This is a genomic window from Oscillibacter sp., from assembly GCF_032018205.1.
Classification (GTDB): domain Bacteria; phylum Bacillota; class Clostridia; order Oscillospirales; family Oscillospiraceae; genus Oscillibacter.
Genome location: NZ_DALZOY010000002.1, coordinates 157,867 through 203,581 on the forward strand (window position 1 = coordinate 157,867; position 45,715 = coordinate 203,581).

Below are 45,715 nucleotides of genomic sequence, written 5' to 3' on the forward strand. Positions count from 1 at the left end.
AACACCGTCAGCCCCAGCTCGGAACGAATACGGCTGATGAACTCCGTCAAATCGTTCGTCTCCTGAGGGTTCATGCCCGCCGCCGGTTCATCCAGCAGCAGCAGTTTCGGCTCGGTTGCCAGCGCCCGGGCAATCTCCAGCCGACGCTGCTTACCATAGGGCAGGGAGGTTGCCAGCTCGTCCCGCAGTCCGCCAAGGCCCACAATATCCAGCAGCCGTTCGACGTCTGCCCGCTGGGCCTCCTCTTCCCGCCGATTCATCCGGAAGGTGGCAGAAAGCAAATTGGAGGTGCGCCGCAGGTGCTTCGCAATTAAAATGTTGTCAAACACCGTCTGGGATTTCCACAGCCGGATGTTCTGAAACGTCCGGGCCATGCCCAATTTGGTGATACGGTCCGGGGTTGGCGCCAAAACCTTGTCGGTAAAGGCCGCGGGGTCGCGTTCCCGCTCGGACTCTTTTATGGCATCCCACTCCTCCGGCGTCGCTCCCGTACCAGAGAGGCGGAACGCGGCGGTATACAGCTCCGGATTCTGCCCTTTGTAAAGCTTTTTCATCTTTCCCTGAGGGTGGTTGCGCACGATGGTTTCCCCGCAAAACTCCACCAGCCCATTACTGGGAGCATATACTCCGGTAATGACGTTGAAGGCGGTGGTCTTTCCCGCACCGTTGGGTCCGATGAGGGAAACGATCTCCCCCTTGTTGATTTCCAGATTCAAATTGTCCACAGCCACCACGCCGCCGAACTGCATGGTGGCGTTTTCCACGCGCAGTACATTTTCTCTCATTTACCCGCACCTGCCTTTGCTTTTGCGGAGCGTCTTTTTCTTCTCAGGTCCCACAGCTCCTGATCGCCCATGATACCCTTCCGGAAGAACAGCACCACAATCATGATGACCACGGAGAACACCACCATGCGGAAGCCGGAGCGCAGCAGCGGCAGTTTCAAATTGGAACTAAGCAGGAACCACACGTCCCAGCCCAGCGCCAAAGCCGCCAGGACAAGCCCCAGCACCGGCCCCCAAGCCACTGCGATCCGTTCCCCGGAGCGGGAGATGAGCTTTCTGCCGCTGCGCTTCAGCCGCAGCAGACCCAACACCACAACCACGGCAATCAAAGCCGCCAGCAGGGCGCAAAGCTGCACCTTAGCGCTGAAATTTTTCAAAACCGTTTCGTTATCCAAAAACCGCAGCCACCACTCCGAGCAGCCCACGAACAGAAACGAGCCCAGCACGGACCCGGTGACGGACCCGATTCCCCCGATCACCACAATCAGGAGAATTTCGTAGGTCATGGCCGCCTTGAAAGCCGTGGCCTGCACGCTGGCCTGAAACATGGCCAGCATAGCGCCGGAAATTCCGGCGAAAAAGGAACTGATGACAAAGCTCATCCGCTTGTGGCTGGCCAGATTGATGCCCATTGCCTCGGCGGCCACTTCATCGTCCCGGATCGCCTTAAAGGCCCGACCGTAGGTGGAGTTAATCAGCAGCACCACAACCAGAATGCACGCCCCCGCGAACAGGAAGGGCATCATCGTGGTGAGCTTCAACTCGCCCAAGTGGAAGTCGGAGAAGCCGGTAAACCCATACAGCAGGTTGGAGCCGTTGGTGACGGGGCCAAGACCTTCATACTGCACCACAGAGCGGATAATTTCCGCAAAGCCCAGCGTGGCAATGGCCAGATAGTCGCTCTTCAGTTTCAAAACCGGCAATCCGATAAACCATGCGAACAGAGCCGCCACACACCCCGCCAGAATCAGGCAGAGCACCACGCCCAAAAACACGCCAAACTGGCCCATAGAGCTGCCCAAACTCTCTGTTACGGAGAAGCCAAGGCCCCCGCTGGGATACCGCTGATAAACGCTGGCCTGCCGCGCCACGGGGACGGTGAGAACGGCGTAAGTGTAGGCCCCCAGCAGCATAAAGCCCGCCTGTCCAAGGGAAAAGAGGCCCGTAAAGCCGTTTAAAAGGTTCATGGACACAGCCACCAGCGCATAAATCGCCCCCTTTTGCAGCACCGTCAGCAGCATGGACGGAACCACCTTGGACGGCAGATTGTCAAGGATCACCACCGCCACCAGCACGGCGGCGGCAATGAGCAGCGCAATCCAAGTCTTTCTATGGTCTTTTTTCTTGATCATTCCGTCACACCTTCTCCGTCAAATTCTCTCCGAAGAGGCCGGTGGGCTTCACCGCAAGAATCACAATCAGCAGAGCAAAAGTGAACGCGTCGGAAAACGTGGTCAGGCCCGCGCCTTTGATGAGGCTCTCGCAGATGCCGATGATGAAGCCGCCAATCACCGCGCCGGGAATAGACCCGATGCCGCCGAACACGGCGGCCACGAAAGCCTTCAGCCCCGGCATCGCGCCGATGGTGGGCGTGACAGTGGCGTAATTGGAAAAGTACAGCATGGAGCCCACAGCCGCCAGAAAGGACCCCACCACAAAGGTGAAGCTGATGACATTGTTGATTTTGATGCCCATGAGCTGGGCCGTTTCAAAGTCCCGGGACGCGGCTCGCATGGCCATGCCGATTTTGGTTCGTTTGATGAGCAGCACCAGACCCGCCACCAGCACCACCACCAAAAACGGAGTGACGACGGTGACCCGGCTGGTGGAGCTGCCCGCCACATTTACGCTGTCGCTGATCCAAGGCAGCACCGGATATTGCTTGGGAAGACCACCGGTGAGATACCACATGGCGTTTTGCAGCAGATAGCTCATGCCGATGGCCGAAATCATGACGGACATCCGGGGGGCGGTGCGCAGGGGGCGATAGGCCACCTTTTCCACCAACACCGCCAACGCCACCGTCAAAACGATGGTCAGTGGGATAGATAGAGTTAGAGGCATGGTGGCTGCGGCGTAGACCATTACAAAGCCGGACACCGTAAAAATATCGCCGTGTGCAAAGTTAATCAGACGTAAAATACCGTATACCATTGTGTATCCAATGGCAATCAGGGCATACTGCCCACCCACGGAGACGCCTGCCAGCAGATAGGGCAGGATTTGTTCTAGCATGGGATTCCCTCCGTTTTCATTGTGTCCCGCGCAAGGGCACGGGCTTCCCGTTAAACCGTTTTCTGCGATGCGGGCCTTGCCCGCGGTGTGAGCCTGCTTCTGTTCTGCATCGAACCCTTCGGCTTCCGGCTCGATGCAAGCCAGAATCGCTTCATCCTGAAAAGCGCGGGCGGGGTGGCTCCCCGCCCGCGCCATGGGTCCTACGGTTTTGGGGCAGACCTTCGAATCAGCCCTCCACGGACTGACGCTTCACGAAGGTAAACGCGCCATCGGTGGCCTGCTTGATGTAAGCCTCGGTCTTGTTGGCGTCGCCTGTTTCGGAATTGATGGTGATGTGACCGGTGACGGCATCGATGTCCACATTGAACAAAGCCGCCTGAATGGCTTCGCCCTCGGTGGACTGGGCCAAATTGATGGCCTCGATGGCAGTCATGTACGCATCATAGCCCAACGCGGAGACAGCCGCCACGATGTCGTTTCCGCCGTTATTGGTCAGGTTCTGCGCATCGGCGTTCAAAAACTCCTTAAAGCCCTTGACAAATGCGGCAGCAGGACCTGCATCGTCGTTCTCGTCGAAGAAGGTGGAGCAGTAAACCTTCTGATCGGTCCCCTTCTGGGCGGCGAGAATCGCGGAGTTCTCCCACGTATCTCCGGCGGTGATGGGAATGCTGACACCGGCCTTGGCGGCCTGACCCACGATCAGGGCGGCATAGGTGGTGGAAGAGGGGGCAAAAATCACGTCCGCGCCATAAGTCACGGCGTTCTGGATGTAAGCGGAGAAGTCAGAGGTGCCCTCGGGGAAGCTCTCGGCTTTCACCTCGCCGCCCAGACCCTCAAATGCCTGCTTGAAGTAGGTGCCGAGGCCGGAACCGTAGTCCTCGCCCAGCATGGTCAGGACATAGGCCTTTTTCGCGCCGAACTCCTCGGAGACAAAATTTGCCATGACACTGCCCTGGAAGGGGTCCAAGAAGCAGACCCGGAAGTAGTACGGGTTCAGCTCCGTCACGGCGGGGTTGGTGCAGGACACGCCGATGGCGGGAATCTTCGCCTGCTCAAAGGTGGGCGCGGCGGCAATGGATACGCCGGAGCCATAGGAGCCCAGCACCACGGACACGCCCGCGTTCACCAGCGTCTGAGCGGCGGTGATGGCCTTGTCGGTGGTGGACTGGTTATCCACGATTTCCAGCTTCACGTCGTAAGTCTGGCCGCCGATCTCCACGGTAGGAACCACCTGATTGGCATACTGGATGCCCAGCACCTCCTGCTTGCCGCCCGCGCCGTTGTCGCCGGACGCAGGCTCAAACACGCCCACCTTCAGCACGGGATTGCTGCCGCCGGACGCGCTGCCGCCGTCGCCGGATGCACTGCCGCCGGTATCCCCGCCGCAGGCGGCGAGAGAGAAGGTCATGGCAAGAGCCATGGCAAGCGCAAGAAACTTTTTCATGTTCTTTCCTCCTGTCGTCAATAAAAGAGAACCGTTTTCCAATTCTCTTTGCATAGGAAGTATTTTACGGAATTTCTCCCGGTTTTTCAAGTAGAATTATATACAGTGCAGTGCTTTAAATCCGTTCCCTTTCCCAAAATTTCCCAAAAATCTTTTCATGATTTGTCCCCACCCAAAAGACATATGTAGCTATTGCAGAAAAAATTCCTAAAGACTGTCCTTGATACAAAGACAATCATTTTCGTGATTTCGCCGAAGGAAGCAAAAAATAATTACGTACTCTTACGTCTCAGGGCAGATTTTGTTCCGCTTTTCACTCTTTTGGCAAAATACGCACTCTCCAAAGCACCGGGGGTCCGGTGCGGGCGCGGGAACGGTTCTCAAAAAAGTCCCCGCCGCTGGACGAACGGCGGGGACTTCTATGATGCACTTACGCCCGAGCTGAGGCCTCCACCACGGTTAAAAACTCCTGCCGCGTCATTGTCTCGTTGGCCAGTAGGAAGTTTGCCACCGAGTCGAGCTGGGAGCGTCGCTCCCGCAGAATCATTTCGCAACGATCGTAGGCGGCAGTCACAATGCGGCGCACCTCCTCGTCGATCTGGGCGGCGATCTGCTCGGAATAGCTGCGGCCCTGACCCATGGCCCGGCCCAGAAACACCTCGTCGTGGCCGGATTCAAAGGAGACGGTGCCAAGCTTTTCGCTCATACCGTAGGTGGCCACCATTTTGTGGGCGATGCGGGTGGCCCGTTGAATATCGTTGCCCGCGCCTGTGGAGATATCCCCCAGCACCAGACTTTCGGCGGCGCGGCCCCCGAGAAGGGCCACAATCTGCTCTTCCAAATACCGCTTGGACATATAGGAGCGGTCCTCCTGCGGCAAAGAAATGGTCATGCCGCCCGCCTGCCCCCGAGGCACAATGGAGATCTGGTTCACAGGATCGTGGCTGGGCAGCGCGTGCATCACGATGGCGTGGCCCGCCTCGTGGAAGGCGGTGAGCCGGCGCTCGTGCTCGGGAATCACCCGGCTTTTCTTCTCCGGCCCGGCGATGACCTTGATCTCCGCCTCCTTCAAATCCGCCATGGTGATGAACTTCTGGTTCCGCCGGGCCGCCAGCAACGCCCCCTCGTTGGTGAGGTTTTCAAGATCTGCCCCGGTGAAGCCGGGGGTTCCCTTAGCCACCTCACTCAAATCAACATCCTCAGACAAGGGCTTTCCCCGGGTGTGTACCTTGAGGATTTCTTCCCGCCCGCGAATGTCGGGAAGCCCCACAAACACCTGCCGGTCAAACCGGCCGGGACGCAGCAGGGCCGGGTCCAGCACATCCACCCGGTTGGTGGCGGCCAACACCACCACCCCTTCGTTGGCGGAAAAGCCGTCCATCTCCACCAGAAGCTGATTCAAGGTCTGCTCCCGCTCGTCGTGTCCGCCGCCCACGCCCGTGCCTCTCTGGCGTCCCACCGCATCAATTTCGTCGATAAACACGATGCAGGGCGTGGTCTTTACCGCTTCTTTAAACAGATCCCGCACCCGGGACGCGCCCACGCCCACGTAAAGCTCCACAAAGTCCGATCCTGAGATAGACAAAAAGCCCACCCCGGCCTCTCCCGCCACGGCCTTTGCAAGCAGGGTCTTGCCGGTGCCCGGAGGGCCCACCAGCAGCACGCCCTTGGGAATCCGCGCGCCCAACTCGGTGTACTTCTGCGGGTCCTTTAAAAACTCCACAATCTCCCGCAGCTCTTCCTTCTCTTCGTCAGCCCCCGCCACATCCGCAAAGGTGATGGACTTGTCCCGCTCGGAAAGCGCGTGCGTCCGGGCTTCGCTAAAGCGGTTCATCCGGTCCGGACCGCCCGCTCCGCCGGAACGAAGGGACATGAGATACCACATGCCGCCCAGCAGCAGCGCCGCCACCACATAGGGCAGCAGAATCGCCAGCCAGTTGGTGGAATGGTCCGCGCGGTAGTTGTAGGAGGTGATGATGCCCTTGGCGGCCTGCTCCTGAATCAGGTCGTTCAAATCGCTGTAAAACAGCTCAAAATCATACAGCTCGTGGACTGCGGTGGTGCTGCCGTTGATCTGCGTACGCAGATGCAGCGTCAACGTATTGTTGAAGATGTCAAGACTCTCCACCTTCTCCTGCTTGATAAGGCGCACCACCTCGGAATACTCCAGCGGCTCCGCGGCAGAGCTGCTGCGCCACAGATACATGGCGCACAGCAGCATCACCACCGCCAGGAAGACAAAGGTCATCGCGTTTGTGGCTTTTGAATTTTTCAACGGGTCCTCACTCCTTTGCGGGCCAATCGCCCGTTTAGCGGGAATAAACCTCCGGCTTCAGCACACCGATATAGGGGACATTCCGATACTGCTGGCAATAGTCCAGTCCGTAGCCCACCACAAACTCATCCGGCACCACAAAGCCGACATAATCGGCGTTGACGGCCTTGGTCCTGCGGGAAGGCTTATCCAGCAGCGTTACGATGGTGATGGAGGCGGCACCCCGGGTTTTGAAATACTCGCTGAGAAACGCGAGGGTGTTGCCGGAGTCCAGAATATCCTCCACCACGATGACGTGCCGGTCCGTGATGTCCTGCTGAATGTCGTGGACAATCTTCACCCGGCCGGAGGAACTGGTGGCGTTTTCATAGGAGCTGACGGCGATATACTCCACGTCACTTTTCACCTGACAGGCCCGCACCAGATCCGCCATAAACAGAAAGCATCCCTTTAACACGCCCAGAAACAGCGGATTCTTCCCCTCAAATTCCTTATACAGCTCTTCGCCCAGCTCCGCAATACGGGTTTGAATCTGCTCCTCCGTCACCAGAATTTTGAGGATGTCGTTTTCCATCTCACTTCTCATATTGTCTCTCCCTCTATGTCTTCTGAATAAAATGTCACCCAATCGCCGGACGCTCCGGCGGAAAATTCCAAATCCACGCCAAGATACGGCGCGGCCACAGGCCGCTCTCCCGTCCGCAGCACCGGCAAACGGTCCCGCGTATCTGGGGAAATCCCCGCGTCGGCAAACAGCCGCTTCAACGTCCGCGCGCCCCGGCTTCCCGGCAGATTCATGCGGTCCCCGCTGCGCCAGAGTGTCACCTCCAGCGGCCCCGGTACGCGCAGCCGATAGGAAACGTTCCCCGGCGGGCCCTCGCCCCCCAGCAGCACGCGCCATTTGCCAAATTCCACAATCTGTCCTGGAAAAAGCGCCACGGACCGTGGCATGGGGGTCGCTTTGAAAAGTTCCAACGTTTCCCCGGTGTTGCGGGCCAGCAGCCCGTAGGGCAAAGAACACTCCCTGCCCTTTCCCAATGACAGTACGGCCCCCGCGTGGGCCGCGGACAAATCCCTCCGCCGTCCGCAGACTGTTTCCATCAGCCCCAGCACCATCCTGCCGCGAAGGGCCTCCGGCGCGGAGCGCAGGACTTCCCACGGTAAAACCGCGCGGTCCTCGGACAGCTCGGTCTTTTCCAGCAGCTTTGCCGCAAGCTCATCCAACAGCGCATCCTCCGCCGCCAGAAGTGCGGCAGAGCGAGCCATATTTTGCGCCGCTTTGGGGTTAATTTCCCGCAGAACCGGCAAAACCCTGTGCCGAAGCAAATTCCGGGTCGCGTCGTCCTCGTCGTTCGTCTCGTCCTCCACATGGGGTAGGCCCCGGGCGGCAGCGTAATTCGCAAGCTGATTCCGGGTCAGCTCCAAAAACGGACGGTAGATATTTCCCCGCACGGCGGGAATCCCCAGCCCGGCGGAGCCGGTGCCCCGGCAAAGGTTTAACAGCATGGTCTCCGCGTTGTCGTCGGCATGGTGGGCGGTGAGAATGGCGGCGCCGTGCCGCTTGGCGACGACTTCCTCCAAAAAGGCATACCGCAGCCGCCGGGCGGCTTCCTCCAGAGAAAGGCCCTCTTCCTCCGCCAGCGCCCGGGCGTCGCCCCGGTCGGAGACAAAGGGAATGCCCCTCTGGGCACAATAGTCCCGGACGAAGGCCTCGTCCCGGTCCGCCGAAGCGCCCCGCAGCCCGTGGTGAAAATGAGCCGCGGAGACAGAAATATTCCGTCCCTCCGCCCAGCGGAGGACAAAGTCCAGCAGACACATGGAGTCCAGCCCCCCCGACACGGCGCACAGCAGCTCCGTCCCGGCGAAAAAATGCGCCGTCATAAATTTTTCGGCGGAGGGCAGTTCAGTCCTCATCGTCGTACCGCGTCTCCAGCGTGCCGAACATGGTATACTCCGGCACCCACTTCAACTCCACCTTTCCCGTTTCGCCGTGGCGGTTTTTCGCCACGATGCACTCGGCAATGTTGCGCTTTTCGGAGTCCTCGTTATAGTAGTCGTCCCGGTAGAGAAAAAGCACGATGTCTGCGTCCTGCTCGATGGCGCCGGATTCCCGGAGGTCGGAGAGCATGGGGCGCTTGTCGTCCCGCTTCTCGTTGGCACGGCTTAGCTGGCTCAGGCAAATCACCGGCACATCCAGTTCCTTGGCCATAATTTTCAACGTACGGGAGATGTCGGAAACCACCTGCTGACGGTTCTCTCCGCCCTTGCTTTTCCCCCCGGCGGAGGTCATCAACTGCAAATAGTCGATGACCACCAGACCCAGATTGTCAAGCCTGCGGCATTTTGCATTCATGTCCGCCACGGACAAAAGCGGATTGTCGTCGATACGGATATCCACCCGATTGAGCACCGTGGCGGCGTCCGCAATTCTCTCCCAGTCCGTCTCCCGCAGGGAGCCGGTGCGCAGCTTATTGCTCTCCACCAGCGCCTCGGAGGAGAGGAGACGCAAAACAAGCTGCTCCTTAGACATTTCTAGGGAGAAGACGGCCACGGACCGGTCCGTCCCCTTGGCCACGTTCAGGGCCATGTTCAGGGCCATGGAGGTCTTGCCCATGCCGGGCCGGGCCGCCAGCAGAATCAAATCCGACTTGTTCAGGCCCGTGATTTTTGTATCCAGCATGGAAAGGCCCGTGGAAAGGCCCGGCATGCCCGAGTCGGACTCGCTCATCTCGCTGAGCCGGTCCAGCACATCCGGCAAAACCTGCCGGACGGGGGTCATGCCCTGCGCACCCTGTCCCCGGCGGATGGCGAAAATCCGCTGCTCCGCCGCTTCCAGCGTTTCGGCGGCCTCGCCGCCGCCCTCCTGCACCATGGCGGTAATCTCCGAGGCAGCCTGAGCCACCGCCCGCAGAAGGGCCTTATCCCGGACAATGGAGGCGTATTCCAGCACGTTTGCCGCCGTGGGAGTAATCTCAATCAACTGGGCAAGATAGGCCCGGGTGGTGTTCTCGTCATAGGTGCCGTTTTTCTGCATCTCCTCCGCCACCGTGATCCCGTCGATGGGCTTCGCGTAGGTAAACATGGAGCAGATGGTTTCAAAAATCTCCCGGTTCTGACGCAGGTAAAAATCCTCAGGCCGCAGCTTGTCCACGACCTCCTTCACACAATCCGGGTCGATGAGGACGGAGCCCAGCACCGCCTGCTCCCCCTCTAAAGAGTGGGGCGTCTGGCGCAGAAGCAAATCTTCAATTGCCACGAAAAATCACCTCCGGGCGTGTTATTGGATGCATGGTGACGGTTACTTCTCCTCGTAGACGGACACATACACGGTGCCGCTCACCTCAAAGCCCAGCTTAGCCCGGACCTCGTAGTTGCCAAAGGCCTTGATGGGGTCCTCCAGCGCCAGCTTCTGCTTGGGGATGTCCACGCCGTGCTGCTTTTGCAGTTCCTCGGAAATCTCCTTGGTGGTGATGGCGCCGAACAGCCGCCCGCCGGTCCCGGCCTTGGCGGTGACCTTGACAGGGCTCTCCTTCAGCTTTTCCGCCGTGGCCTCGGCCTCGGCCTTCTGGCGGGCCTCCTCGGCCTTGCGGGCCTTTTCCTTCATGTTCATGGTGTTCACCGCGTCCGCCGTGGCGGCAGTGGCCAGCTTGCGGGGCAGCAAAAAATTCCGGGCGTAACCCTCGGAAACCTCCACCATCTGGCCCTTCTTTCCCTGACCCTTCACATCCTGCATCAAAATCACTTTCATCGGTATCTCTCCTTATTTGTCCGATCCTGCGTGGGATCTTTTATTTTTTCAGATACTCGTCCACGGCCTCCAGCAGCTTTTCCCGGACGGTTTCGGGGTCGCTGTCCTCCACCCGTCCGCCTGCGGTGGTGGAGTTTCCTCCGCCGCCCAGCGTCTCCAGAACCACCTGCACGTTGATATCCCCCAAAGACCGGGCGGACATCAAAACGCTCTCACCGTCCCGGTAGATCACGAAGGATGCCTGCACGCCCTTGAGCGTCAGCAGTTCATCTGCGGCCTGCGCCGCCGCCACCCGTTCCACGCCGTCCTCCGTCACGGTGGCCACGGCGATGTCGTCCCGGTACAGCTCCGCCTGACGGATAATGTCATAGCGGGAAACCATCTCCGTCAAATCGTTCTGGAACAGGCGCTGCACCGCGCTGGTGTCCGCCCCGGCCCGGCGCAGGAAGGCCGCTGCCTCAAAGGTCCGTCCGCCGGTGCGCATGGTGAAATGCTTTGTATCCAGCACAATGCCGGCAAGGAGCGCCTCTGCCTCCTCGGGAAGGAGGTCGCTGGGCTCCACCAGATACTGCAAAAGCTCCGTCACCAGCTCGGAGGCGGAGGAGGCATACGGTTCGTGGAAATTCAGCGCGGCATTTTCAATGTAGCTGGCGGCACGGCGGTGGTGGTCGATGACCGCCACCCGGTTGCAGGACTCCAGCACGGCGGGGCTTTCCACAAAGTCCGGCCGGTTGGTATCCACCACGATGAGCAATGCCCCCGGCTGCATCCGCAAAAGAGCCTCGCTGCCGCTGACAAACACACCGGCATACTCCGCCCGCCCCCGCAGCTTTTCCAGCACGGCCTCCGCCGCGTTGTGGTTCAGGTCGATGACCACCTGAGGGTGCTTTCCCAGCTTCCGCGCCGCGCAGCAAAGGCCCGTTGCCGCACCCACCGCGTCCATATCGGCAAAGGAGTGCCCCATGATATAAACCTGCCGCGCGTCGCTCATCAGCTCGCCCAAGGCGTTTGCCATGACCCGGGACTTCACTTTCGTGCGCTTTTCGGGACTTTTAGTCCGTCCGCCGTAAAACTCAAAATCCAACTTGCCCCGAACCACCGCCTGATCGCCGCCCCGGCTCAGCGCCATCTCCAGCGACAACGACGCATTTTTATAAAGCTCCGCCACCCCATCGGCCTCCCGGCCCACGCCGATAGACAGCGTGGGATGGGACCCCTCGCCGCCAATTTCCCGCATGGAATCCAGCACGGAAAACTTCTCCGCTACCAGGGGGGCATAGTCTTTTTCCTCCGTCAAAAGAAGGTAGCGGTCCCGGTTGGTTTTCACCAAAAGCCCCGTGTCCACCGCCCACGCCGTCAGTTTTTCATCAATCTGGGCCTGAATGGCGCTGCGCTGGGCCTCGCCGCTGACCTTCATCAGTTCCTCGTAATTGTCCACATTCAAAAGCGCCACCACGGGACGGGACAGCTCAAACTTCTCCCGCATGGCGTCGTATTCCGTGGTATCCACCCAGTAGGTGGTGGCCACCAGATTCTGGGTTCCGTCCCGGTCCTTCGCCCGGACAAGACTGCCATACACCCGGAAGCGGCGGTTGTTCATCACCACCCGGTCGGGGCACTCTTGCTTCCCCTCCAGCAGCCACGCAACCGGCATCCCCGGCACCGTGTCTTCCACCTTAATTTCAAACAGATGCTCCCGCACGCCAACAAGCTGCAAAAAATCCTCGTTGCTCCATATGATTTCGCCGGTATCCGGGCGAAACACCATGATGGGCAGGGGCGAGTTAATCAGGGTGGATTTGCTGGCGGCGTCCACGCTGCCGGTCAGGCTGTTGATATACTGCAAAATCCCCTGCTTGCGTTTCTGCGTGCTGGAACGGAAAAAAAGATACATTCCCACCGTGACCGCGCCCTCCGCCGCCGCCAGCAATGGCTGAACCGGAACGGTCACCGCCGCAAACAGCAGCAGGCACAGAAAATAGAGTTTTAGATTGGGCTCCAGCAGCCGGGAAAACTTTTTATTCATAATCGGTTGCCCTCCTCCGGAGCGGTGCCGCCCGCGCGGCGATGCTCCTAAGCCATAGATTTTATTAGTATACCACCCCTTTGTTTTTCGGGCAAGATTTTTTCTGTTTTCGACCCGTCCTCAATTTTTTAAAAAGGTGTATACAAACTCGGGGGCATGTGCTATACTATCCTATACAGTATCATTCGGGAGATTGCGCGCAGGCCGATGAGCCGGGCATTTTTTGCCCCTAGCGGCCGCCGCAGCCCGCTGATGTTTTTGTATTTCACTGGGCAGGACCGCGGTCCCATCCCGGTTTAATAAACGGACAATCTCACAGGGTACAGCGCGGACGCAGTTCATTCTTCCGCCGGCGAGACGGGGCCGGACGAAGTTGGACCGTCCTTAATTTGGTGCGGCTTTTTGCGATGCAAATGGCTTTCGCGCCCTATTTTGGTATACGTTTTCCGCCGTACATCCTGGGATTCCTCCATAACTTTTACTTATTTTTATATAAAGGAGTTCTCTGAATTTATGGCAGAAAAACTGAAAATTATTCCTCTCGGGGGGCTGGACGAAATCGGCAAGAACATGACCGTTTACGAGTACGGCGGCGAAATGATCGTCGTCGACTGCGGCATGGCCTTTCCGGGAGACGATATGTACGGCATCGATCTGGTGATTCCCGACGTGACGTATCTGATTAAAAACCGCGCCCGCGTCCGGGGTCTGTTTATCACCCACGGACACGAGGACCATGTGGGGGCCATCCCTTACGTGCTTAAGCAAATCAACATTCCCATCTACTGCACCCGGCTCACCGCGGGCCTGATCAAACTGAAGCTGGAGGAGCACGGCTTGGTAAAGTCCACCAAGCTTATCACCGTGGAGCCGGGCGAAACCGTCCGGGCGGGCAAGTTCAACGTGGAGTTCATCCACGTGAACCACTCCATCGCGGATTCCGTGGCCTTTGCCATCCACACCCGGATGGGCACCGTGGTCCACACCGGCGACTTTAAAATTGACTCCACCCCCATTGACGGCGAGGTCATGGACCTTGCCCGGCTGGGCGCGCTGGGGAAGGAGGGCGTGCTTGCCCTTTGTGCAGACTCCACCAATGTGGAGCGGCCCGGCTTCACCCCGTCTGAAAAAACCGTGGGCGCCGCCTTCATTCGCCAGTTCACCGGGTGCAACGAGCGCATTCTCGTCACCACCTTCGCATCCAACGTTCACCGCATCCAGCAGGTGCTGGACGCTGCGGCCGCCACGGGACGAAAGGTAGCGGTCACCGGCCGGAGCATGGAAAACATGATGCGGGTCTCCACGGAGCTTGGCTATATGAAGGTCCCCAAGAACACCCTTCTGGACCTGAACCGCATCAAGGGCTTGCCCAAAAATAAGCAGGTCATCGTCACCACCGGCTCTCAGGGCGAAGAAATGAGCGCCCTGTACCGCATGGCGTTTTCCACCCACCGTCAGGTGGAGCTGGGCGCAGGCGACAAGGTGATTATCTCCGCCTCCGCCATCCCCGGCAACGAGGTGACGGTGGGCCGGGTCATTAACGAGCTGTTCCGCAAGGGCGTGAACGTGGTTTACGACCGGGCGGATATGCTTCACGTCTCCGGTCACGCCTGTCAGGAGGAGCTGAAGATTGTTCACGCGCTGACGAAGCCCCGTTTCTTCGTCCCCGTCCACGGCGAGCAGCGGATGCTGCAAATCCACTCCAATCTGGCCCAGTCCATGGGTATGGATCGCAATCACATTGCCATTGCTCAAAACGGCGCTGTCATTGAAATTACCGGCAAGAGCATGAAGGTCAACGGCTCTGTCCCCTCAGGAGAGGTGTATGTGGACGGCTCCGGCGTGGGCGACGTTGGCGCCGTGGTCATGCGGGACCGCAAACGCCTTGCCGAGGACGGCATGGTGGTGGTGATTCTCCCCGTCTCTTCCCACGATGGGCAGATTCTCTCCAAGCCGGAGATTGTCACCCGGGGCTTCATTTACGTGAAGGAGTCTGACGAGATGATGCGGGAGTTGGAGAACATCGCCATGGAGGCGGCAACCAACGCCCCCCGCAGCCGCGGGCGGGACGACGGCGAATTGCGCAGCGCGGTGAAGTCCGCCGTCAGCAATTACCTCTTTAAAAACACCCAGCGCAGCCCCATGATCATTCCCGTGGTCACCAAGCTGTAACTAAAATAAACAGAGCGCCGCCCCGAACATTCGGGGCGGCGCTTTTTGCCGTTGTTTTTCAGTCGGAGTGCCGGACGCGTTCCTTTCCGGGAATGGCACGCGGAACCCCGACGCTGCCGCTCTGGGCAAACAACCGGCAAAGCCTTTATATCAGGCCCCAAGCCCCTCCAGCGCCCGCTCGGGCAACGAGGCTGCCAGTAGGCAGGAAAGCTCAAAGCACTCGCCTTCCGTCAGGTCAAGACCCAGCCTTGGCAGCAGGGACTGCAATTGAAGGGCTTTTTTTTTGAAATCTCTTGCCGCCAGAAAGCCCGTGTCCGTGAGATAGATTTTTCCGTACCGCTTCCGCACCAGAAATCCCTTTTCCATCAGGACGGCGGACATCCGGGTGACAGAGGGCTTGGTCACATGCAGCGCTTTGGCCAGCTCTACGGTGCTGACATCCGGCATGGCGTGAGCCAGGTCGTAAATTGCCGCAAGATAGCGCCGATGCGCCGGGGTCAGTCGTTCCATTACAAACCTCCTGTTTCAAAATTGGTACAGGGAGGCGCGGGCGGAGTTTGCTCTGCCCGCGCCCCAAATGTCAAGTGAATGTTTATTTCTCGTGGCAGCTTCCGCCGCAGGAGCCGCAGTCGCTGCCGCAGGAGCAGCCGCCTTTCCCGTTTTTCCTGTTGTGGACGCCGCGGGCCACGATGGCCACAAAGATGGCCAGAACGACCAGACCTAAGATAATTGTCGGCAGATTCATGTGCAGACCACTCCTTTCAAAGTGTCAAATGTAGATGTGTATATTACCGGACGCCGGCCTTGGCCGCCGCGTCCACAGAGCTGACGGAGAGGACATTGCCGTCGTACTTATTCTTGCGGAACAGGAGATACACCAGACCCGCCAGCGCCACAAGCGCAGCCACGGTGCCCGCGCCAAAGGATACCTCGCCCAGAAGCAGTCCGCCCAACTGATAGATAATCAGGGCCATCACATAGGCGAAACCGCACATATAGCCGATGGCGGCAGCGGTCCATTTGGCGTTGTTCATCTCCCGCCGGATGGCGCCCATAGCGGCAAAGCAGGGGGCGCACAGCAGGTTGAAAACCATGAAGCTATATGCGGAGAGAACCGTGTAGTGTGCCGCGATGGCGGCCCAGAGGCCCGCGTCGTCCTCGGCAACCTCTTCTCCGATGTGGAACAGAACGCCGAAGGTGGAAACCACGTTCTCCTTGGCAATCAGGCCGGTGACGGTGGCCACGGTGGACTGCCAGTCGCCAAAGCCCAGCGGCGCGAAGATAATGCACACCGCGCCGCCGATGGCCGCAAGCAGAGAGCCGTTGTTATCCTCCACCATGCCGAACGCGCCGTCCGTAAAGCCAAAGCCCTGAAGGAACCACAGCACGATGGACGAGGCCACGATGATGGTGCCCGCCCGCTTGATGAAGGACCAGCCCCGCTCCCAGGTCGCCCGCAGCACGTTGTTCATGGCGGGCACGTGATAGGCGGGCAGTTCCATGACGAAGGGCGCCGGGTCCCCGGAAAAGCCTTTTGTCTTCTTCAGGATGATGCCGGAAATCACAATGGAGGCCACACCGATGAAATAGGCGGACACAGCCACAAGGCCGCTGTTTTCAAACAGCGCGCCGGCGAACAGGCCGATGATGGGCATTTTTGCTCCGCAGGGGATGAAGCAGGTGGTCATGACGGTCATGCGCCGGTCCCGCTCATTTTCAATGGTGCGGGAAGCCATCACGCCGGGCACACCGCAGCCGGTGCCGATGAGCATGGGGATGAAGCTCTTGCCGGACAGGCCAAACTTCCGGAAAATCCGGTCCATGATGAAGGCGATACGGGCCATATAGCCCACGTCTTCCAAAATGGCCAGCATGAAGAACAGCACCAGCATCTGGGGCACAAAGCCCAGCACCGCGCCAACACCTGCGATGATACCGTCGGAGATCAGGCCGATCAGCCACTCGGCAACGCCCCAGCCCTCCAGCAGAACGCGGGAGCCTTCCTGAAGCCATGCCGCGCCCAGCACGTCGTTGGTCCAGTCCGTCAGGAAGCTGCCGAAGGGACCCATGGCAACCCAATACACCGCGAACATGATGACCGCAAAAATGGGCAGGGCCAAAATCCGGTTGGTGACAACACGGTCGATTTTATCGGAGGAGGTAAGATCGTGCTTGGCCCGCTGCCTCTTCACAGCCTTATTCACCACGCCGTTTATGTAAGCATACCGCTGGTTGGTGATGATGCTCTCCGCGTCATCGTCCAGCTCTTTTTCACAGTCGGTGATGTGCTCTTCCAGATGAGCCTTCAAATCGGCATCGATGTTCAGCTCGGAGAGAACCTTGTTGTCCCGCTCGAAGATCTTGATGGCATACCAGCGGAGGAAACGGTCGTCCACTTTCCCCTGAATGGATTCTTCGATGTGGGCAATGGCATGCTCCACACTGCCGGTAAACACATGGGGCAGTTCCCCCGCCTTGCGGGACTGGCCCAGAGCCATTGCCTTCTCGGCGGCGGAAATACTGCCCTCGCCCTTCAGCGCGCTCATTTCCACAACCTCGCAGTGCAGCGCCTCCGCAAGCTTCTGCAAATCAATCTGATCTCCGTTTTTCCGCACCAGATCGATCATATTTACCGCCACCAGCACCGGCAGACCCAACTCCACCAGTTGGGTGGTGAGATAGAGGTTGCGCTCGATGTTGGTGCCGTCCACAATGTTCAAAATCGCGTCCGGCTTCTCCCCTACCAGATAGCTCCGGGCCACCATCTCCTCCAGCGTATAGGGGGACAGGGAATAGATACCGGGCAAATCCTGAATCACCACATCCTTGTGGCCCTTCAACTTGCCCTCCTTCTTCTCCACGGTAACGCCGGGCCAGTTGCCCACGTACTGGTTGGAGCCGGTCAAGTCGTTGAACAGCGTGGTTTTACCGCAGTTTGGGTTACCGGCCAGTGCAATTTTAATATTCATCGTTTTCTCCTTCCAAAAATGTTAGTAAAAGCTAACCTTTAGCCCTTGAAAACGGCGGCCCGCCGCCGCCTTGCGGGAGCGGATCTCGCCGCACCCAGTCTTCTTCAATGAGCAAACGCGCACTGCGCGCCCGGTTCGCTCTCGCGGAAAATTCGGCTTTTTGAATTTGTCCGCGAAAAAATGTACTGCTTACTGAACCTCGATCATCTCCGCGTCGGCCTTGCGCAGGCTGAGCTCATAGCCCCGCACATTCAGCTCCATGGGGTCTCCCAGGGGGGCTACCTTCCGCACGTGGACCTCCACACCCTTGGTGATGCCCATGTCCATGATCCGCCGCTTGGTTGCGCCCTCACCGTGGAGCTTTACCACGGTGGCATTTTCCCCAACCTTCACTTCTTTCAGTGTCCTCATGTCTCTCCTCCTCAAATCATAATGCGATTGGCCATTGTCTTGTCCAGAGCAATGCGGCTGTCCTTCACTTGGAGAATCAAATTCCCGGCAATCTCACTGACCACCGTGATATCCTCATCCACCACAAAGCCCAACTCCGCCAAGTGCTGGCGCACCTCGTCTTTGCCGGAAATCTTACGGATCGTCACAGTCTCCCCTGTTCTCGCCATCGTCAGCGGCATCATAGGCTCTCCCCCCTCTCAAGGATTAGCGATTGCTAACCACAACTCCAAATACAAAGGTAAGTCGCAACTTACCTTCTTTACAGCTAGAGTTTACTACCCCTAACCGTCCTTGTCAACCCCCTTTTTCAAGCACAGGACAGCTTTAAGTTAGTTTCGCTAACTCATACGGATTAAAAAGGGCCTGTCCCCTTTCCTTTGTGCAGATTTACAAGTCCACCCTCCCCGCCGGGACCCCATTTTTCAGAAACGCGTCCGCAGGATGGACCATGGTCTGATCCTGCAAAAGACGGAACCGCCCCCGCGCGGTCAGCCTGAACCGCACGGGGGCAGCATCCGGGGAAAATAGAAGGTAAACAGAAGCTATGTATCTTTATTTCAGAGGGCGCCGCGCATTACCACTTGGCAAGCCCACGGCCCAGCTCGCGGCATGCCTCCTGACCCGCGTCATCAGGCATTTCGTTGGCAACCAGGCCCTCCTCTTCATAGAGGTTGGCGTTGTCGCAGCGCTTGCACCAGTCACGCATCCACTGGCCGTCGCCCCAGCCGTAGGAGCCGAACAGCGCGATGCGCTTGCCGGTGAGATCGCCCTCCAGAGCGGTGAACATGGGGTCAAACTCGCTCTCCTCCAAAACCTCGGACCCCATGGCGGGACAGCCGAAGGCCACGGCTCCGTATTCCTTAAACCGGGCGGTGGAAAAATCGCCGGGGCCAAGCAGCTCGGCCTCGCCGCCCGCTTCCTTGACGCCCTCCGCAATGCACTGGGCCATTTTTTCCGTATTACCGGTGCCGCTCCAATAAACGATTGCAACTTTGTTCATGATGCAGTTTCCTTTCTCAGCAGATAGATTAAATATATGACCAGCGGCGGCTATGCAGCCACCACAAGCTCAATAAGAGGGACTCCCCGGGCATACCGCTCCTTATACACTGCTGTACATTTGCGGTACCGGTCAAAGCATTTCTGCGCCGCCGCCGGGTCACCATAGGCTTTCCAATAGCCGCAGCAGGTATAGTTCCAGCCCCGGTTCTCAATGAAGCCCACCACATCCTCCAGCGGATAGCCCAGAAAGATTCCGATTTCGTGGGGATACTCCGCTTCCATGCACATACGCTCGGAAAGCTGGTCCAGCATGGCGGGCACGCCGGAGGTGACATAGCCCTCGCCCTCCAGAAACGCGCGGCTGCCCTCTTCTTCCAGCAGCCGGGCCACCCAAGACTCCCGATAGACATAAAGCATCCCCGCGTCCAGCGAGGGGCATTCCTTTAAAACCCGAACGCGAATGCCATAGAGCTTCAGCGTCTCGTCCCAACGGGCCGCGTCGCACCGAAGCTGCTCCAGACTTTCGCTCCGAAAACGAAACAGATTGGCGGGCTTCACCCCCGCCAGAGTGGGCGCGCAGTGGGTAATCAGCGCCGTTTCAAACCGTGGCTCCATAAACTGCCTCCCGTGTCTTGCGGAGCAGTTCGCTCCGTGTCAATGCGGGCCGCCTGCGGGCGGCTCCCGCGTCAATGGAACAAATCTCATGACGTGTATAGCCTTCCCTTTTTTCTGCCGGGCATCCGCAAAAGCGGCTTCAAGGGTACTAAAAACCCTCCCACAGGACGTAGGTTTGCAAGCGTAGGTTAGGCTAGACTAATCTCCTGCTTTTTGAAATGCTGCCCTCAGGCAGCCTTCAAGTGTCGGTTAGCTTATCCTAACCGATGTTGAGAGAATACCACGGCCCCGCCGGTTTGTCAAGAGATGGCGCGCAAATTTCTTTCAACGCCTTGACTTTCGGGGCGACAATGCTATACTGAAAAGTGACCAACAGTCAATTTTTTCCGCTTTATACGAGGAGGTATTACAATGGATAAAACTGTTTCTGAGCTGCTGAACAACCAAATCAACAAGGAGTTTTACTCCGCCTACCTGTATCTTGATATCGCCAACTACTTTGATGCCAAGGGTCTGGATGGCTTCGCCAACTGGTATGAAATTCAGGCGAAGGAGGAGCAGGATCATGCTATGCTCTTTTACCGCTACATGCAAAACAATGACGAGCCCGTGAAGCTGCTGTCCATCGACCAGCCGGACAACGCATTTTCCAACCTGCTTGATCCCCTGAAGGTCAGTCTGGAGCACGAGAAATACGTCACCGCCCTCATCAACGCCATCTATGCCGCCGCCCAGAAGGTGAACGATTTCCGCACCATTCAGTTTTTGGACTGGTTCATCAAGGAGCAGGGCGAGGAGGAGAAAAACGCCAGCGACCAGATTACCAAGATGGAGCTGTATGGCGGCGAAGCCCGCAGCCTGTATATGCTTAACAGCGAGCTGCTGACCCGGGCTTATGCCCCGCCGTCTCTGGTGCTGTAACCGCAAAGTAAACAACTAGAGACGGGGCAATGGCCCCGTCTCTGTTTGTTTATCGGCATTCTTTGCTGTCTCGCGCGCCGCCTGAGACTATGTCCTCTTGCGGCGCTGAGAGGCCGGGGGAATAGACAGCTCGCCCCGGTATTTCGCCACCGTGCGCCGGGACAGGGAAAATCCCACCCCGGACAGCGCCTGCGCCAGCGCCTCGTCGGACAAAGGCCGGTCTGGAGCCTCCGCCTCCACAAAGCGGCGCAGGCGGCTGCGGGCCGCCTCGGCGGAGCCGCCGGTGGGCAAGGCGGTGGAAAACAGCTTTCGCAGAGGGAAAATACGCCCGTCAAACTGGACGTATTTGTCCTTCACCGCCCGGCTGATGGTGGAGACATTCAGACTCAGGCGCTGGGCCATCTGCTCCATGGTCATGGGCAGCAAATCCTCCCGGCGGAGAAAATAGCCCTCCTGCTCCCGCACCAGCGCACACAGCAGGCGAAACAGCGTCTCATGCCGACTCTCCATATTGTTTAACAGGTTTTTGGCCTCGGCCAGCTTTTCCTTCAGATAAAGCTGGGCCTCCTGGCAGCCGGGGTCTCCCACCAAAGCGCAGTATTCCCGGTTCAAAGAGACGCGTGGAACCGCGCCCTCGTTCATTTCAATCACCAGCCCGTCCCCCGCCCGGCGGATGACGGCCTCCGGCGCGATCAGCGCCGTACCCCGTGCGGAGCAAAAGCCCCGGGAGGGAATGGGGTTCAACGCGCGGACCACGTCTCCGGCCCGGCGGGCCTCCGCCGGAGAAACGTCCAGAAGCTTTGCAAGGCCCGCATAATCGCCCTCCCCCAAAAGCGGAAGGCCGAAGCGGATCATGTGGATATTCACCTCGGTAAATTCCCTGCCCTGCGCCAGTTGCAGCAGCAGACATTCCGACAGGCTCCGGGCACCCACGCCCGGCGGATCCAGCGCCTGCACCGCAAAAAGCGCCTGCTCCAGCTCCTGTTCCGTCACATCCATCTCCTGTGCAAGCTCGTGAAGCTCGCAGTCCAGATATCCGGCGGAGTTGAGGCAGCCCACCAGATACCGGCTCAGCGCCAGCATCCGTCCGTCCAGCGGCGCAGACTGGCCCAATTGGGCGTCCAGATATTCTGAAAAGGTCTGAGGGCGGGTCAGGCAGGAGGTAAAATCCGAAAGTCCGCCGCCGCCCTCCCAAATAAGCTGCTCCCGCCGCTCAATCGGCAAATCCGTCTCAGGGGCCGCTTCCATCGTCTCCGGACGAGGCCCGTCGTGAGGCGCATCCTCCACCTCCAGAAGGGGATTGGAGAGCGCCGCTTCATGCAAAAATTCCCGCAGCTCCAAAGACGGCATTTGAAGACAATTCAGCGATTGCAACATGGCCTGCGTCAATATTTGCTTTTGCGCCTGTTCCAGACGCTGCTGAAAAACCACACAACCATCTCCTTTCCGCAGAAGTCATTGTTTATCAGTTTAGCACAGTTTTTGTCGAAAGGGAAGAGAAATCGCCGCAACGGCCATATAGAACGCGTAAAAAACATAGCTGACGGCCACCCGCTTTCGCGGGCAGCCGTCTGGTTTCTTCCTCTATGGTGCCCTTACAGCCGCGTCTCCAAAATCTGGTCCATGCGGAAATTCTCTATGCGCAGGTAGTATTCCGCGCAGTCCACCAAAGCGGCCATGGGCGTCAGTCCGATAATCTCACTGCCCACCACGCTCACGCCCCAGCGCCGGGCCTCCATCTTCACCGTCTCAAACACGCGATAGAGGGAGGTTTTGGTATAATCCGTCATATTTATGGAAACCTGAGCAATGTTCCGGTCCTCCAGCAGCACGCCCATGGACTTCACAAACCGGAAACCGCCGTTGATGTGGCGGATGCGGTGGGCGATTTCGTCGGCAATGCGCAAATCGGACGTATTCAAATTGATGTTGAAGGCCACCAGAGGCATCCGCGCGCCGATGGCCGTCACGCCCGCCGTGGGATGGACGGTATCCGGGCCGAAGTCCGGCCGCCACAGGGGATTTTTCATCTTCTCCGCCATCCCTTCAAACTGACCCTTGCGGATGGCGGCCAGATTCTCCCGGTGGGGCGCGGAGGCGGACTTTTCATAGAGAAACACCGGCAAAGCATACCGGTCCGCCACAGCGGCGGCAGTTTCCTTGGCGATGCGGTCCGCATCCTCCAGCGTGCAGCCCCGCACGGGGACAAAGGGCACCACATCCGCCGCCCCCATGCGGGGATGCTGCCCGTCATGCGTTGTCAAATCAATCAGCGACACGGCGATGCCAACGGCCTCAATCACTGCGTCCCGCAACGCCTCCGGGCTGCCCACGGCGGTAATCACGCAGCGGTTATGGTCCTTATCCGTGCTGTAATCCAGCAGCTTTACGGCCTCCTTCGCCCGAAAGGCCCCCGCAATTTTTTCCACCTTTTCAAAATCCCGTCCCTCGCTGAAATTCGGGATGCACTCCATAATCTGATCCATCGCGTTTCACTCCTTTATCCGTCCCGGTCTTCGGGGCCACGCAGCCGCGCCCCCGATTCTTTCATAACACTTGTACAATAGCAAAAAAAACGACGCCGTGCAACCACTATTCCCTTTCCGTGCTCACATTCGGCCCTTTTCCCACTGTCTGTCCACTTTTTTTGACGCGAATTCAACGCGAAGTGCCTATAATTGTACTCGTAAGCCCATGCTCGAATGGCGCTTTCGCCCGCTGATGCGATGCCTTGGCAGTGAATTGTCGCAATACCGCTTTAATTTGGTGAAAACTACTAAATTTTTTATCTGATTTTTATGATTTTTGTTGATTTTTTAAAACCCGCGTGTTAGAATGCGATTGTAAGAGAAAATCCTTGACTGCCCGGGCCGGAGGATTTCCGGTCGGCAGAATTCAATTTTCAGGAGGAACAAGCATGGCTACCTTTGACGTTGACAAAGCTATGACGGTGAAATTGGACTATGATCTGCCCGAGTATCCCTCTTTTGAGGAGGGTATCCGCCGCGCGCCCCGCCGGGAAGCTCATCTGACACAGGCCGACAAGGAGCTTGCCATCCGCAACGCTCTGCGGTATATTCACCCGGACCACCACGCCCAGATGGCAAAGGAATTTGCCCGGGAGCTGGAGGAGCACGGCCGGGTTTACGGCTACCGCTTCCGTCCTCAGGGCCGCATGCACGGCAAGCCCATCGACGAGTACAAGGGCAATTGCGTGGAGGGCAAGGCCTTTCAGGTAATGATTGAGAACAATCTGGACTTTGACGTGGCCCTGTACCCCTATGAGCTGGTGACCTACGGCGAAACCGGTCAGGTCTGCCAGAACTGGATGCAGTACCGTCTTATCAAGAAGTATCTGGAGGTCATGACCGACCAGCAGACCCTTGTTGTGATGAGTGGCCATCCTCTGGGCCTGTTCCACTCTCACAAGGGCGCTCCCCGCTGCATTATTTCCAACGGTCTGATGGTTGGCATGTTCGACAACCAGAAGGACTTCAACCGCGCCGCCGCCATCGGCGTGGCAAACTATGGACAGATGACCGCAGGCGGTTGGATGTATATCGGGCCGCAGGGCATTGTCCACGGCACCTTTAACACCCTGCTCAACGCAGGCCGCCTGAAATTGGGCATTCCTACCGACGGGAATCTGGCGGGCCGTCTGTTCGTCACCGCCGGTCTTGGCGGCATGAGCGGCGCGCAGGGCAAGGCGGCGGAGATTGCCGGCGCTGTCTCCATTATTGCCGAGGTGGATATGTCCCGTATCATGACCCGCTATACGCAGGGCTGGGTCAGCGAGAAGTCCGACAATCTGGAAGAGACGCTGGTCATTGCCAAAAAGCATCTGGCGGACAAGACCCCCTGCGCCATCGCCTACCACGGCAACGTGGTGGACCTGCTGGAGTTCCTCTATGAGAAGAACGTCCATGTGGACCTGCTCAGCGACCAGACCTCCTGCCACGTCCCCTACGACGGAGGCTATTGCCCTCAGGGCCTGACCTTCGAGCAGCGCACCGAGATGCTGGATAAGGACCCCGAAGGCTTCTGCAAGCTGGTGGACGAGACGCTGCGCCATCACTATGAGATGGTCTGCAAGCTCCACGAGCGGGGAACCTATTTCTTCGACTATGGCAACAGCTTCCTCAAGGCCGTGTACGATGCAGGCGTGAAGAGCATCTGCAAAAACGGCGAGAACGATCTGGACGGCTTTATTTTCCCGTCCTACGTGGAGGACATTCTGGGGCCCTTCCTGTTTGACTATGGCTACGGGCCCTTCCGCTGGTGCTGCCTGAGCCGCAAGCCCGAGGATCTGGACAAGACCGACGCGGCAGCCGCCGAATATATTCAGGCGCACAACCGCCGCTATCAGGACTATGACAACTATGTCTGGGTCCGGGACGCGAAGAAGAACAAGATGGTGGTGGGCACCCAGTGCCGTATCCTCTATCAGGACGCCATGGGCCGCATGAACCTCGCGCTGAAGTTTAACGAGATGGTCCGCAACGGCGAAATCGGCCCCGTGATGCTGGGCCGCGACCACCACGACACCGGCGGACCCGACTCCCCCTTCCGGGAGACTTCCAATATCAAGGACGGCTCCAATATCATGGCCGAAATGGCCACTCAGTGCTACGCGGGCAACGCCGCTCGTGGCATGAGTCTCATCGCCCTTCACAACGGCGGCGGAACCGGCATCGGCAAGGCCATCAACGGCGGCTTCGGCATGGTGCTGGACGGCAGCGAGACGGTGGATACCATTCTGCGGATGTCCATGCCCTGGGATACCATGGTGGGTGTGGCCCGCCGCTCCTGGGCCCGCAACGAAAACGCCATGTCCACCGTGATGGAGTACAACGAGATGTACAACGGTCAGGACCATATCACTCTGCCCTACGAGGCGGAGAACGATGACACGCTCATCCGTGAGGCTCTTCAGGGCGCGAAGTAATTTTTAATCAAAACCTGAAAAGGGGCCTTTGTAAAGAGGCCCCTTTTCCCACATTTTATAAAGGAGGCTGCCCTATGGCAAATCTGCTGGTAAAAAACATCGGCCTGCTGGCCACCCCCACCGGTTCCAACCCAAGGCGGGGCAACGAGCAGGGAGAAATCACAATGCTGAAAAACGCCTACGTTCTTGTAAAGAACGGGCTGATTGCCGCCGTGGGCGAAGGCGCAGTTCCCGCCGGACTTTCCGACGGCGCGGAGGTGGTGGACGCGGGGGGCCGTCTGGTCACACCCGGTCTTGTGGACGCCCACACCCACCTGATCTTCGGCGGCTGGCGGCAAAACGAACTGGGGATGAAGCTCCACGGCGTGAGCTATCTTGAAATTCTGGCTCAGGGCGGCGGCATTCTCTCCACCGTCCGTTCCACCCGCGCCGCCTCCGAAGAGGAACTGACGGACAAAGCCGCCAAGGTGCTGGACGACATGTTGCGCATGGGTGTCACCACCTGCGAGGCCAAAAGCGGCTATGGCCTGACCCCGGAGGACGAGTATAAGCAGCTTCGGGTCATCCACCGCCTGAATGAGACGCATAAGGTGGAGGTGGTCCCCACGTTTATGGGAGCCCACGCCGTGCCCGAGGAGTTCAAAGAGGACCGGGAAGGGTATCTCCGCCTTTTGTGCGAGGAGATGATTCCCACCGTCGCCCGGGAGCAGCTTGCCGAATTCTGCGATGTGTTCTGCGAAACGGGCGTGTTCACTGCCGAGGAGTCCCGCCGGATTCTTGAGACTGCCAAGGCCCACGGCCTGATTTCCAAAATTCACGCCGACGAAATCGACCCCATCGGCGGGTCCCAGCTTGCGGGCGAAATCGGTGCTATCTCCGCAGAGCATCTCATCGTCTGCCCGGAGGCGGGCATTGAAAGCCTTGCCAAAGGCGGCGTGATTGCCTGCCTGCTTCCCGGCACCAGCTTCTATCTGGGGGCCACCTTTGCCCCCGCCCGGGCAATGCTGGACGCAGGGGTCGCCGTGGCGGTGTCCACGGACTTCAACCCCGGCTCCTGCCCCAGCGCCAACTTGCAGCTTGCCATGAACATTGCCTGCCTCAAGTACCGCCTCACGCCGGAGGAGGTCCTCACCGCCGTGACCCTCAACGGCGCGGCAGCCGTCCGTCGGGCCGACCGGCTGGGTTCTGTGGAGGTCGGAAAACAGGGCGACCTGCTGGTGTGGGACGCGCCGGATCTGGACTACATTTGCTACCGGCTGGGCGCAAATCTGGTGGACACCGTGATCAAGCAGGGCGAGATTGTTCGGTTCTGAGTTTTTGGCATACAGCTTCTCGTAAATTTTAAGCATAGGTCGATTGATTCCCGCCGCTTGGCGATGCTTTCTTAAAACCGGCAGGCCCGGAAAGTCTTTGACTTTCCGGGCCTGCTTTTTACGCACCTGCGTCACTCCGTCATAAAGTTCTTGTTTTTGCTGTAAAGATTCTCCACCGTCAGGGGCTTGGCCTGCCGGATACTGTATTTCAGACAGTCTTCCAGCTCGTCAAATTCATACGCGCCCTTCACGCCCCGAAGCCGCTGCATTCCTCTATGGCAATAGATATCCAGCGGGCGGTAAAGATAGCGGTCCAGCTCGTTGTCAAACCTGTGGTTCTGGTCCAGCTCCCGGCGCAGCCGGGCCAGCACACTGTCCCGAATGCCCTGCTCCACCAAAGAGCTGAGACGGCTTGCCGAGTCCCACGAGGCCGCCAACAGCTCCACCGCCTTGGCGTAATTCCCGTCCTGCGCGGCGTAATAGGCAGTGTAAGCCTCCGTCAGCCCCCTGCCGGACAGTTCTCCTGTTATTGCAAAGGCCGCCATAGCCCGGCCCAGCAGCAGTCTGGCCTTTTCGTGATCTCCCATAGCCATGGCGGCTCGAGCATGACAAGCAAACAAAAAGCCGCTGCCCGGCCATGGCTCCAATCCCTCGGTCCGGTCCTCCGCCGCCTGATAAAACGCGCAGGCCCCGGCGAAATCCTTCTGGCGGCGCTTCCACTCTCCCTGCCATGCCCCCACATAGGCGCAAAACATGGGATAGCGCTCCGGGTGGTCAATCGTCTCCAATGCCTGCCGGAGGAAATAGTCGCAGCTTTTGTAGCTTCCCTCCTTGCAAAAGTCAATGCCCCGCAGCAGCAAATAGCAAGCCCGCTGGCGTCTCAGGCCCGATTCCTCCGCAATTTCAAGACCCCGGACAATATATTCCGGCGCGGCCTGATCGGTCTTGATGTGATAGGTGATTCTCTGGCGCAGCGCCCACAGCAGCAATTCCGTGTCCTCCGGGGCGCATGGCGTCAAAGCCCGGAGCAGGTCGTCGGTGACGGCCAGCCCCTCCTGATACTGCCCAGCATAAATCATCGTCCGCGCTTTGGCGCACAAAAGCAGCCGTTCCGGCCCCGCCAGCGTCTCTTTCACCTCCGGCGGAAGCTGGCGGCGCAGCCGCTCCAGCTCCTGCTCCAGCCGCTTCACTTCGTCCTCCGCCGTAACTCCCACCGTCAGCGGAGACGGAATGGGCGCATCCACTGCCGCCAGCGGCGGAATTTCGCAGCTCCGCCCGGTCCGCCAGTAAAGAGCCTCGACCTCACAATGGAAGCCCCTCTGTCCGTCTCCTCCCGCGCGGTAGTGGGCCGCCACCCGCGCAAGCCCGGATGCATCTCCCTCCCGCAGAGTTTCCCGCAGGCATTCTGCAATTTTCAGGTGCAGAGGCTGACGCTGGAAATAGGACTGGGCCTGATACAACGCTTCCCGCATATGGGGATGGAGAAACTCCAGATAGCTCTCCCCGTCCGCAAGACGCTCTCCAATGAGGGAGTGCTCCTCCAGCTCCACGGAGAGGACATAAAGCTGCGCCGTCTGATAGCCAGTGATTTCGGAGAGCAGACGGCAAGGGGTCTTGTCCTCAAACAGCGCCAAAACATTTGCAAGGTGCAGCGCTTGGGCGCTCAAGCCCGCCATGCGCTGGCGAAGGATACCGCCCTCGTCCGGCAGTGTATTTTCCGAAGGCTCCTTGCCCCGCAGATTTTCAACAGCCGCCGCCAGCAGCCGGGGATTGCCGCCCGTGGCTTCGTAAATGCGGCCCCGCAGGGGGACAGGAAGGTCCCCGCCCAGCACGGCGTCCAAATATTCGTCCGTCTCTTCCCGCGTGAGACAGGGAATGCATACCCGCTCCAGCGCCGCCTCGTCCAGCATGAAGTTCACGTCCACGTTCAGCGTCCAGCTTGTGGCAAGCAGCAAAAGCTGATTTCCTCCCAGCCTGCGCACCACCTGACTGAGCAGGTCCTGACTGGCCGAATCCATCCACTGCAAATCCTCGAACACCAGCAGAATCTTTCGCCGGTGGGCCGCCAGAGACAGCAGCAATGCCACCGCGTCCGTCACCAGCGCGCCGCAGCGGTTCTGTTTGAACTCGCCGGGTTCCCGCCGGGCCTCTTCCCCATCGGAAAAGACCGGGAACACCCGGGCGATGGTGCGGCGAGTGGTTTCGGGAATCTGCACGTTCCGCTGGGCCATCTCCTCCGCCACGGATAGCATCACGTTTTTCCACGGTTCCAGATACACCCCCGCCTGCCGCTGGGAACAACCGCCCTTCAGCACCAGTGCGTCGGAAAAATCCCCGCCGCGTAAAAAGGATTGCAGCAGATAGCTTTTGCCGCTGCCAGCCTCGCCGTAAAACAGCAGCGAGGAGACCTCGTACCCCTCCTGAAACAGCCGATACCGCTCCTGCATCTTCCGCACCAGCGCGGCGCGGCTGGCGGTCATCTCCGGCCCGGGGCGGCTGGGCGCGTCCTCGGTGGTACGGTTCCACTGGTTTACAATTTCATAGTACAGCGCGGCTGTCTCGTGCAGCGGCGTGATGCCCAGCTCCTCGGCCAGCTTGTCCTTCAGCCGCTGATAAAGGTTTGCCGCCTTGTAATACCGCCCCTCCTGCTGATAGAGCTCCATCAGAAACATGACCATTTTCTCGTCCAGCCCGTCCCGGCTGAGATATTCAAGGCTCAACCGCTCCGCCTTGCCAAGATCGCCCGCCGCCCGGGCCTCGGCCGCTCCGTCAGAAAGGTCGCTGAGGGTTCGGGCGGCCATCTGCTCTCGCACCTGATCTACCCATGCGTTGAAATTGGGCGCGTTTTTCACGGTAAAGCCCCGCAAAAAGCGCTCCTTGTCTATGGCTTCACCCTCGCCGCATCGGTCCAGATCGGAAGATAATTCCCGCTCCGGGTTCAGCCGCACCTCCGTCTTTTGCGTGGTCAAAATCAAGTCGGACCCCAAAATCTTGCGCAGAGTGTAAATGGTGTGGCGCAGGTTTTTATAGCCCACCTCCTCCGTGCAATCTTCCCACAAAAGCTCCACCAGTTCCTGCCTTGTGGCGCTTTTGCGGCAGATCAGGTAGTAAAACAGCGCGTCTACCCGCTTGAAGGGGAAGGAAATCTCCACCCCGTCCAGCTTCACGCAGGGAATATCAAACATCTGCACCTCGATTTTCGGCATTGGTCCATCCCTTCCCTTCAAAAAGCCATTTCAAGGCTTTGTTCTTCAAGCTATATTATATCACGGTTGCGTCGCCCCGCGCCAGCTATATTTGTATTGGCAAAACAGCGAACAGGGGCAGGCCGCCACGGCCTGCCCCCAGTTACACGCAAGCGCCGCGTATCTCCGCGCCGCTGTTTGTCAGTCCGTCCGTCCGAAGAAGGCGCGTACCTCGCCCACCTGATACAGCGAGCCAAAGGCACAGACAATGTCCTCCGGTCCCTTCCCGTCCATCGCCATGGCCATGCCGCTTTTCACGTCGCCGCCGCTCCGGGCGGGAAGCCCGGTAAGCTCCGCAATTCTCGAACAAAGCGCTTCGGATGAAAGCGCCCGCTCGCTCTCAGGCGTCACGGCAATAAACTCTTTTGCAAACGGCGCCACGGTGCGAATCATATCGTCGTAATCCTTGTCCGCCATCACGCCCATCAGCATCGTCAGCTTCCGCCCGGGCAAATAAGCTTCAAGGCCTCTGGCAAGCTCCCGCACCCCGTCCGGGTTGTGAGCCCCGTCCACCAGCACCAGCGGATTTTTTTGGAGAATTTCAAACCGCCCGGGCCAAGTCACGGCCAAAAGCCCTTCCCGCACAGCGGACTCTGAAATACTGTATCCCCGCCGCTCCCGCAGCACGTCCACGGTGTCCAGCGCCACGGCGGCGTTTTGATACTGATAGTTTCCAATCAGCCGCAGACGGAGATCCTTCCGGTCCCGATAGTCAAAGGTCTGCCCATCCAGATCATGGGCAAGCAGCGTTTGGGCGGCGGAATCCGTCGTCCGCAGGGTGCAGCCCTGCTGCCCGCAAACGCGGCGCACCACGGCCTCTACCTCCTCCGTCTGCCCGGAGAGCACCACCTCCGCGCCCGGCTTGATGATGCCCGCCTTCTCCCCTGCAATTTTTGCAAGGGTGTCTCCCAGCACATCGGTATGCTCCAGCGCAATGTGGGTAATCACCGCCGCGTCCGGCGCGCCGATGACATTGGTGGAATCCAGCCGTCCTCCAAGTCCCACCTCAAGAACCACCACGTCGCAGTTCTTCTGCTGAAAATACAGCAGGGCCATAGCGGTAATCCGCTCAAATTCCGTGGGCTGATCGGACATTCCGTCCACCAGCGGCTTCACCTGCCGCGCAAGATCGGTCAGCTCTTCGTCGGAAATATCCGTTCCGTTCACCTTCATACGCTCGTTGATGCGAAAGAGGTGAGGTGAGGTGTAAAGCCCGGTGGTATAGCCCGCCCGGGTCAGAATCTCTGAAAGCATGGCACACACGGAGCCCTTTCCATTGGTCCCCGCCACATGAATGAACTTCAGGCGCTTTTGGGGATTGCCCAGCAGTTCCATCAGTTCTTCAATGCGCTCCAGCCCCAGACGGCTTCCCTGCCAAGACGTGGCATGGATAAATTCCAGCGCCTGGGAAAGGTTCATACGGTGGCCTTCTTTCCGAAGTGCCCCAGCACCTTTGTCATCAGGCCGATGGTCACTACCTGTGCCGCAATCATCACGGCGGTGGAGATGGTCCGGGTGAGGAACAGGGGGCCGTAAGGCGAACCGTACAGCACGGAAATCCACAGCGTGTTCAAAAGCAGGCTCAGTATCAGTTGATTCACGGCCACGGCGCCGCCGATGCGGGCCATGGTCTGCCGCTTGTGCAGGAACACGCCCCACACCAGACCCGTCAGCGCGGCTGTGAGGGTAAATCCGGGGAAATAAGGCCCGATGGGGAACATAATGGCCCCCAGGAAATCGCCCAGACCGCCCACAATTGCCGCGGGTACGGCGCCGTAAAGCACCGCCGCCACAACCACAGGGACAAATCCCAGGCCGATTTTAAAGTTCCACGCGGGAATAGAGCAGAACCGGGAGAGTACAATTTCGATGGCCACCAGCATACCAAGAGTCACCAACATGGATGTCTTTTGCTTTTTCATATTAAATTCCTCCTTTATGTGAGAAAAACGGCCCAACCAAGCAGTCGCTTGGTTTCGGCAGTTGCCACTTGGGAGGAAATATTTCCTTCTTTGTGGCAGCGGATGCGGGTTCAGCAACGCGGGGCTTGGCCCCTTCGTCCAACGGCGACTCCCATCCGTCGGCACTTAACGCGCTGGCCCTACTCTGTCGTCGGAGCAGGCTCCATATCCCTCGCTTCGGCCTTCGGCCCAAGCTCGATCTTTTCGCCGCTCCTCCTCTTCCCTGAAAATACTCCGTATTTTCAGGGGCTTGGGGACGGGGATACGCGGAGTAGGCTCCATATCCCTCGCTTCGGCCTTCGGCCCAAGCTCGATCTTTTCGCCGCTCCTCCTCTTCCCTGAAAACACTTCGCATTTTCAGGGGCTTGGGGACGGGGATACGCGGAGCAGGCTCCATATCCCTCGCTTCGGCCTTCGGCCCAAGCTTGATCTTTTCGCCGCTCCTCCTCTTCCCTGAAAATACTTCGCATTTTCAGGGGCTTGGGGACGGGGATACGCGGAGCATCAACTCCGGAGTGATGTCCGGGCCTCGCCCGGAAAATTGGACTTACGCGGACTTTTTATGGTGTGCCGACCAAAGCAGCCATGCGAAGGCAAGACCGCCCAAAAGATTCCCGATGGTCACCGGCAAGAGATTACCCAGCAGGAAGTTTCCCCAGGTCAGGGCCGAGATATCCAGACCAGCCGCCGTCACAACCGCACCGGCACCGGGCAGCGTCAGCGCCAGCAGACCTGCGGGGATGTAATACATATTGGCCACGCAGTGCTCGAACCCACAGATTACAAAGCAGCAGACAGGGCCAAACACGCCCACAGCACGGCCCACAGAGTCCTCTGCGCACAAGGCCATCATCACGGCCGTACACACCAGAATGTTGCACAAAATTCCAAGGCCCAATGCTTCAGTAAAGGTAAACGAGCATTTTGCAACGGCGGTGGAAATCATTTTCAGCACCAGCCCGTCGGCCATATGCGGACCACTGAACGTTCGCAGCGCCCACGCCAGCAGTACCGACCCGACAAAGTTGCCAAGGTACACCAGCACAAGGTTTCGGACCATTCCGCTCACACGAATGCGCCGTTCCCGAATGGAAATCAGCATCAGGCAGTTTCCGGTAAACAACTCTGCCCCGGTCATCAACACCATAATCAGCCCCAGCGGAAACAGAACCCCGCTGATAAGCTTTGCAATGGATGCGCTTTCAACGGAATAGCTGGCTGCGGCAGTCACCGCGCTGCCGATTCCAATGGCAAAGCCCGCCAATATTCCTGCCAGCAGCAGCTTTTTTACGCCGGACGAAGCCTTTTTTTCACCAATCTCGGTATACTTTTCCAAAAATTCAGCGGGATTCAGCATAACCTGTCCCCTTTCGCTCCCGCGCACGAACCGGGAAGCTTCTTCTAAAATGCCCTGTAAAAGAGGGCGCGTACCCCGGCGGAGCCAATTGGCTCCGCCGGGAAATGCGGTTTAAAACAGGCCGGAAATTCTTCCCTGTGCGTCCACATCGATGCGGTCGGCGGAGGGAACCTTAGGCAGGCCCGGCATGGTCATGATATCGCCGGTCTTTGCCACCAGGAAGCCCGCGCCGGCGTTCACCTTCAGGTCCCGCACGGTGATCTTGAAGCCACGGGGCGCACCCAGCTTCCCAGCATCGTCGGAGAAGGAGAACTGGGTCTTTGCCATGCAGATGGGCAGCTTGTCAAAGCCCAGCTCGGTGAGCTGCTGCATCTGTTTTTTGGCGGCGGGAGCAAGCACCACGCCGTCGGCGCGATAGACCTTGGTGGCGATGGCGTTGAGCTTCTCCTCAATGCTCGCCTCCGCGTCATAGACAAACTGGAAGTTGTTGGGCTGCTCGCACAAGTGCATGACCTCCTGCGCAAGGGCTTCGCCGCCCTCGCCGCCCTTGGCCCACACCTCGCTGAGGGCCACGTTGACACCAAGCTCGCGGCACTTCTCTTCCACCATTTTCAGCTCTGCGGCAGTATCGGTGGGGAAAGCGTTAATTGCCACCACGCAGGGCAGACCGTAAACCTTGGTCACGTTCTCCACATGCTGGAGAAGGTTGGGCAGGCCCTTTTCCAGGGCTTCCAGATTTTCGTTGTTCAGATCGGCCTTGGCAACGCCGCCGTGATACTTCAGAGCACGGACGGTGGCCACTACCACGACCGCGTCGGGATGGAACCCGCCTGCGCGGCACTTGATATCCAAAAACTTCTCCGCGCCAAGGTCGGCGGCAAAGCCCGCCTCGGTGACGGTGTACTCGCTGAGTTTCATGGCCGTCTGGGTGGCCTGAATGGAGTTGCAGCCGTGGGCAATGTTTGCGAAGGGTCCGCCGTGGATCAGCGCGGGAGTGTGCTCCAGCGTCTGGACCAGATTGGGCTTAATGGCGTCCTTCAGCAGAGCGGCCATAGCGCCCTCGGCGTGGAGGTCGTGGGCCGTGACGGGCTTTTCGTCCCGGGTATAAGCCACCACCATCTTGGCAAGTCTTTCCTTCATGTCCTCCAGATTCTGGGCCAAGCACAGCACGGCCATGATTTCGGAGGCCACGGTAATCTCAAACCCGTCCTCGCGGGGCACGCCGCTGGCCTTGCCGCCAAGGCCGCAGATGATGTGGCGGAGCTGGCGATCGTTCATATCCACCGCACGCTTCCAAACAATTCTGCGCACGTCGATGTCCAGCACGTTGCCCTGCTGAATGTGGTTGTCCAGCAGCGCCGCCATCAGGTTGTTGGCTGCACCGATGGCGTGGAAATCGCCGGTGAAGTGGAGGTTGATATCCTCCATGGGCACCACCTGAGCATAGCCGCCGCCAGCCGCGCCGCCCTTGACGCCGAACACGGGGCCAAGGCTGGGCTCACGCAGGCAAACCACGGTCTTCTTGCCGAGCCGGTTCAGCGCGTCGGCAAGGCCGACGGAGGTGGTGGTTTTACCCTCGCCCGCGGGGGTGGGGCTGATGGCCGTCACCAGCACCAGCTTCGCTTTGCGGGGTAGGTCCTTCAGGGCGTGAATATCCAGCTTCGCCTTGTAATGGCCATAGGGTTCCAGTGTTTCCTGCCCAACACCCAGCTTCGCGGCCACCTCTTGGATGGGAAGCATGGCTGTGGACTGGGCAATTTCAATGTCAGTCTTAAATTCCATGGGTCATTTCCTCCTTAATTATTTGTCTCAGGCTATCTCGGCAATTTCGCAAATCAGGAATACGGACGCTGACGCGCATCGCAGCAGCGGTTCCGCGTTCTCCGCCAGCGCCGCCTCGCCCGCAGCAAAGCGCACGCCTGTCCCCTCCGCTGAGAGTTCACCGTCGCCCTCCGCGCAGTAGACCAGAAAAACACGTTTTGCCGCCGCCTCCTCCACTGTTTGGCTCAGGCGGCACACGCCGCCCTCGCCCAGCCGCAGGCAAATCATCTGCCCTGCGCAGCGCCCCTTGCGGAGCATCAGGTTAAAGTCCGTACAGATGCCCTCGGAGCGGGTGGGTGCGCCGCCGTCAAACCGGTGGACGCTGCCGGGATTTAGCTCCAACGCCTCTTCTCCATGGGTCAGGCGAATGGTCCCCCGCAGAGTGGATAGAAACCGTTCGTAGTCCGGCAGGGGCGTGAAGTCCGAAGTCTCCAGCTCCACCGTTGCGGAGCTGACGCGCCACAGGAAGTCCCGCTCGGCGTAGACCGCCCCGGCAGGGGCAATGGCAATCTGCGTGGTGGTTCCCCCGCTCCACCGGGAGGCAGCATATTCCTCTGGGGAGATACGTCGAATTGTAGCGTTCATTATATCACACTTTCCGACTGAATCCATCGGTTTTTGGTAATTTAAAGTGAATTAAGAACCTTTTCGTAAATAGCGTCCGCCAAGGGCAGAGCCTTTGCCAAAAGCGCCTCGCCCTGCGCGCGGTAGCGGTCGGCAAATTCCTGATCTTTCATCCCTGCGATGTTGATGAGCACGTTCAGCCACGCGCCCTGAATCGCGGCCTTCAGGCTCAGAGCCGCGCAGCCCAGATCACTGGCGGCACTGGCGTTGGACTTGCCCACCACCCGGTCGGTCAGCTCCAGAGCGGCATAAGACAGCTCCATCATCTCAAAGGGCGTCTCCGTGCAGCCCTTGAGGGCGGTGAGCATCGCACCGGAGCGGGCGGTTTTTTCCTCTTCGGTGTCCTTGGGCATGGCAAACACGGCGGACACGGCGTTAAACGCCTCAGTGTCCCGGTCGATCACGTCCACAAACTTCGCCTTCAGCGCCTGCGCCTGATCGGCGACACCGGCGGTCAGGGCCTGATACTCTTCGTACTTCTTCTTTCCCTGGGTCAGGGAGCAGACCATGGCGGTCAGGGCCGCGCCCATGGCGCCCTCCAGAGCGGAGGCAGCTCCGCCGCCGGGAGCGGGAGCATTGGAGGCCGTCAGGTCTACAAAACCGGAAAGTGTCTGGTCAACAAGCTTCATGTCCGCCTCCTTATTCCATGTCGATCAGGTGGTATTCCATCACCTGATTGCGGCAGTTGAAATTCTCAATCTTGAGATAGAACTCGGCGCAGTCGATCAGGGCCTTGGCGGGGGTCAGGCCCACCACCTCGGTGCCGAGAATGCGCACGCCGTACCGGTCGGCCAAGGCGCGAATCATCTCGTAGGTGTAGTACAGGGGGGTTCCCTCATAGTTCACCATGTTCATGGAAACCTGCGCGATGTTCCGGTCCTCCAACAGCAGGCCGATGGCCTTGCAGTGCTTGAAGCCGCCGGAGGAACCGCGAATTGCCTTGGCAATCTCCTTGGCAACCTCCACGTTGTCGGTATCCAGATTCACGTTGAAGGCAACCAGAGGCATCCGCGCGCCGATGGCAATAATGCCTGCGGTGGGGTGAATCTTCCGCTCACCGTAGTCGGGAGCCCACTCGGGCAAAAGCAGCTTCTCGGGCATTCCCTCGAACTGGCCCTTGCGGACCTTCGCCAGATTCACGCGGTCGGGAGAGGTAGCGGAATCCTCATACAGGAAGCTGGGGACCTTCAGCTCGTCCCAAATGCGCTGGGCCACATGCTTGCTGATTTCCACGCACTCCTCCACAGAGATATCCATGGTGGGGACAAAGGGAATGACGTCGGTCGCGCCCATGCGGGGATGCGCGCCCTCGTGCTTGGTGAGATCAATCGTCTCAGTGGCCTTTTTGCACAGCTGGAAAGCGGCCTCTTCAATGCCCTCAGGAGAGCCCACCAGCGTAAACACGCAGCGGTTGTGGGTGCCGTCGGACTGAACGTCCATCACCGTGCAGCCGGGAATGGAGTTCGCCACGTCCACCAGGCCCTGAAACACCGGCTCGTCTTTTTCCTTGCTGACGCTGAAATTGGGAATGCACTCTACAAGCTTTGACATATCAATTTCCTCCATAAAAAATATTGATGCCTTAGGATCAATCAGGTATCCGAAATTTATCCACGGAAACAAGCACTCTGCGCGACAAATCCGCAGCACCGCGTTTGAAACTAACCGCAGTATAGCACGGCCACATCCAAAACACGTCTAATTTTAAAATTTTCAAAAAAATCAGCGGGATATTTCGCGCATTTCAGTTCCGCAGACTGTTTCGAAATTCTAAAAGCATCAGTAATTATTCGGAAAGTTTTTTATTTTTCTCCGCACCGTCTAATTTTTAAGACGCTTTGCTTTCAACACCGCAAAAGGGACTTGTATCTTCTCCTATTCCTGTTAAAAGCCCATATACACCCGGTGTGGGGCAGTCTCCCGAAACGCGGGACTTAACTCCCGGTGAACGGGATGGAAAAGCCCGGGGATTGGTGATATACTGCCCTCATAAAGAGAGGAAGTGGGGAAGTTGACCGAATCCTTCAGCGAGCGGCTGCGCCGCTTTCGCCGAGAGCGGAAGCTGACTCAGCAGGAACTGGCCGACACACTGGGCGTCAGCAATAAGACCGTGTCCCGTTGGGAGACGGAGGGCGGCTATCCGGACGTGGAGCTTTTGGTGCCTTTGGCTCGGGCGCTGGGCGCCACTGTGGACAATCTGCTGGACGGGGATGACCCGGTGCGCCGGATAAGCCAAACAGATTGGCAGAATCTACTGTCCTACGCGTTTGCTCTGGGAGGCGGCGCGATGTTTTTCCTGCTTGATTTATTTATGCCCACGGCAATATGCTATCTTGGGTATCTGGGCTGCATGGCTTACGGCGCATATCTTCAGCGATATTACACCTATCGCAGCCGCTGGTTTTTTGGGGCAAATCTCATCATGAACGCATCGGTAAATCTGGCGCTGTGCACCCGGACGCTGGCGCTGATATTCGGATTGCGCTCTCTAGTCACGATAAGCAACCCGATAATGGAACACCCGGAAACGCTTTTTCGCGGTTTGCAGATGAATATGCTGTACGCCACCGGGGCCGCTTTGCTTCTGACGCTGGCATTGACGGTGGCAACAGGGTATGCTCTGCGAAGATGGAGCACGTCGGAAGAACCGACAACAGCGGCGCGATGCCTGCTTCGGATCTGCGGAGAATTAGAGAGCACGCGGCACAATGGCGCAAGGCTAAGCCTTCGTATGGAAAAGCCCGGCTGGCAACGAGTGATCCCGGCAGTGATTCCCCTGCTGGCCTGCGGCTATTGGTCTCTCTCTTATCTCACGCCGCCCCTTCTGGGAAAAATCGAGGCGGCGAAACCCCGGTTCGCCCTGCTGCTGTTGGCCCTGGCGGCGCTGTTCACACTGCCGCTGCTGAAACGTGGCCTTCGGCGGTGGATTCCTCTCCAGTGGGGGATGACGGCCCTATGCTGGCAGATGACAGGGCTATTGCGGTACACCTATTGGCTGCCGCGCCTTCAGGAATACCGCGACGCGTGGGTCGGAACGGCATCCAACAATAGCGTTTCCATTATCGGGCAAGCCTCCCCAGCGATGGCAGCGATGGCGCTGTGTCTCGCGGCAATCTGGATCGTTTTCGGCTATGCGCGCCTGCGGTGGGAGGAATCCGCACCGCAGGAGGAAACTCCGAGTTGAGAATCATTCACCCGCCCCCGGAAAAATGTTCATTTCAGCCGCCGCTTTCGCTTTTCAATTGATTGTTGCAACGATTGAGGCGAGTTTGGGGCTATGTCTGTAAAAAGGCCCGCCGAATCTGCATTCGGCGGACCTTCTTACAGTATGGAGCAGCCTTTTGGAGAAAAAGCTTCTCAGTGAGGCGCTCAGCCCATCAAATAGCCGTATCGGCTGAACACCGTGAGAATCACGCACTCGATATCCTTGGGCAGGGCATTCTCCCCGTCCAGATCAGCTTCGGAAACCGTTCCGTTCAGCCGGACCAGAACCTTGCGCCCATCAAGGGGCAGGAAGCCGGAGTTGCCCTCCGTTTCGTCAAAGTCCTCCTTGCTGTGGAACAGGGTAAACTTATCGCGGTAAGGTGCGGAGTCGTAGGGGCAGAACACGGCGCAGTTGCCGCACTCGTTGCACATACGGTCCACATGGAGAATCTCCCGCCGCCCGTCGGGCATTTCAATGGAGACATTAGCCCGGTTGGGGCACACATCGGCGCAGCTTTCGCACACCACGTTGCAGCTCAGGCAGCGCTCTCCCTCGCACTTGGCGGATTCACACAGGATGCCGCGCTTGGCCACCGCCTCCTCCCGGGAAGACTGGGCGTTTGCGGGGAAGTTCACGGAATTGCGGAAGGTTTTCAGCACCTGATTGGCAAAGCCCTGCGCGTCCGCGATGCACTCCACCACCGTGGCAGGGCCGCGGCGCACGTCGCCGCCGCAGAACACGCCCTCCAGATTGGTAATGAAGGCGGGACAGCCAATGTTATCCAGCTTAATGCCGTTGTCCGTAAGGAACTGGGTGTCCACCTGCTCGCCCACGGCGGAAACCACCGTGTCGCAGTTGATTTCCACGGTTTCGCCCGTCTCCACCGGCACGCGCCGGCCGGAGGCGTCCGGCTCGCCCAGCTTCATCCGCTTGCACAGCAGCGTCCCATTTTTCTGTTCAAAGGGGCTCACCAGCTCGAGGAAGCGCACACCGTCGGCAATGGCTAGATCCAGTTCTTCCGCGTCGGCGGGCATATATTTCTTCGTCCGGCGATAAACCAGCGTGGAGGATTTAGCGCCCGCCCGTAGGGCGACGCGGGCCGCGTCCATGGCGGTGTTTCCGCCGCCGACCACGACCACATGACCAAGAGACACCTCTTTCCCGCCCTTCAGGTCCTTCATCCAGCCGATGACGGGGGCCACGTTGCCGGGGATATTCAAATTGCCGGGCTTCCACGCGCCCACGGCGAAATAGATGTGGGTATAGCCCTGTGCCTTCAGCTCAGCCACGGAGGGGGCAGGCGCGCCGCAGCGAACCTCCGCGCCCATCTTCAAAACCAGATCCACATCCTTCTGAATGGCCTCGTCGCTGATGCGGAAGCCGGGGATGACCTGACGCACCACGCCGCCAAGGGTGTCGGCCTTTTCAAAAATGGTGCAGGGGATTCCCGCCCGGCCAAGGAAGAACGCCGCAGACAGGCCGGAGGGTCCGCCGCCCACGATGGCAGCCTTCACGCCGTTATTGGCAGGGACGGGGGCCTTGAGCGTGCGCATCACCTCGTCATAACCCTTTTCCGCAGCCACCAGCTTTGTGGCGCGAATCTGCACGGAGTCCTCGTAAAAATTCCGGGTGCACTTGTCCATGCAGTGATGGGTGCAGATGGTTCCGGTGATAAATGGCAAAGGGTTTTTCTCAATAATCAGGCGCAATGCGTCCGCGTACCGGCCCTGATGGCACAGCTCGATATACTCTGGAATGTCCTGATGGATGGGACAGCCGCCCTCGCAGGGGGCGGTGAAGCAGCTCAGCAGCGGCACCTTTTCATACAGCTTCCGCCGGGGCAGGGGCTTGACGGGCTTGACATGGTATTTATCCCGCCGCGCTTCCAAAGACAGCGCCTCGATGCCGTCTGCATCCACAGAGATAAACGGCTCGTAACGAAGCTTTTCCAGCTTCTCGGCAATCTGCTTAAAGCGCTGATAGCCGCCGGGCTTCAGCTCTGTGGTGGCCATGGTGATGGGCCAGATGCCGCAGGCAAACAGCTTGTCGATGTTGAAGAAGTCCGCGCCGCCCGCATAGGACAGGCGCAGCCGCCCGCCAAATTCCTTGGCAATACGGGCCGCCATGATGGTGGTCAGCGGGAAGAGGGACTTGCCCGCCATATACATTTCCTCTGAGGGCAGTTCCTTGCGCGTCACGTCCACGGGGAAGGTGTTGGACAGCTTCAAGCCGAATTCCAGACTGTGCTTTGCAGCCAGTGCCATCAGCCGGTGGAACATGGGCACCGCGTCGGCGTACTGCAAATCCTCCTGAAAATGGTGCTCGTCGAAGGCAATATAGTCATACCCCATGGAGTCCAGCACGGTGCGGGCCGTCTCATAGCCCAAAATGGTGGGATTGCACTTCACAAAGGTATGGAGGTGCTTTTCCTCAATGAGATAGCTTGCGATCCGCTCAATCTCGTCCGGCGGGCAGCCGTGGAGGGTGGAGACGGTGACACTGCAAGAAACCCGGGGGGAGATGGAGGCAATGAAATTCTCCTCCGCAGGGAACATCTGCCGCAAAACGGCAATGCACTCTTTAAAAATCGGCGTTTCGGACGCGTCGGCCATGCCGTTTAGGAAATCGTCGATCTTCTTGCCCTTGATGCCCTCGAGGTCATATCCCACGGACATGTTGAACACGAACCCGTCGGGGTCGCCCAGCCCGTACAGCCGGGCCATCATCTTGCAGGCGCACCAAGCCTTTACGTATTCCTCAAACGCCTGAGAGACATACAGCTCCGTGGACCACTCGCAGTTATAGCATTCGTCTTCTGCCAGAATGCAGGGCTTGTTGACGCAGGCCGCCAGCTCCGCGCCGTCCATTTTCTGAACGGTTTTCAGCTCGAAGAACCGGGCGCCGGTGTAGTATCCGGCGATGATGTTCTGCGCAAGCTGGGTGGCGGGACCTGCCGCGGGGCCAAAGGGAGTTTCGATTTTTTCACCGAAAATGGGAAGGGTTTTCGTCCCGGCCAGATAGGGCCGACGGGCACCGAACACGGTACCCTCCTGCTGGTGCTCCGAGACGGTCCATGCCATCAGTTCCCGAAACGGGATGGGGGTCATCAATTCGCTCATTTCCGTTTACCTCCATTATATTTTTTCCTCATGCCTTAAAGGACGGAGCGGGCTGTTCCGCCGCCACGGCGGACGCCCCGTCCCTTCATCTCAATATTCTCTGTGGTTCAACCGGCCCCAAAGACGCTTGGAGCTTTCCAGAATGCGGGCGTTGACCGCGTCCTCGTCAATCTCGGTCAAAACCCGGTCCTTCATCAAAACCTTGCCGTTGATCATGGTGGTCTTGCACTGGCGGCCCGTCATGCCAAAGAGCATGTGTCCGTCGATGTTCTCGTCGGAGAAGGGAGTGTACGGCTTATAGTCCATGACAATCACGTCCGCCGCCGCGCCGGGGCGCAAAACGCCCAAGGGCGTTTCAAAAGAGCGGCCCGCAATTTTCGCGTTGTTGTGGAAGAGCATGTCTGTGACCTCGCACCAGCCCACGTTGGGCAGGCACGCATTGCTCCGCTGGGAGCACAGGGCCACCTTGATGGACTCCAGCATGTCGTTGGTATACGCGTCGGTGCCAAGACCCACCAGAATGCCTTTTTTGCAAAGCTGCAAAATCGGGGAGATGCCCACGGCGTTGCCCATGTTGCTCTCGGGATTGTTGACGCACATGGTGTCGGTGGCCTTAATCAAATCCATTTCCGCGGTGTTTACGTGGATGCAGTGGCCAAGCAGGGTCTTCGGCCCCAGAATTTCGTGGTCCTGAAGCCGCTGGACGGGACGGCGGCCATAGTTTTGCAGGCTGTCGTACACGTCGTTCATGCCTTCGGACACATGGATATGGAAGCCCACGCGCCCGTTGTTGGCGGCCACCATGCGGTCAAAGGTCTTGTCGGAAATGGTGAACAGGGCATGCCCGCCGAACAGGGCCTTGAGCATATCGTCGGGATTCTTCTCGCAGTAGTCGATAAAGTCTTTGTTCTCCTGCACGGATTGGATGGCCTTTTCCTCCCCGTCCCGGTCGGAAACCTCATAGCACAGGCAGGCCCGCATGCCCATCTCCTTCGTGACCTCGGCAATTCTCATCAAAGAGCCGGGAATCTCGCAGAAGGAGGCGTGGTGGTCGAAAAAGGTAGTGACGCCCTGCTTGATGCAGTCGATGACCAGCGCCTGCGCGGAGGCCTTGGTGGCCTCCAAATCCAGATTGCGGTCGATGGCCCACCATGTCCCCTCCAGCACCTCCAGGAAATTGGAGGGGTTGTTGCCATTGATGCTCAGTCCCCGGGCCAGCGCGGAATAAATATGGGTGTGGGCATTAATCAGGCCGGGCATGATAACGCCGCCGCCCGCGTCCACAAACTCTGCCTGCGGATACTGGGCTTTCAGCTCCGCGGTCCCGCCAACGGCCACAATTTTTCCTCCGTCGGTGACAACTCCTCCGTCAGGATAGTAGCCAACGCCCTCCGCGTCCCGGGTAATGACCTTTCCGTTCGCCAATAAAATCATTTGAAAAGCCTCCTGTCTTCCTTTATTATCATTCAATCTTCCCATTTTCTCTCGGTATATAAAAAGAAAAGCGCCCCAAACCACCATCGGTTTGAAACGCCCCTCAGACAACAAGAAATGATAGGCGTCAGCCCGTGCGCAGAGCACTTCGTTCCAGCTATCATTTTTTAATTGTGTCTATTGTATCGGACATCCGCATAATTTGCAAGCAGGTGGGCTAAAAAATTTTTAGGTTCGGTTTTGTGAAAAACGACGGAGCAAAAATTAAAAAAACCACTTGAAATATTTTTGATACGATGTAATATAATAACCAAAACTATATTTAACCAAAGATGGACTGAGAGGTGTTATCTGTATGCGTGATTTCGTGGCAAAGGCGCAGGACCGCGTCAGCTTTGCAACCCATGCCCTGGGGGCTGTTGGCGCCCTTGTGGGCTGCGTGGTGATGGCTCTGCGGGGCGTTGCGCTGGGCGTGAGCGCCAAAACCCTGTGGGCGGCAATGGTATTTTGCCTGTCGGCGCTGGCGCTGTACACCGCCAGCGCGGTTTACCATTACTATCCCGGCTGCGACACAACGACCGGGGCAAAGCGCTTTTTACGCAAGATGGACCACAGCATGATCTACGTGCTGATTGCCGGAAGCTACACACCCTTTGCCATGGTATTGCTGCCCCAGCCCACGGGCGTGCGGTTTTGCGTTGCGCTGTGGACGGTGGCGCTTTTGGGAATCGTCATCAAGCTGGCGTGGCTGAACGCGCCCCGGATTTTGTCCACGGCGGTTTATCTTGTCATGGGCTGGGCAGTTCTGTTTGTCGCTAAGGACTTTGCGTCTGTGGGCCAGCCCTGCATGACGTTGGTGGCGCTGGGGGGCGTGAGCTATTCCGTGGGCGCGGTGTTTTACGCAATTAAAAAGCCCAACATCTCGGCAGAGTGGACCTTCCACGAGCTGTTTCATCTGCTGATTCTTGCCGGGACGGCGTTCCATTTCGCGGCGATTTATTGCTTCGTACTCTAAACTGGTCTCCGTCCGTTCCGGCAATTTTCGAGCAATTCCCCGGGCCTCTCTTGCCAAATATTTTGCAGCGGCGTATACTGTTTTTCAGTTTATCCGGTGCAGCCGCCCTTTTCTGAAGGGCTGGGCGCTGTCCCCGCGCCGGGTAAACAGAGCCGCGTTGCCTGTGGAAAACCAGCTTTTCCGGCAGAGCACGGCGGCTGCCTTTTAGTATGACGAGAGGAGCGGGCGCATGGAAACTCTGGAACCCATAAAAATTGACGAAACAGAAGAAGCCGCTGCGGCGGAGGCCGCGGAAGCAGGCAAGTCTGGGCGGCGCAAACGGCACTTTTGGTTTCACCCCTTACGAACGGTGCGGCTGGTGCTTTTGGGCGCGGCTCTGTGCGCCTTGGTTGGCGTCGCGGGCTTTCTCGCCGGGCGCTTCGGCGGCGGAGCGGAAGAGATTACAAAGCTTGACGCAGTGGTTCTGGAAAATCGGCTGGAGGAAATCAGCGAGCTGGCAAGCGTTAGCTGGTCCTATACGAACATGGCGCAGTTTGAAAACAAAAACGTATTCTATGGGATGACGCTGCCCTTCACCACTAAGAAATTTATCCTCACCTACGACGGGGAGATTAAGGCAGGGGTGAATTTGCGCAAGGCCTCGGTGGATATTTCCGGCACGCAGGTACATATCCGCCTGCCGCAGGCGGAAATTCTTTCCCACGAGATTGACGAAAACAGCGTGGAGGTCTTCGACGAAAAAGCCTCTATTTTCAACCCCTTTACCGTGGAGGATTTCACCGCCTTCCAATCCGACCAGAAGGCCGCCATGGAGAAAAGGGCGCTGGACAAAGGGCTTTTGAAGGAGGGCCGGGAAAAGGCCGCCGACAGTGTAAACCTTCTTTTGGGCGCGGCGCTGCCGGAGGGGTATACACTCACGATTGACTGAGAAATCACGGATTTACGTAAAACGCAGCCGCCCACCGGCGGCACGAAAGAAGGGGCACGGGGAAGCAGCTTCCCCGTGCCCTTTCAGCTTGTCCGCGTACCTC

36 protein-coding genes and 1 riboswitch are annotated in these 45,715 nt (G+C 58.6%); of the genes, 7 read left to right on the plus strand and 29 right to left on the minus strand.

Annotation, left to right across the window (positions count from 1 at the left end; all coding sequences use genetic code 11):
• The 10 genes from RTU96_RS02235 to RTU96_RS02280 all read right to left on the minus strand — a co-directional run.
• Window positions 1–785, minus strand: a 785-nt coding sequence (locus RTU96_RS02235) for an ATP-binding cassette domain-containing protein (RefSeq protein WP_312634713.1), incomplete at its 3' end; no start/stop codon positions are given.
• Entirely contained in the window at window positions 782–2,137 is a 1,356-nt protein-coding gene (locus RTU96_RS02240) for a branched-chain amino acid ABC transporter permease (protein ID WP_312634714.1), read from the minus strand. The genes RTU96_RS02235 and RTU96_RS02240, both read right to left, overlap by 4 nt.
• Window positions 2,138–2,141: 4 nt before the next feature.
• Window positions 2,142–3,020, minus strand: a complete 879-nt coding sequence (locus RTU96_RS02245; RefSeq protein WP_293009052.1) for a branched-chain amino acid ABC transporter permease — start codon at window positions 3,018–3,020, stop codon at window positions 2,142–2,144.
• 226 nt (window positions 3,021–3,246) lie between these two features.
• Window positions 3,247–4,464 (minus strand): ABC transporter substrate-binding protein, encoded by a 1,218-nt coding sequence (locus RTU96_RS02250; protein WP_312634715.1) that lies wholly within the window; start codon window positions 4,462–4,464, stop codon window positions 3,247–3,249.
• A gap of 430 nt (window positions 4,465–4,894) precedes the next feature.
• Entirely contained in the window at window positions 4,895–6,712 is a 1,818-nt protein-coding gene (gene ftsH / locus RTU96_RS02255; RefSeq protein WP_312634834.1) for an ATP-dependent zinc metalloprotease FtsH, read from the minus strand.
• 61 nt (window positions 6,713–6,773) lie between these two features.
• Window positions 6,774–7,325 (minus strand): hypoxanthine phosphoribosyltransferase, encoded by a 552-nt coding sequence (hpt, locus tag RTU96_RS02260; protein ID WP_293007805.1) that lies wholly within the window; start codon window positions 7,323–7,325, stop codon window positions 6,774–6,776.
• Window positions 7,322–8,653, minus strand: a complete 1,332-nt coding sequence (tilS, locus tag RTU96_RS02265; protein WP_312634716.1) for a tRNA lysidine(34) synthetase TilS — start codon at window positions 8,651–8,653, stop codon at window positions 7,322–7,324. Before tilS ends, hpt begins: the two co-directional genes overlap by 4 nt.
• Window positions 8,643–9,995, minus strand: a complete 1,353-nt coding sequence (gene dnaB / locus RTU96_RS02270) for a replicative DNA helicase (RefSeq protein WP_312634717.1) — start codon at window positions 9,993–9,995, stop codon at window positions 8,643–8,645. Before dnaB ends, tilS begins: the two co-directional genes overlap by 11 nt.
• 42 nt (window positions 9,996–10,037) lie before the next feature.
• The gene (gene rplI, locus RTU96_RS02275) at window positions 10,038–10,487 is read right to left on the minus strand and encodes a 50S ribosomal protein L9 (RefSeq protein ID WP_312634718.1); all 450 of its coding nucleotides are present in this window, start codon (window positions 10,485–10,487) and stop codon (window positions 10,038–10,040) included.
• Window positions 10,488–10,527: 40 nt separating this feature from the next.
• Window positions 10,528–12,513 (minus strand): DHH family phosphoesterase, encoded by a 1,986-nt coding sequence (locus RTU96_RS02280; protein WP_312634719.1) that lies wholly within the window; start codon window positions 12,511–12,513, stop codon window positions 10,528–10,530.
• Window positions 12,514–13,026: 513 nt separating this feature from the next.
• Between RTU96_RS02280 and RTU96_RS02285 the strand changes: the two genes are divergently transcribed.
• Window positions 13,027–14,685, plus strand: a complete 1,659-nt coding sequence (locus RTU96_RS02285) for a ribonuclease J (RefSeq protein ID WP_294855876.1) — start codon at window positions 13,027–13,029, stop codon at window positions 14,683–14,685.
• A gap of 150 nt (window positions 14,686–14,835) precedes the next feature.
• On the opposite strand, the gene RTU96_RS02290 is transcribed toward RTU96_RS02285, so the two are convergent.
• From RTU96_RS02290 to RTU96_RS02320, 7 genes are all read right to left on the minus strand, one after another.
• Window positions 14,836–15,195 (minus strand): MarR family transcriptional regulator, encoded by a 360-nt coding sequence (locus tag RTU96_RS02290; RefSeq protein ID WP_312634721.1) that lies wholly within the window; start codon window positions 15,193–15,195, stop codon window positions 14,836–14,838.
• Window positions 15,196–15,277: 82 nt separating this feature from the next.
• Complete coding sequence (locus RTU96_RS02295; RefSeq protein ID WP_312279751.1) at window positions 15,278–15,430, minus strand: FeoB-associated Cys-rich membrane protein; 153 nt, start codon at window positions 15,428–15,430, stop codon at window positions 15,278–15,280.
• Between the two features lie 43 nt (window positions 15,431–15,473).
• On the minus strand, window positions 15,474–17,654 hold the full coding sequence (gene feoB / locus RTU96_RS02300; protein ID WP_312634723.1) for a ferrous iron transport protein B: 2,181 nt from the start codon (window positions 17,652–17,654) through the stop codon (window positions 15,474–15,476).
• Between the two features lie 189 nt (window positions 17,655–17,843).
• Window positions 17,844–18,065, minus strand: a complete 222-nt coding sequence (locus tag RTU96_RS02305; RefSeq protein WP_312634724.1) for a FeoA family protein — start codon at window positions 18,063–18,065, stop codon at window positions 17,844–17,846.
• A gap of 11 nt (window positions 18,066–18,076) precedes the next feature.
• Complete coding sequence (locus RTU96_RS02310) at window positions 18,077–18,289, minus strand: FeoA family protein (RefSeq protein WP_293009453.1); 213 nt, start codon at window positions 18,287–18,289, stop codon at window positions 18,077–18,079.
• A 392-nt stretch (window positions 18,290–18,681) separates the two neighbouring features.
• The gene (locus RTU96_RS02315; protein ID WP_312634726.1) at window positions 18,682–19,107 is read right to left on the minus strand and encodes a flavodoxin; all 426 of its coding nucleotides are present in this window, start codon (window positions 19,105–19,107) and stop codon (window positions 18,682–18,684) included.
• Between the two features lie 50 nt (window positions 19,108–19,157).
• Window positions 19,158–19,724 (minus strand): DUF3793 family protein, encoded by a 567-nt coding sequence (locus RTU96_RS02320; RefSeq protein ID WP_312634727.1) that lies wholly within the window; start codon window positions 19,722–19,724, stop codon window positions 19,158–19,160.
• A gap of 411 nt (window positions 19,725–20,135) precedes the next feature.
• On the opposite strand from RTU96_RS02320, the gene RTU96_RS02325 reads away from it, so the two are divergent.
• Window positions 20,136–20,645 carry a ferritin gene (locus RTU96_RS02325; RefSeq protein WP_294855883.1) on the plus strand — a complete coding sequence of 170 codons (510 nt, stop codon included), beginning with the start codon at window positions 20,136–20,138 and terminating at the stop codon, window positions 20,643–20,645.
• Window positions 20,646–20,732: 87 nt separating this feature from the next.
• Here RTU96_RS02325 and rpoN read toward each other — a convergent pair whose 3' ends face one another.
• Window positions 20,733–22,076, minus strand: coding sequence for an RNA polymerase factor sigma-54 (gene rpoN, locus RTU96_RS02330; RefSeq protein WP_312634728.1), 1,344 nt, complete (start codon window positions 22,074–22,076; stop codon window positions 20,733–20,735).
• 164 nt (window positions 22,077–22,240) lie between these two features.
• Window positions 22,241–23,131 (minus strand): glutamate formimidoyltransferase, encoded by an 891-nt coding sequence (gene ftcD, locus RTU96_RS02335; protein ID WP_312634729.1) that lies wholly within the window; start codon window positions 23,129–23,131, stop codon window positions 22,241–22,243.
• Window positions 23,132–23,562: 431 nt separating this feature from the next.
• Between ftcD (RTU96_RS02335) and RTU96_RS02340 the strand changes: the two genes are divergently transcribed.
• Window positions 23,563–25,590, plus strand: a complete 2,028-nt coding sequence (locus RTU96_RS02340; protein WP_312634730.1) for a urocanate hydratase — start codon at window positions 23,563–23,565, stop codon at window positions 25,588–25,590.
• Window positions 25,591–25,664: 74 nt separating this feature from the next.
• The gene (hutI, locus tag RTU96_RS02345) at window positions 25,665–26,903 is read left to right on the plus strand and encodes an imidazolonepropionase (protein ID WP_312634731.1); all 1,239 of its coding nucleotides are present in this window, start codon (window positions 25,665–25,667) and stop codon (window positions 26,901–26,903) included.
• Window positions 26,904–27,034: 131 nt separating this feature from the next.
• Here the strand turns inward: hutI and RTU96_RS02350 are convergent, their stop codons facing one another.
• The 8 genes from RTU96_RS02350 to ftcD (RTU96_RS02385) form a co-directional block, all read right to left on the minus strand.
• Window positions 27,035–30,109, minus strand: a complete 3,075-nt coding sequence (locus RTU96_RS02350) for an AAA family ATPase (protein WP_312634732.1) — start codon at window positions 30,107–30,109, stop codon at window positions 27,035–27,037.
• 180 nt (window positions 30,110–30,289) lie between these two features.
• Window positions 30,290–31,567: a folylpolyglutamate synthase/dihydrofolate synthase family protein gene (locus RTU96_RS02355; RefSeq protein ID WP_312634733.1), complete on the minus strand. Its 1,278-nt coding sequence runs from the start codon at window positions 31,565–31,567 to the stop codon at window positions 30,290–30,292.
• Window positions 31,564–32,070: a folate family ECF transporter S component gene (locus tag RTU96_RS02360; protein WP_312634734.1), complete on the minus strand. Its 507-nt coding sequence runs from the start codon at window positions 32,068–32,070 to the stop codon at window positions 31,564–31,566. The genes RTU96_RS02355 and RTU96_RS02360 overlap by 4 nt, the downstream gene beginning before the upstream one ends.
• A gap of 94 nt (window positions 32,071–32,164) precedes the next feature.
• A riboswitch (THF riboswitch) is annotated at window positions 32,165–32,259 on the minus strand.
• Between the two features lie 397 nt (window positions 32,260–32,656).
• Window positions 32,657–33,466: a formate/nitrite transporter family protein gene (locus RTU96_RS02365; RefSeq protein ID WP_312634735.1), complete on the minus strand. Its 810-nt coding sequence runs from the start codon at window positions 33,464–33,466 to the stop codon at window positions 32,657–32,659.
• Window positions 33,467–33,577: 111 nt separating this feature from the next.
• A complete protein-coding gene (locus RTU96_RS02370) occupies window positions 33,578–35,248 on the minus strand; it encodes a formate--tetrahydrofolate ligase (RefSeq protein WP_312634736.1) in 1,671 nt (556 codons plus the stop codon).
• A 27-nt stretch (window positions 35,249–35,275) separates the two neighbouring features.
• Complete coding sequence (locus RTU96_RS02375) at window positions 35,276–35,872, minus strand: HutD family protein (protein ID WP_312634737.1); 597 nt, start codon at window positions 35,870–35,872, stop codon at window positions 35,276–35,278.
• A 41-nt stretch (window positions 35,873–35,913) separates the two neighbouring features.
• The gene (locus RTU96_RS02380; protein ID WP_312634738.1) at window positions 35,914–36,540 is read right to left on the minus strand and encodes a cyclodeaminase/cyclohydrolase family protein; all 627 of its coding nucleotides are present in this window, start codon (window positions 36,538–36,540) and stop codon (window positions 35,914–35,916) included.
• A 10-nt stretch (window positions 36,541–36,550) separates the two neighbouring features.
• Complete coding sequence (gene ftcD / locus RTU96_RS02385) at window positions 36,551–37,462, minus strand: glutamate formimidoyltransferase (protein WP_312634739.1); 912 nt, start codon at window positions 37,460–37,462, stop codon at window positions 36,551–36,553.
• Window positions 37,463–37,922: 460 nt separating this feature from the next.
• Between ftcD (RTU96_RS02385) and RTU96_RS02390 the strand changes: the two genes are divergently transcribed.
• Window positions 37,923–39,095, plus strand: coding sequence for a helix-turn-helix transcriptional regulator (locus RTU96_RS02390; RefSeq protein WP_312634740.1), 1,173 nt, complete (start codon window positions 37,923–37,925; stop codon window positions 39,093–39,095).
• 185 nt (window positions 39,096–39,280) lie between these two features.
• Here the strand turns inward: RTU96_RS02390 and ygfK are convergent, their stop codons facing one another.
• Window positions 39,281–42,235, minus strand: a complete 2,955-nt coding sequence (gene ygfK / locus RTU96_RS02395; protein WP_312634741.1) for a putative selenate reductase subunit YgfK — start codon at window positions 42,233–42,235, stop codon at window positions 39,281–39,283.
• Window positions 42,236–42,325: 90 nt separating this feature from the next.
• The gene (ssnA, locus tag RTU96_RS02400; protein ID WP_312634742.1) at window positions 42,326–43,669 is read right to left on the minus strand and encodes a putative aminohydrolase SsnA; all 1,344 of its coding nucleotides are present in this window, start codon (window positions 43,667–43,669) and stop codon (window positions 42,326–42,328) included.
• Window positions 43,670–44,024: 355 nt separating this feature from the next.
• On the opposite strand from ssnA, the gene RTU96_RS02405 reads away from it, so the two are divergent.
• Window positions 44,025–44,684 (plus strand): hemolysin III family protein, encoded by a 660-nt coding sequence (locus RTU96_RS02405; protein ID WP_312634745.1) that lies wholly within the window; start codon window positions 44,025–44,027, stop codon window positions 44,682–44,684.
• 229 nt (window positions 44,685–44,913) lie between these two features.
• Window positions 44,914–45,612: a DUF4230 domain-containing protein gene (locus tag RTU96_RS02410; protein WP_312634746.1), complete on the plus strand. Its 699-nt coding sequence runs from the start codon at window positions 44,914–44,916 to the stop codon at window positions 45,610–45,612.
• Window positions 45,613–45,715: the final 103 nt, after the last annotated feature.

Excerpts from the sequence above, each read along its gene's own strand:
- RTU96_RS02240 (WP_312634714.1), bottom strand. The coding sequence starts at position 2,137 with ATGATCAAGAAAAAAGACCATAGAAAGACTTGGATTGCGCTGCTCATT.
- RTU96_RS02245 (WP_293009052.1), bottom strand. The coding sequence starts at position 3,020 with ATGCTAGAACAAATCCTGCCCTATCTGCTGGCAGGCGTCTCCGTGGGT.
- RTU96_RS02250 (WP_312634715.1), bottom strand. The coding sequence starts at position 4,464 with ATGAAAAAGTTTCTTGCGCTTGCCATGGCTCTTGCCATGACCTTCTCT.
- ftsH (WP_312634834.1), bottom strand. The coding sequence starts at position 6,712 with ATGACCTTTGTCTTCCTGGCGGTGGTGATGCTGCTGTGCGCCATGTAT.
- hpt (WP_293007805.1), bottom strand. The coding sequence starts at position 7,325 with ATGAGAAGTGAGATGGAAAACGACATCCTCAAAATTCTGGTGACGGAG.
- tilS (WP_312634716.1), bottom strand. The coding sequence starts at position 8,653 with ATGAGGACTGAACTGCCCTCCGCCGAAAAATTTATGACGGCGCATTTT.
- rplI (WP_312634718.1), bottom strand. The coding sequence starts at position 10,487 with ATGAAAGTGATTTTGATGCAGGATGTGAAGGGTCAGGGAAAGAAGGGC.
- RTU96_RS02280 (WP_312634719.1), bottom strand. The coding sequence starts at position 12,513 with ATGAATAAAAAGTTTTCCCGGCTGCTGGAGCCCAATCTAAAACTCTAT.
- RTU96_RS02285 (WP_294855876.1), top strand. The coding sequence starts at position 13,027 with ATGGCAGAAAAACTGAAAATTATTCCTCTCGGGGGGCTGGACGAAATC.
- RTU96_RS02290 (WP_312634721.1), bottom strand. The coding sequence starts at position 15,195 with ATGGAACGACTGACCCCGGCGCATCGGCGCTATCTTGCGGCAATTTAC.
- RTU96_RS02295 (WP_312279751.1), bottom strand. The coding sequence starts at position 15,430 with ATGAATCTGCCGACAATTATCTTAGGTCTGGTCGTTCTGGCCATCTTT.
- feoB (WP_312634723.1), bottom strand. The coding sequence starts at position 17,654 with ATGAATATTAAAATTGCACTGGCCGGTAACCCAAACTGCGGTAAAACC.
- RTU96_RS02305 (WP_312634724.1), bottom strand. The coding sequence starts at position 18,065 with ATGAGGACACTGAAAGAAGTGAAGGTTGGGGAAAATGCCACCGTGGTA.
- RTU96_RS02310 (WP_293009453.1), bottom strand. The coding sequence starts at position 18,289 with ATGATGCCGCTGACGATGGCGAGAACAGGGGAGACTGTGACGATCCGT.
- RTU96_RS02315 (WP_312634726.1), bottom strand. The coding sequence starts at position 19,107 with ATGAACAAAGTTGCAATCGTTTATTGGAGCGGCACCGGTAATACGGAA.
- RTU96_RS02320 (WP_312634727.1), bottom strand. The coding sequence starts at position 19,724 with ATGGAGCCACGGTTTGAAACGGCGCTGATTACCCACTGCGCGCCCACT.
- RTU96_RS02325 (WP_294855883.1), top strand. The coding sequence starts at position 20,136 with ATGGATAAAACTGTTTCTGAGCTGCTGAACAACCAAATCAACAAGGAG.
- ftcD (WP_312634729.1), bottom strand. The coding sequence starts at position 23,131 with ATGGATCAGATTATGGAGTGCATCCCGAATTTCAGCGAGGGACGGGAT.
- RTU96_RS02340 (WP_312634730.1), top strand. The coding sequence starts at position 23,563 with ATGGCTACCTTTGACGTTGACAAAGCTATGACGGTGAAATTGGACTAT.
- hutI (WP_312634731.1), top strand. The coding sequence starts at position 25,665 with ATGGCAAATCTGCTGGTAAAAAACATCGGCCTGCTGGCCACCCCCACC.
- RTU96_RS02350 (WP_312634732.1), bottom strand. The coding sequence starts at position 30,109 with ATGCCGAAAATCGAGGTGCAGATGTTTGATATTCCCTGCGTGAAGCTG.
- RTU96_RS02355 (WP_312634733.1), bottom strand. The coding sequence starts at position 31,567 with ATGAACCTTTCCCAGGCGCTGGAATTTATCCATGCCACGTCTTGGCAG.
- RTU96_RS02360 (WP_312634734.1), bottom strand. The coding sequence starts at position 32,070 with ATGAAAAAGCAAAAGACATCCATGTTGGTGACTCTTGGTATGCTGGTG.
- RTU96_RS02365 (WP_312634735.1), bottom strand. The coding sequence starts at position 33,466 with ATGCTGAATCCCGCTGAATTTTTGGAAAAGTATACCGAGATTGGTGAA.
- RTU96_RS02370 (WP_312634736.1), bottom strand. The coding sequence starts at position 35,248 with ATGGAATTTAAGACTGACATTGAAATTGCCCAGTCCACAGCCATGCTT.
- RTU96_RS02375 (WP_312634737.1), bottom strand. The coding sequence starts at position 35,872 with ATGAACGCTACAATTCGACGTATCTCCCCAGAGGAATATGCTGCCTCC.
- RTU96_RS02380 (WP_312634738.1), bottom strand. The coding sequence starts at position 36,540 with ATGAAGCTTGTTGACCAGACACTTTCCGGTTTTGTAGACCTGACGGCC.
- ftcD (WP_312634739.1), bottom strand. The coding sequence starts at position 37,462 with ATGTCAAAGCTTGTAGAGTGCATTCCCAATTTCAGCGTCAGCAAGGAA.
- ygfK (WP_312634741.1), bottom strand. The coding sequence starts at position 42,235 with ATGAGCGAATTGATGACCCCCATCCCGTTTCGGGAACTGATGGCATGG.
- ssnA (WP_312634742.1), bottom strand. The coding sequence starts at position 43,669 with ATGATTTTATTGGCGAACGGAAAGGTCATTACCCGGGACGCGGAGGGC.
- RTU96_RS02405 (WP_312634745.1), top strand. The coding sequence starts at position 44,025 with ATGCGTGATTTCGTGGCAAAGGCGCAGGACCGCGTCAGCTTTGCAACC.
- RTU96_RS02410 (WP_312634746.1), top strand. The coding sequence starts at position 44,914 with ATGGAAACTCTGGAACCCATAAAAATTGACGAAACAGAAGAAGCCGCT.